The sequence below is a fragment of the uncultured Thomasclavelia sp. genome (assembly GCF_944324745.1).
Lineage (GTDB): Bacteria > Bacillota_I > Bacilli_A > Erysipelotrichales > Coprobacillaceae > Thomasclavelia.
Map to the genome: position 1 here is coordinate 1 of NZ_CALUXO010000074.1, position 57,671 is coordinate 57,671.

Consider the following 57,671-nt stretch of genomic DNA (forward strand, 5'->3'; position numbering starts at 1 on the left):
ATATAAAGATTTCTCATCAAACCATCGCTAACTATGCCCAGGCTGCCAGCCATCTGCTTTTTCCTTGGCTGGATAATTTTAAGCATGATCTTAATGCTTATCATTGTGGCGATGAAACATATGTCAAAGTTCTAGGCAAAAAAGCCTATACCAAACTGCTTTATCGACTAATTTTTAGAGAAGTGTATAGTAACAATTTAATCACATATATTTTCAAACAATAATATAAAAAGCAAGAATTGTAAAATTCTTACTCTTGTAATACTTTTTCAATTTTACAGTTATGCTTTTTTGTTTTCTTATCATAGTTTATTCCAACTAATAATAAATTATTCTTATAGTGTTCCAAAGATTTAGGATATTCTTTTTCTTTGATTTGGTTAATAGCCGTCTTAATATCTTGATTCCATTTTAATTCTACTATCATTGCTGGTCTATCTTTTAATGGAATAAAAGCTATATCTGCAAATCCTTTACCACTTGGCATTTCTCTTATGATCGTATAATAATTTCTTGCGGCTATATGAGCTAGCATTATTGTATAAGCTAAAGCATTTTCATTGTTATAAGTTAAGAGACTTGTATCTAAATGCGCTAGTTCTATATATTTAGCCACAGTATTTTCATCTAAATTCCAAGTTGCTTCAAGTAATTTCTGACTATTAAGTAATGCTACTGTAGTTTCATTCCAATTTGAGTCTTCTATTGAATTGACAAAGGCACTGATTACTTCTTTATTAGGAATATAACAACTATTATTACTTTGATTATAACCTAGATAGCCTAAATGAATAAGCAGTGTTAGAATGTCATCTTTTGACTTGAATGTTGTCATATCGTTTTGAAATTTATTAGTATTTATTGTTATAGATTCACCAGATAACAATTCTATAACTGCTTCCTTCAATCCATCATAATTCATATCAATATATACTCTTAATGCTTCATAAGTTTCAGTAGATGTCCAATAGTTTTCATATTTTCGATCCGTTAAAGCATAAACTACAGACCGATGATTATAAACTGATATTTCTGGTGACATTTGATATCCATCATACCATTCCTTGATTTTATTATAATCCATATTAAATTTCTGACATAAATCTTTTACTTCATCTTCAGTAAATCCCATGAAGTTTTCTAATGGAGTAGGATTTATCATTGAAATTTCTTTAAACATATTTAATGCACTATGAGTACCATATTTTTTTATTGGAAGAATTCCAGTCATATAAGCTAGAGTTGTATACGGTTGATCTTTCAATAAATTTCTTAAAAAATCCAGATAAGCTTTTTGAGAATCAGTATCGCTTTGATATTCCCTAAAAATGCAATCCCACTCATCAATAATGAAGATAAAACTAGTCTGAGTATCATTGTAAATATCCTCAAAAATCTGTACCAAATCATCTTCATCAAAATAATCAATATCAGGATATTCTTTCTTTAACTCTCTAAAAACTAATTTAGTTAGACGATTAAGCATTTTATTTACATCATGAGTTTTACTTAAAAAACCTTGCATATTTATATGGATAACATTATGCTTGTTTAAATGTGTTAAATAATTATCTGTTTTACTAATTTTCAAATTATCAAAAATTTTTCTAGAATCACATCCTTTAGAATAATATGCTACAAGCATATTAGCATCAGTACTTTTTCCAAAACGTCTAGGCCTTGATACACAAATCATATTATTATCTTTATCATATATCCTATTTGTATATTCTATAAGTAAGCTATGATCAACGTATATTTCACTGTTAAATATTCTAGAAAATGGTCTGTTATCTGGATTTAAATAAATCCCCATATATTCACTTCCTTTCTGGCATAGTTATATTTTGACAAAATTTTATAATTTTATTATCAATATCTTAATTAATACACTTTTATAAATAGAATCCATTATACTCCTGAACTAAATAATAAGTTATACAACCAAGTATATTTTACCACAAATTTATAATAATTTAAAAAGCTTGTTTAAATTGTCGGAAAAACATCTTGGTATAATCTTATTTGTAAAGATATACCGAAGGGAGAGAAGAATAAAATGAAATTAAGTTGGAATAAACCTGAGATTATGGTTGAAAGTTTTCAACCTAATGAATATGTAGCGGCATGTTTTAAACTAGCTTGTGGTAGAGGTTCTGATCCATCACTACCATATGGGTATCATTGGGATTCACCAGAAAGAGGAGATGTCAGTCACTCAACAATAGGTACTCCGGATACATGTGGAGATGCAAGTGCAAATAGAGTTATCACTGATGATGGTGGTATTTTCCAAAGCGTCGGCGAATTCAACGGTGAACAAGGATGGTTAAATGGTGGATTAGATTATATACGTCAAATGGATGGAAATAATACCGTTGATCCAGGTGATGTAATTTTTTGGCATACTAATGCATCTGGTCGGGGCGATAAAAGAAAATGGAATCACTGGGGAGTTGTTCAACAAGAGGACCCAAATCATCCAAATCATTCATAAAATAAGTACAATAAATAAAAAGGTTATTACAAATCATAAGAAATGTAATAACTTTTCTTTTGGCTATAATTATAAAATTTATGTTTTCTTATAAATATAATTTATAAAAACTTAAGTTTATGCAATGTGTTTAATACAAATATTTATGATAAAAAATTCACTCATTAAGATGTTATAAAAATACTTTTTTAGTATTTTTATATGAGTGAATTTAAAATCATTTTTACTTAATTAAGAAGCATTTGGGTTAGTTTCATAATTTTCATTGCCAGGAGTCATAACATGATAATCACTATCAGCTCCTAACCTTTCATTCCACCAATATACTGCATATGCTCTATCGTGATTAGGATTAGTACCTCTAGTCACAAATCCATTTTCTTCTGGAGGGTTATCTTGAATTACGCCCTTATGCCATCTATTGCAGCCACTAAAGCCACCCCATCTGTTTGAGTATAATAATCTATCACCGCTATCCCAACGACCATTATCATTTGAATCATCATACAAGTAATAAAAAGTACTATTTCCTTGAGGAGTTGTACATTTTATTTTATAACAAGCTGCAATATATTGATTTGGTTTAAATCCTTCAACCATAACTTGTGGTTCATTCCATTCTAACTTCATTATTCTTCTCTCCCTTCGGTATATCTTTACAAATAAGATTATATCACTCTGATTATTTGTTTGCAAATAAATATTCACATTTTATGCAATAATAATTCTCATTTTATGTATTTGCTAAAAATATGAGTAATATATTTCTCTTTTTTGTAAAAAATATCGTTGATAAAATTATTTTTAGGACATATTTGTTGTAATTTTTTCGGAAATTTACTCTTAATTTATGTTCCAAAAACAACAAAAAAGGAGAAGAAAAATGGCGATTAGAAAGAGAAAAAGTAAGAAAGCAGAATCAGGTTTTACATATCAAGTTTACTTTAATTATGTTGATATTTTTAGTGGTGAACGTAAGAGATTTTCAAAGAGTGGATTCTTTTCATATGATGATGCGATATTGTATGAAAAGAGAAAAAGGATTGAATTAAATGCAGAACAAAATTATATAAAAAAATATAAAGTAACTATTGATCAAGTATTTGATGAATGGCTTGAATTAGAAGCTGTTCATTTTTATCAGGATAATACTATTATTGATTATAGGAGCAGGTATAATAAACATATAAAAAATAGACTTGGAAATATTTTAATAAGTGAAATTAATTATAGATTGTTTCAATCGTATTTTAATGAGAATTCTAATATTGGAATTGCAACTAATTATAAATTAAAAGATATTTTGAATGTAATTATTAATTTTGGAATTAAATGTAATTATGTTGATAATAATCCATTAAAACTAGTTCATATAACTGGAGAATATCGACCTAGAAATAAAAACAATTTAGTTTATAAAGATGAAGATTTTTTTAGAATAATTGAAAAACTAAATGATAATCCTTCTGACATTAGAAATGCATATATAACGGCTTTATTTATTGGCCGTTATACTGGTTTAAGAATTTCTGAAGTTTTTGCATTAGATAAAGATGATTTTGATTTTGACAATCAACTTATTTATATATCTAAAAAAATGATATATGCAAATAAAACCAGAAAAGAACTAATCGTTTCATCACAAATGAAAACTAAGTCATCCAAAGCCATATTACCATTTCATCAAGACTTACAAGAAATAATATCTAAATGGCTTAAAATTCATCCCCACAAACATGTTGTTAGTGACAGTCATGGTAAATATTTAAATCCAAAGCAATTAGAATATACACTATGGAAAATATCTAAAGAATTAGATACTCATTTCCATTTTCATATGTTAAGACATACTCTAGCAACAAGACTTGTAAATAGTGGAGCTGAGCTAAAAGCAACTCAAGAACTTCTTAGACATTCTAATATCACAACTACTATGAATATCTATACTCATGTCAATGAATCTAATAAAATCGAAGCATTATATAAGGCTTTTCCTAAAAAAGATAGCACTAAGTAAGTTTGATATAATCTTATTTGTAGATAGATATACCGAAGGGAGAGAAGAATAAAATGAAATTAGAATGGAATGAACCTAAGATCATAGCTGAAGAATTTAAATCAAATGAATTTGTTGCAGCTTGTGGTGATAGTGGTACTACTTATTTGTTTAATTGCGATGCCGGTGGAGGAACACCTGGTAGTGTATATCAAGAAACAAATGGAAAAGATGGATTACAAACAACTGGCGGAAGGGGTTATAGAGCTGATACAGAACTTACTGCCTGGCCATTTAATTATTACTATGCTTGTGACGAAAAACACACTGCTGAATCAACTGATGATTTTCTTAACGGATATTATTGTCCAAATGGCTATACGAGAAACGCCCAACAAGTTATTATCTGGCGAGGTATTCATGGCGATGATATTCACTGTACAACTAATCTTGATCAGGATTCATGGGAAACAGCAAAATCATAATTTAATACTGGTTGGAGATTATCTCCAACTTTTTTGTTAAATAGGAGTAGTTATGGAAAATGAAATAGAATATAAAGATACTTTAGAAAAATTTTTATTTACAAAAGCTTATAATAAATCACTTCCAATATATGGTGTATTAGAATTAACACCTTTATGTAATATGAATTGTGATATGTGTTATGTTAGATTATCTATAAATGAAATGAATAAAAAAGGTAAACTTCGTTCATTAGTAGAATGGATTTCATTAGCTGATGAAATGAAAAGTAATGGAGTCTTATTTATATTGCTAACTGGTGGTGAACCTTTATTATATCCAGGATTTAAAGAATTATATCTACATTTGATAAAAATTGGAATGATAGTAACCGTTAATACCAATGGTACATTAATTGATGATGAATGGATTCAATTTTTTATTCAACATAGACCTAGACGTATAAACATAACATTATATGGCGATGATGAAAAAACATATGAAGATTTATGTCATTATGGTAAAGGATTTAATAAAGTTATAAATGCTTTAAAAATGCTTAAGAAATATGATATACCAGTAAAGATAAATGGAAGTTTAACAAAAATCAATATGCACTGTGCAGATGGTATTCTAGATATAGGAGAACAATTAGATATACCAGTAAGAATAGATACCTATATGTGTTCAGGTGTTCGTGAAAGAAATAAACCATTTGCTTTTCAAAACAGAATGGACCCTATAACTGCTGCCAGAACTAGAATGAAAGTTTTACATCGAGAAATGGGTGATGAAGTGTTCTTTACTTCATGTAAATATGAGCTGGATAAAATCAATTATACTGATAAAGGTGAAAATCAACCATATAGTATGAAATGTAAGGCCGGAAGATGTTCATTTACAATTAATTGGCAAGGTAAAATGAGGCCCTGTGTAATAATGACAGAGCCAAGTATAGATGTTTTTGAAACTGGTTTTAAAGAGTCATGGAAAATACTTGTTGAAAAAACAAGATCAATTAAAGGTGGCTCAAAATGTAATCAATGTAAACTAAGAAATTATTGCAATACTTGTCCAGCATATGCATTATTAGAAGAAGGAAAATATGATAGTGTACCAAGATATATTTGTGAGTATACTAAAGAATCAATTGAAGTTATGAAAAATGAATTATGTAAAACTAGCAAATAATAAAAAACTATTGTTATGCAGACTCAATTTAAGTCTGAACAATAGTTTTTATCATTATGATCTATTTGGATGACCTGGAGTGGTTTCCGTTACCCGGCCTTGGTGATGCCATGTACGTTTATTCAAAAAAGAACCAGCACTAGTTGTCCAATAAATATAATCACCTACTTCAACTTCACTGATATTACCTTGTCTCTTATAAGTACCATCTGTATAAATCGTACACGCTAATGTTCCAAGACCATCAGTATTGATTTCGGACATTCTTTCAGGTGTACCATCATTATTACTGTCTGTTAGCCATTGATGTCCAATCGTTCCACAATGTTCACTTCGATGATCTTGCGCTGAATTATGAATCGAACTCTCATACTTATTTGCAAGTCCAGTTTCACAAGCAACACCCCAACAAACAGCAACATATTCATTAGGTTCAAATTCTTGAACTTGTATACTAGGATTTTTCCATTCTAACTTCATTATTCTTCTCTCCCTTCGGTATATCTATCTACAAATAAGATTATACCAAGATGTTTTTTCACCTTATGAATTTGGCACTGATAATAAGAATAAATAAATGTAATATTTTTCAATAAAATAGATTTTTTAATAATAATTTTCATTGAATATTAACCCTAACAAATACAAAAAGATTTCAAATTTTTTAGCCATTTGAAATCTTTCGTTTTGTACGATTATTTTCAAGATAAATCATTAAATAACTAACAGAAATTATAAAATCTAATTATATTTTTTAGCCATTTTATATGTATAATAAATATCAAATGGTAAAGATCCTATAAGAATGACCAAAGATAAAATAATACTAATTGATGAATGAACTAATAAGTTTATCATAATCATCAATAAACCAACAATGATAAATGATTTCCCACCAAATTGTTGACTTTTCTTCCATGTTATTTCATTTTTCATACTCCAACTAGTTCTAAGACCAATCATAGAGTTCATTTCTAATTTTGGCATCATAATACCCAGAATTATAATAATCACGCCTAATAATATAAAACTAAGTTGTTGAATATTGATTGGCATAGTAGATAAATTTTCAACTCTATTAAAATCAGCATAGAGAAAATAGAAAAACAAGATATTAAAAAATAATAACAACATTATACCTAAATTAATACCTATTTTCTTATTATTTCCCCTACTTTTTTCTTGCTTAGAAGCATATTTTGTAATCAGAAGCATGATAAAACCAAAAATAACCGTTATTGCCGGAAAGATAAATGTTTCATATTTACTACCCCACCTATCAACTCCACCATCGATTCCATAGTGAGCAGGAATTTGATCAGGTAAAAATGGTAACAAAACTAAAACCATAAATAATGGTAAAAACATTAGAAAGTAAAATAGTTTATTATTATTATTCATACCTTGTTCTCCTTTAAAACTATTATTTGATAAATTTCTTAAAGAAACATTAAAATCAAACAGTATTAAATATCATTTCTTTAAATAAATTATATAATAATTGCATGAAAAATAGAACAGACTTTAAAAGATAGTATATAGTAATTTCAATACTATATATTCACAAAATAAATATGATTATTAATTTAAAATATCAATCATGATATTTTTGTATTGTACTGTTGCAGTATATAATTTTCTATAACTATCTCTTTTGCTAATTAAATGATGTTTATTATACTTTTATAAATTGAAAATCTTTGAAAAACATAATTTATATAAGATTTACTCTATTAAATTAGATATAAACAAAATTACTAATTATGGTATCTACTAAATTTATGAAAAAGCTAAAATTTAGTTTTAATTTACAGTAATGTTTTTATAATTATATAAAGTCGATATTTTAATTATGAAACTATAAAATTACCCATCATCAACTTCAATAACCAACTTTCCAACAAGAGCAGATTTATATATTTACTTACCATATTTTTCACTATCTTGCTTGATATTTCCTTTATATTGTAAAGATTTTTTAGTATATTGCATAATTTCAAATTTATTGCCATCGGGATCATGAATCCACATTTGCCATGTTTCTGATTGGCCTTTATTGGGTTCAACATCAATTTCAACACCAGCTGCAATAAGTTCTTCTCTGGCTTTGTAAATATCATCGACCATTAAAGCAAAATGCGAATATCCTAGTCTTGTATCTGGCTTTTCATGTTCTAACTGTCCATCTGCTTTAGGAAACAATTCCAAATATTGTCCTAGTGCTAATTCAATAAATATATAAGCGATTCCAGTTGGATCAGTTTTAGCCCTAGTTGCCGCCCCACGATTAATTTGATCTTTATAAGCCTCATAACGCATTATTATCTTAGCTTTTAATCCTAATTTATTTTCATAAAAATTCCTCATTTCATTCATCTGATCAGTATAAAATGATAAATGCATCACTTCATTAAATTTCATAACATTCTTCCCTTCTAATCATTGGTAAATATTGATTTAATACTGATATTTAATCTAAATCTCTACCATCACTGGCAATTACTTTTTTATACCAGTAAAATGAATCTTTTTTAATTCTATGAAGATCACCATTACCATTATCATCCATGTCAACATAAATAAATCCATATCTTTTATCCATTTGCCCTGTTGTAAATGATACTAAATCAATTGGGCCCCAAGTAGTATAACCAAAAATATTAACTCCTTCATCTCTGGCTTTCATTAGACTTAGGATATGTTTTCTTAAATAATCAATGCGGTATTCATCATGGATTGAACCATCTTTTTCTATTTTATCAAAGGCTCCAAGACCGTTTTCTACATCAAATATTGGCACTTGATAACGATCGTATATAAAATGTAAAAAATATTCATAACCAATTGGATCAATTTGCCAACCCCAATCTGAAGCTTCAATATATGGATTCTTTAAATCAGTAACTCCACCAGCGCCACCTAAGGATTCACCCTCATTTTCATGAGTAGTAATAACATTGGAGTTATAATAAGAATAAGCTAAAAAATCAGCCTTCCCTGCCTTTAAATCCTTCTTATCTGCTTCTGTAATATCCAACCTTACGTTATATCTATCCCATATTCTTTTTGCATATGAAGGATAATAACCACGAATCATAGTATCTCCACAATAACCAAATTTATCTTGAAATTCCTTGTATGCCATAATTACATCACTTGGATCACATGTATATGGATAAATACAAAATCCTGCAATCATACACCCTACATTCATATTTTCATCTATTTCTTGAGCAATTTGAACTGCTTTAGCTGAAGCAACCATCTGATAGTGTAACTTAGTTAAAGCCTGTTGTTTTCCTCCATCACCTTCAAGAGTTAACAAGATATTAATTTCATTAAAAGTTAACCATTTATTGACTAAATCCTTATATTCTAGAAAACAAGTTTTTGCAAACTCAACAAACTGATCAATCATTTTACGATTAGTCCAGCCACCATAAGTTTCTTCTAAATAAACTGGCTCATCATACTTATATAAAGTAATAACTGGATCCATGCCATACTTACGACATTCTTTAAATATATTACGATAAAATTCAACTCCTTCATGATTGATACCTCCTTCAACACCATAAGGATATATTCTAGCCCATGATATTGTCGTATTAAATGTTGTAAATCCCATTTCAGCCATTAAAGCAATATCTTCTTTATACCAATGGTAAAAATCAGCAGCAATATGATTTGGATATTTAATATCATCAAACAACTTATATTTAGCACCTTTTGGCAACTGATCAAACTGTCGCATTTTACCTCTAGTACCATCAGCATTCAAATAATGTATATAACGACGATCGTTAGTAGATCCTACATCACCAAAATCTACTTGAACCGGGCTTTTACCTCCTTCATCCCCACCACCTTCAATTTGTGCAGCACTTATAGAACCACCCCATAAAAACTTATCTGGATAACTCATTTCTAATTCCTCCTCTTTCATCACTTCTTTTACTTTTTATTTATTGATTAAATAGATAACAACGTTCTCTATTAATTCAATACTTTTTCTTAACACCAATCTATTTCCAATTCTTAATTAAATTATTAAATTTTTATAAGACTCTTTGTTGAATAAGTTATAATTTCTAAAATAAAACTTTGATAATCTAATCTTCTTAATAGTTTACTAACAATGAATATCAATCATTATTTTTAGTCATTTTAGTTATTTCTTTAATATTTCTTATTTTGTATCGTTCTTTTATACATGAGTGAATAGATAACGCTTAAAATATATTGAAAACCTTCTTGTGAATAAAATGTTGCAATTCTATCATATGTATCTTCCTGATGCGGGATAATAATTTTATAATTACAATATCGAATCAATAAACTATCTTTACAACCTGTTATTACAATAAATTTAGTTCTATTTTTAATAATTTCCCTTACACATTCATTGTAATAGTCAGTTCTATCATAAGTTATAAACAAACAGCAATCTTTTTTCCCAGCATTCTTAGCATAAGAAACTTCTTCATCATATTGTGTTGCTAGATGAAAGAACTTAGCAATTTTAGTACATTTATTAATAAAATTAAGAGCTGTAATTTCTGAATCACCACGACCAAAAACAAATACTCTATCACTTTCAACTAATAAATCAGCTATCTCTTCTAATTTTGATATGTCTAATTCACTATTTATTAAATTTATAGTATTCTTATAAACACTTGCTATACTGTTTGCTATTTCTTGACTAGATTCATCATAACTAAACGGTATAAAATAATTTACTTGATTATTTACATATTTGATTGATTCAATCAATCTAGCTAGTTGAATTTTGAAATCTTTATACCCATTAAAACCCAATTTTTTACAAATACGAATTATAGTAGATTTTGATGAGAAAGTGTTTTTTACCAGTTCATTTATTGACATATCAATCACTCGATTAGCATTATCATTGATGTAATGAACTACTGTCAGTTCTAAATCAGTAAACATATCATAATTATGTAACTTTTCAATTAAACTCATTTTGACACCTCACTAATATAAATCATTTAAATATTAAGCAAAACAAATAAATAAGATGATTCAATATCAAAAAACTATTTGTTTCATCAATTCTATAAAATAAAAAAATCTTCTTTTATATTTATTAATTTTAACAAAATATCCAAAAATAACATTATTATTTCATTTATTGATACTTAGGTGTTTTATAACTTCCTTTATTTTTAATAAATTAGCATACTTAGGTCCTAAAACTTTCAAATCAAATTATTATTTATTTAATTATGCTAAGCTAAATATCGAGTTATGTAAGGACTTTTATAAACTACTTTAACTTTTGTCCATACTCCCAAAACATCGGTTTATGAAAGCACATTACTCAAAAAAGATTAAAGAGAGGAAGAGAAATATGGAAAGATTTCAAAGTATTTTACTGAAATTTGGAACCTGGGCAAGTCAAAATAAATACTTGTCTGCGATCAAAGATGGGTTTCAAAACTTTATGCCTTTTATCATTATTGGAGCAGTTGGGATATTATGGTCAAATGTTATCGTTAATGCCGAAACAGGATTAGGAGCAATTTTTAGTCCAATTATGGCCTTAGATTTTTTAAATCCTGCTTTTGATGCTTTAAACTTTGCTACTATTAACTGTATTACATTAGCAATTACTTTTTTAATAGGCGCTGAAATTGCTGAACACAATGGAATTGACAAAATGTTTGGTGCGATTCTAGCAATTGCTTCATTACTTACAATTACACAATCATCTTATGATTTTATTGTCGATGGTAAAGTTATTGAATCTATCACCGGAATTTTTGGTAATTCTATTGGCAGCCAAGGACTATTTACTGGAATTATCATTGCAATTGTTTCTGTTGAATTATTCAGTTTATTCTTTAAAATTGATGCTCTTAAAATTAAATTACCTGATGCAGTTCCTCCTCAAATTGCCCGTTCTTTTGAATATTTAATTCCCGGGTTTATCGTTATGGCAATTATTTCTTTATTAGGACTTACATGTGAACTGTTAACTAGATATTATTTAAATGATTTGATTTTTAATCTAATTCAAACGCCATTATTAAATATTGGTGGATCATTGCCTGGTGTTTTAATTTTTACATTTTTAATTGGGGTATTCTGGTCTGTAGGTTTACATGGTGATAATATGGTAAATGGTGACTTTCTTCCAATTATTACAACTTTAATTGTTCAAAATACTGAAATGGTTGAAAAAGGATTAGAACCTGTAAATATTGTCAATTATTCTTGGTATCGAATTTTCTCTTGTACTGGTGGTACGGGAATGGTTTTAGGATTGGCATTAGCAATTTTTATTGTTGGTAAAAGAGCTGAAAATCGCTCAATTGCATCTATTGGAATTACTGCTAATTTATTTAATATCATGGAAGTTGAAGCTTTTTGATTGCCTATTGTTTTAAATCCTATTCTTATAATTTCATTTATCTTAGCACCTATTGTCTGTGTAATTATTGGTTATATTTTGACTGTTATTGGTTTTTGTCCAATAATGTATTTAAATGTTCCATGGACCATGCCACCTTTCTTATATGGTTTTATTGCCAGTGGTGGCAATATCATGGGTGGTATTTGTCAATTAATCGCTATCGTTGCTGCAACAATTATTTACATTCCTTTTGTAAAAATGTATGAAAAACAACAAGCAATCGAAGATAATAAAAATGCATAAAAATTAAATATTTATTCATACAAGGATTGCATACTTCTAAAGAAATATGCAATTCCTTTTCTTTAAAATATAAACAATCATTATTAAAACACTAACCTTCAATAATAATTTAAATTCATATTTTTTAAACATTAATGTAAATTATAAATCACAACTATTCTTTACATTATATCAGTACTAGGATATAATTTTTTCGTAACTGGTATAATCCCTTAGGTCTTTGATGCTTTTAGCATGTTCCTTTTATTAATTATTTAGACAGTACCAGTTACTTTTTATTGGCATATCTTAAAATAACATATCAAACAAAGAAACGAGCTAGGTAAATAATCACCTAACCCGTTTTTTACATTCATAAAAACTTTAGATAGTTTAACTCTCTAGCATTAATACTATCAATCCATTTTTAACTATTTATATATTAATCGATTCTCTTAGTATATCCCATATATTATTTCTCAACTATCTTAACATTAACATAATAAGATTTTGTAATTTTATCTTTAAAATAACTTAGGAATAAAGATAATAAGTCCGATAACTACCGAAGCAATAGCACTAATAAGTACCGAACCCGCCGCAACATCTTTAGCATATTTAGCAAGTTCATGGTAATCAGGTGAACATAAATCAACAACTGCCTCAATTGCAGTGTTTACTAGTTCTAAAGAAATAACTAAAGCAAATAACAAAATACAAATTAACCATTCTGTTATTGATAAATGAAAAATAAAACCACAAATAATAACTAAAATCATAAATATTATATGTATCTTAATGTTTCTTTCCTTTTTTATACAACTAATAATACCGGAAATGGCATAATTTAGACTTTTGTAAAATGGATCTTTATGCATAATATTAACTCCTCAATATTAAAAATATTTTTAATGATTTCAAAACAAGTATAAGATTAATAATATTATATAATATTGTCTCTTTGCTTTCAATTAACCTTATTAATCATAATTGAGACTACAATTGGGATGCTAATTTAAATTTTTACTACGATTTTAACAGTCATTATATTCAATGACCCTCAACATTTTAAAATAAATTAGTTTGTTATTGGAAATAATAACAATAGAACAAATAATATAATTAATAAGTTAGGAGAAATTAAAAGATGAAAAAAGACAAGAATGCTATTACATTTGCTGTTCTATCAAATGAATGGTTAAATCTAAAAAAACAGTCTGTTAAATATTCTACATTTATCAAATACAAAACAATTATTGAAGTACATCTTCTTAAATTATACAATCAAAAACCACTCGAAAATTGGTCAGAGCATGATTATTATAGATTGTTTGAGCAATATGATAAAAATAAATTAACTTCCAGTACATTACGCACCATTAAGTATGTCTTAAAAGATATCCTGTCTTATGGAGAAGAAATATATGATCTTAAAGCAGTAAAATTAACGCGAATTAAAATAAGTGGAAAGAATAAATCAGTTGAAGTAATAAATGATATACAAAGACGAGACTTAATAATTAACTGTCAAAAAACATATGCTAATATTAATGTTGCTATTTTATTAGGACTACAAGCTGGATTGAGGCTAGGAGAAATTTGTGGTCTAAAATGGAATGATTTAGATTTTGAAACAGATACTATTACTATATCAAGAACCGTTCAGCGCGTTAGAAATACAGTTGACCACCCAAGAACTATATTAATTGAACTTCCACCCAAAACCAATTCTTCAAAAAGAATTGTAATAATGACAGAATCATTATCATGTTATCTAAAATACTATAAAGACTTCTACAATCCAGATTCTGATTTAACATACATTCTTTCAAATAGTTATAAAATACCTGATCCAAGAGTTATACAAAGAAAATTTAAAAAGATATGTCAATTGGAAGATATGGATATTAATTTCCATGTGCTTCGTCATACTTTTGCCACAGTTTGTGTAAAATACAAAATGGATATTAAAGTATTAAGTGAAATGCTAGGACACTCCAATATATCAACAACTTTAAATCTTTATGTGCACCCTACCCTAGATCAAAAAATCGAAGAAATGAAAAAAAATTGATATGTAAAATCGCAGAATTAATTATTCTATGACAATTTTTTGTAAAAATTCTAAAGTATTTTTGATAGTTATTTAGTTATTTTTTGTTTAAAAGTGCTTTAAAAATTATTAATAGTAAAAACATTTTGTAGCTGTTTCATTAATATCGTTATTGATATTTTGAAACAGCTTTTTTAAGCAAAAAAAAGAAAGTACTTCAACTCGAAGTACTTTCCCTAGTCAGTGGATCTTTTGCTAATGTTTAAGGACAATTAAGCATATCTTTTATCAATTTTAATTTATGATCTATAGGTATTAAATTATAGTATATTGTCATAAGTGTTTATTTTTTAGAAATGTTTATTAGTGTTAATTTAGTGTTTTCAATTTAAAACCAATTACATAAATAATAGAAAGACTTTCACTGACACTTTAATTCTACCATATTTAACAACATTGTGAAACAAAAAGAACCAAAAATGACAATAGTTTTGCATATTTGTTTATTTTATTTAATTTCTAAAACAAATTTTCTAATACATCAAAGAATACTAAATCAATATTTCTTAAAAAAAGCAAAAAATGGCTAAGTATAGTCATAGCCATTTTTTCTATTATTTATATCAAATTATTATATTTTTAAATAATTAATTTAAATTCTAAAATAATAATATTAACACATATCAATTAATTATATAGTTCCTTGTAATTATAAAATAACGCTTTATGCTGCCTTATTGACAGTGACATATTTCCAATATGCTCGCTGTTTTCCACGGCAGGCAATTACTGGATAATTTGAGTAACCAAATTCTCGAGCAATTGTTCCTTTAGGAACCTTATTGGCATGTGTTAATTTTCCATTCACTACTGCATATTTCATTTTCAGTTCCTCCTTTATCTACACCTATATTATAGATAAAATAAAGAAAAAGATAAAACACAATAGTGTCTTTTAAAACCTAAAAAACGGTTTTAAAATAAAATTATTTATTTTTTTCAACAAATGACTTCTTTACCCATAAAGAAACAGAGCCACCATCACAGATAAATTTACCATTCCCGTTTTCGTCAATGATGACTTCCTGATTGATATTATTTAAATAATCAACAAAGGTTTCTCCATGATGACATTTACCAATATACATCTCTTTTTCACCACTAGGTCCATCACTCATAATAACTGCCATTGAACTATTGATATGCTCTAAATCGCCTTCATAAGTCCATCCAATAACATTATGATGATCAAAATAATCATGCTCATCCCCATAAAGGCACTCATTTCTAACTTTAAGCATTTTATCAATCGTCACTTTAAAACAATCGACACCATATTCTTCCATTCCATAATAATCACCATAGAAGACACAAGGATATCCTTGATTTTTTAATAAAATCAAAGCATAAGCTAAAGGTTTAAACCAGTTAGCTACCGAACTTTGTAATGCCTGTCCTGGTTGACTATCATGATTATCGACAAACGTCACGGCATATTTAGGAGCTAATTTTACTAAAGTACCTTCAAAGATAGAACCCATATCAAAAGTTCCATTACTATGAGAAATTTGATAAAATTTAAAATGTAATGTTACATCAAATAACGTCATACAATGTTGACTGACATCTAAATAATGCAGTAATTTATTTACATCTCCATGCCAGTATTCTCCCACGGCAAAAAGCTGTTTATTGCTGTAAGTTCTAAGTTCCTGTAACCATTTAGTAAAAAAAGTAAAATCGATATGCTTAACAGCATCTAAGCGAAAGCCATCAACATGGGTAAAATCTAAATACCATTTACCAAAGCGAATTAATTCGTCGACAACAGCTTGATTATCGAAATCGATATCCGCCCCCATTAAATAATCATAATTACCATTTTCATTATCTACTAACTCATCCCAGCTATCACCATTAAATTCATAGATAGCATGGCGCTTACTACGTTCATCATAATCGACCCCATCAAAGCAATCTCGGTTCCAAACAAAAGTTGAATACTTACCATTACGACCACGACAATCAAAACGGGTCCAGACTTCGATTTGTTCTAAATCAGAGACAACTTTATTACGATCATTACTATCGTTTTCCACAGCCATGACTAATTCAGTTCCATCAGCACCCATGCGGTGATTTAAAACCATATCGGCATAAACTTCTAGATGATATTTATGAAGTTCTTCAATTGCCACTAGATATTCATCTTTCGTTCCATATTTAGTTCTAACCGTTCCTTTTTGATCAAATTCACCAAGATCATATAAGTCATAGACACCATAACCAACATCATTGATACCGCCTTGACCTTTAAATGCTGGTGGTAACCAGATTGAACTAAACCCAGCCTGAGCAATATTTTTAGCTTCCTGTTTAACTTTTTTCCAATGATTACCATCATTAGGTAAATACCATTGGAAATATTGAATCATGACACCATTAACCTTATGATTTATTGACATACATTACGTGGTTTCCCTTGTTTAAACATTTCGATATTTAAACAAACCTCTTCAATAACCCGATTCCGTGTTTCAATTGGAGCCCATGCAATATGTGGTGTCATTAATAATTTAGTTGGATCATTGATCGTTAATAAAATATTATCTTTAGTTAGTGGTTCCTGTTCAAAAACATCTAACCCAGCTCCAGCAATCTGATTATTTTTTAAAGCAGCCACTAAAGCCTGTTCATCAACAATCTTGCCACGACCAACATTGATCAAATAGGCATTTCGTTTCATTTTACTAAATGCCTCTTGATTAAATAAACCAGCGGTATTTTCATTTAAAGGAGCATGAATGCTGATAATATCACTTGTTTTTAATAATACATCAAAAGAGACCGGATGATATTCATCTTGAATATTTTTATTGCTGGTAGAATAATATTGAATTTGGCAACCAAAAGCTTTAGCAATTTTAGCAACCTGTTTACCAATTGCCCCTAAACCAACGATCCCCCAGACTTTTCCTTTTAATTCATGAAAAGTATAGCCTAAATGAGTAAACATCGAACTAGAAGAATAGTTACCCGAAGCCACGTATTGATGATAATAATGATTTTTATTATATAAATCTAATAATAAAGCAAATGTATGTTGAGCTACGGCATCTGTCGAATACCCCATAACATTACAAACCGTAATCTTAGCTTCATTACAATACTTTAAATCAATATTATTAAATCCGGTAGCTGTTACACAGATAAGCTTTAAATTAGGCGCCTGTTTTAAAATATCGGCATTTAAAACATGCTTATTAGTGATAACAACAGTGGCATCTTCAATTCTTTCAACAATTTGATCAACTCTTGTCTGTTCATAAATAACTGTGTTCCCATATTGATATAGTTTACTACAATCAATATCACTTCCTAATGTTTCACGGTCTAAAAAAACAATTTTAAAATTGCCACGTAACATCATCATTATTTCATCAGATTCTTTTCCTTGTAACAAACAACCAAGTTTTTTAGCTAATTCATGATAATTCTTTTTTACATAACGACAATTACCAGTCATCATTCCATTTTCAATGTTAAAGTCTAATTCATGGTTTAATAATAATAAAGCTAAATATCGATTAGTTATTTCTTCGGTATTTTTCACCATTTCAATAATAACATTGGCAAAGTTTTCATCCTTTTGATTACAAACAGTAAAACAAGTTTGAATATCATCATTATTAGCTAGTAGTTGTAAAAATAATGAATTAGATAATAATGGTAAAATAAAATTATAAATATTGATGGGAACTGCCCCATAACCAGCAGTAAAATCAAATAATACTTGACATCCCATTTTTTCATCATTAATAATATCAATCAAACTACTTCTCACTCCTAAAACAAATTTATAATAATTCTTTGACGATCTTGTAAAGTAATATCATCATAAATAATAAAACAATATTTAAAACGCTTATAGCGATGATCATATTTTAAAACATTATAACTTAAATATCGGCTTTTAAACTCTTTAGCCCCACTACCACATGAAGATCCAGCCGCGATAACATATAACCCTTCTTGATATGTAAAAAAAGGTAAATGCTTATGACCATGAAGAACATATTGAATATTATGCTTTCTTAGCCATTTAACTAATTCCTGACTATCAACTAAAGCCTTGGTACTATCTAACAATTTCCCAACAAACAGTTTTTCTTGCCAGCGCTGCTTTAAAAATTCATCACGGGTAATTGGAAACAGATGATGATGCAACATCACGATCATTGTATATTTTTGTAGATCTTTAATTTCAGCCAATTCTTCATCGATAGCATCTAATTGTTGCTGCCCTACTTTTCCTCGAGCTAGATTCCCTTCCCTCGTTGAATCAATTTTAATCAGAATTATTTTTTCCTCTTCTAATACTTTAATTTTCTCTCCTAATAAAAAAGCAATAACTTTACTTTTTTGACGTTTAAAAATATTTAATCCATGCACAATAACATCATGATTTCCCAAAATAAAAGAGACATGTGCTTTATACCTAGTTTTCAACATTTTCAAAAAATCATCAACTTCATACATATTCTTTCGATTTGGAGAATTCATCAAATCACCAGTAATTAGAAATTTAAGCTGATAATATGATTTTAAGATGGGAACTGTCTCATCTAAACTCTGCTGTAAAGCTAATCGTCCAATATTTTTCTTTTTACTACCTAAATGCAAATCACTTAATTGAATAAAAAAGCTATCATAAGGACTTAGGTATTTAATTGAAAAAATAGTATCATGTTTTATTTTAAACATTATCTCATCGATATCTTGCAGAGTATGAACAGGTACAAAAACTGACTGATCATTTTTGAAAATCAAAAAACCCGGCCAACGATCTATTTGATATAAAGCATTGATAAAATGTTTATGCGGTCCATAAAATGATAGATCATCTTTTGATAATAATTGATGACAATTAATAACACTGATATTATCACTTTTTAAATCCTCGACTATTTTTGTTGAGGTTAAATAAGCATTGATTGGCTCACTGTAATCAAAACTTGATAAGACAATAATTTGGTATTTTTCCTGCTCCTGTAAAATATAATTCTTTAATTGTTCTAAATCTTCTATTGCAAAACGTTCGTATATTTGTTCCAGAGTCTTAGCTTTAGTTAAATCAATAAATGTATCAAAGGAAATATTATCTAGAGCATTTAAAACAATATTTCGGTCATGAAGCCAGTTACGCAGCTGACATAATCCTTTATACCCATCTAATAAACGGGTAAAATAATTAACACTGGTATCAAAGATTAAGTTTAAATATGCGTTAATTAGATCATATTCATTCACTCTATGTCGCCCTGCTGCTAAAAAAATCCAACAGCATCAAAATTACAGCTGAAAATTTAAGCAGCTTTTCCTTTCTTACAAGATAAATATTATTATTGATATAATCATTAATAAAAATATTCCTTGGCTATATTTTAAAATATTTACGGTAGCTTGGCAATGTTTTTAATCATTTCTAAATAAAAGAAAAGCCTATGAAAAATAGGCTTAACTAGAATTTTAAATTTCTAGGTGTTCTTGGATATGGTTCAACATCACGAATATTTTGCATACCAGTTAAATACATTAAGAAACGATCAAATCCCAGACCAAATCCAGCATGTTTACAACCACCAAAACGACGTAAATCCATGTACCATTGTAATCCTTCTTTGTTCATTCCCTTTTCATCCATAATTCTTTCTAGTACATCATAACGTTCTTCACGTTGTGACCCACCAACTAATTCACCAATTCCTGGTACTAATAAATCACAAGCCGCGACAGTTTTATTATCATCGTTTAAACGCATATAGAAAGCTTTAATTTCTTTAGGATAATCAGTTAAAAATACTGGTCCTTTAACAACTTTTTCACAAATATAACGTTCATGCTCACTGTTTAAATCCATTCCCCATGAAACCTTATTTTTAAACTTAACATCAGCTTTTTTCAAAATTTCAATTGCTTCAGTATAAGTCATTCGTTTAAAATCACTGTTTTTAACTTTAGTGATTCGGTTAATACAATCTTTATCAATCATTGAAGCAAAGAATTCCATTTCAGCTGGAGCATTATCTAATACATAATCAATACAATATTTAACCATATCTTCGATTAAATCCATATTATCTTCCAAATCAGCAAAAGCAATTTCTGGTTCAATCATCCAGAATTCACTGGCATGTCTTGAAGTATTAGAATTTTCAGCTCTAAAAGCTGGTCCAAAAGTATAAACATCACGATAAGCTAAAGCAAAAGCTTCAACATGTAATTGTCCAGTAACAGTTAAGAAAGCTTCTTTTCCAAAAAAGTCTTCTTCGAAGTTAGTATCATCAATAGTTGTTGCTCTAAACATTTCTCCAGCCCCTTCACCATCGTTGCTAGTGATAATAGGAGTATGAACATAGACAAATCCTTGAGATTGGAAAAATTCATGAATTGCCATTGATAAAACACTACGTAATCTAAAAATAGCATAGAAACTATTAGCTCGTGGTCTTAAATGAGGAATTTCCCGCATAAATTCAAATGAATGACGTTTTTTCTGTAATGGATAATCATTATCACAGCTTCCTTCAATTTCAATTTCAGTAGCTTCAACTTCAAATGGTTGTTTTCCTTCAGGTGTTAATTTTAACTTACCAACAACTCTGATTGCACTTCCGGTTGAAATTTTTTCAATTTCTTCATAATTTTCTAATTCTTCTTGCAAATATACAATTTGTAAGTTTTTAAAATAAGTACCATCATTTAAAGCAATAAAACCTAATTTCCCGTTATTGCGATTAGTTCGAACCCAACCCTCAAGTTCAACATACTCATATCCTTCTAGATCCATCATTTGATTGCTCAAAAACATCTCATATAATTCCCTAACGGTAATAAACTCAAACATATTAATCCTCCTAATTTTTACTTTATATTTAAACAGCTTATTGTCGATGTGAATCCATCTTTAAAACTAATTCCTGAATTGCGACAACAACATCAACCTGTTGAACTTCAACTCCAGGTTCAACTGTAAAATGGGTATGTGTAAAATCAACTATTCCCTTGATTCCTAATTTCATCAATCGATCAACAGTAGCCTGCACATTATCAGATATCGCCAAAATAGCAATTTTACAATCCTTAGGAAACGTCTTTTCTAAATCATCAATATTATAGATTTTAACCCCAAAACGTTCCCCTTCTTTATTTTTATCTTGATCATAACCACAGACGATCTTTCCAACTGTATATTGCCACCGATTATATTTCAATATGGCACTACCGAGATTACCAACACCAATAATAATAATTGATTCATCAAGACCTAAGCCTAAGACCTCACTCAATCCATCAATTAAATGCTTAACATCATAACCTTTACCTCGTTGTCCAAAATTATCAGTTTTTGAAAGATAAGTAAAATCGCGACGAATCGTCGTATCTTGAATACCAGTAAGCGTTGATAACTCACTTGATAAACAATTTTCTTTTCCTTCATGTTGCATTTTTCTTAATGCTTTTAAATAGATTGGATAGCGAGACATCGTAGCATTAGAAATTTTTTTATCCATTGTCCATAACCTCACTTACTGATTCTTTTTCCAAATCCAAATTAGGTTTAATTCCCAATGATAAATCACTAAACATCTTTAAATCATACATTTCCTTAGCAGCAAGGGCAATCATCATCGCATTATCAGTACAGCAATTCATTGGTGGTAACAACAAGGCTACATTATCTAATTTAGCCACTGCTTCTTCCATAGCTTGACGTAAACCTTTATTAGCACTGACACCACCGGCCAGCATTACTTGTTTTACGTTATAAGCTTTAGCGGCTTTGATCGTTTTACCAACCAATGAAGCAATAACCACATTTTGAAAAGAGGCCGCTAAATCGTCTTTATTAATCGTTTCATGTCGTAAATTGGCTTTATGATTTAAATTAATGACTGCTGATTTTAAGCCACTAAAACTGAAATTAAAACTATCATCATCCAATGGAACTGGCAATTTGTAAGTTGGTTTACCAGCAGCCGCCATTTTATCAAGTACTGGTCCCCCAGGATATGGTAAATTCAATACTCGGCCAACTTTATCATAAGCCTCACCAACAGCATCATCTAAAGTTTGACCAATTACTTCAAATTCAAATGGAGCTTTTAACAACACCAGCTCGCTATGGCCACCACTAACAACTAAACAAAGACTAGGATATTCCATATCCTGATTATAATTATTAGCATAAATATGTCCGGCAATATGATGAACTCCAATTAATGGTTTATGATAAGCCATCGCTATCGTCTTTGCTGCCTGTAAACCGATATGTAAAGATCCTACCAGTCCCGGACCTTTAGTAACGGCCACAGCATCAATTTGATCAATTGATACATTAGCCTGTTTCAAAGTTTCTTTTAAAACTAATGAGACACATTCAACATGTTTTCTACTAGCAATTTCTGGTACTACGCCACCATATAATGCATGGACATCAATTTGTGAAGCAATTACACTAGATAGAAATTCCCGTTTGTCTTTTAAAATAGCCATGGCCATTTCATCACAGCTAGATTCAATTGCTAAAATTAGTGACATTCTTTCCCCTCCATTTCTTTAATCATTAAATAGGCATCTTCATGATTATCTTGATAATAATCTTTTCTAATTGCCACTGTTTGAAAACCAAACTGCTGATATAACTTAATTGCTTTTTGATTAGATACTCTAACTTCTAAACTAATATTATCATAACCTAAATATTTAGTAATTTCGATACATTTATTCATTAATGCTTTAGCAAAACCACGACCTTGATATTGCTTTTTTACTCCTAAAGTTGTAATTTGGCTTTGATCACCTAAATTCCACATTCCTAAATAACCAGCAATCTGATCATCTTCTTGTAATATCAATATGGTCGAAAAAGCATTTTTTTCAATCTCATAAATAAAATCATCCTTGCTCCAAGGTGAAGTAAATAATTCCTGTTCCAAAGCCACTACTTCATCAATATCTTGTAATTCCATTCGCCGAATTATCATATTTTTTTAGCAGCTACTCCTTTTAAATATTGTGGAACAAGATTATCAACATTACTTTGGTAATCGTAACTCAAACTAGCGTCATAAATATTTTGACATAAATCCACTGGTTTAGATTCATAACCAACTAATTGACTATCACCGACCACTTGATAATCTTCATAGTTTTGCTTAAAACTTGAAAAATCTGCAATATCCAGCAACTGATCTGCAACTACTGGTTTATTTTGATTATATACGCCCACAAACACTTTTTGACTGCGAGCATCAATAACACTAATAGCTTTTTGATTACCCGCATAGCCATGTAATGAGGATACTGCTTTAATTTTAATGTTTGAAATAGCTGCCAAAGTTTTAGCGATAGTTAAAGCTACTCTTTGTCCCGTATAAGAGCCTGGACCAATGGTAATAACCATTTCATCAACATCTAAAATTTCCCAGTGATGTTTATTAAGTAACTCATTTAATCTAAGCAAAGCATCTTCACTTTGCCGACGATTCCCCGCTTCCTGATATTTTTCAAGGGCCACTCCATCCTGGTAAAGTCCGATGACTAAATATGAATTCGATGTATCCATAATTATTGTTTTCATCCTAACGCCTCCAATAACTGTACATATTGCTTATCTTTAGTCGAGAAAATAAATTTACGAGAATTATCATCTATTTTTTCAATAACAACATCTAAACGCTCTTTTGGTAAAATATCTTCAATAAATTCTGGCCATTCAACAACACAAACATCATCACTATCAAAAATCTCTTCAAAACCAAGATCATCATCTTGACCTTCTAAACGATAAGCATCAAAATGCGATAATTGCAAACGACCTTGATATTGCTTTAAAATTGTAAAAGTTGGACTATTAATAACACTTTTTATTTCTAATCCCTGACCAATCCCCTTTGTAAAAGTCGTTTTACCAGTTCCTAAATCACCATTTAAAGTCATTAACATTCCTGGTTGTAATAATTGACCAATTTTTTTTCCTAAAGCTAGTGTTGCCTGGATATTTTCCACAATAATTATTTTCTCCATTATTTTTCTCCTATCCTTGAGTTAAATCTTCATAGACATGATACCAGTGTCTAGTAAAATCATCACTAAATGGTCCTTGTCTTTTCTTTGCTAAATCAATTAATATTTGTAATTGCTTATTTAATATTTTATCTAATTCTTTTGAATAATTCATTGCTTTGGCATGTTGTCGATATTCTTCTTCATCCAAAATCCGATAATTCCCATCGGGAAAAACTTTTAAATCCAAATCATAATCAATGTATTTTAAAGCTTCGCCATCATATAATGTTGGTGAAGCAATATTGCAATAATAATAAACTCCAGTTTTACGAATCATACATATCACATTATACCATTTTTTCTTAGGAAAATAACAGATGGCTGGTTCTCTGGTATGCCACATCCGTCCATCTGCTTCTGTTACTAAAGTACGATTATTAATGGAGATAAAATGATCATCATTTTCATCTAAAATAAACCCTTTAGACCAGCAGCGATGAATCGTTCCATCATGCTTATAACAATGAATTAATACTTTCTTTCCTATCAGAGAATCTGACATCATTTTCTACCTCTCTTTATAACATTACCATTATACACAAATTACCTATATTTTTAAAGTCTAAAGAATAAAAGTAATTTTTTGCTCAAATTAACATTACCTATAAAAGTAATTTCTATCCAATTTATTAGAAATACTGTCTTATTTTTTTACCAAATAAAAAACCTTCTAATAAACAGTACATAATTATTTATACTATCTATTAAAAGGTCATTACATCACTTAATAATATTTTTTCTATCTAAAAAATAATAGCTATTACTATTTAAATTTATATTTTAATAGTATTTTTAAGTCTAGGATATAAGATCATAAATAAAATAAAGCAAACTACCATTGTCGCAATATTGTATGGTAAATTATATCCTAAATTGGCTGGTAATGGTGTTGCAAACGCATACCATCCAGCAATTAGATGACAGATTGTTTTTAAGACCATAACAATAATAATTCCTACCGGCAGTTCTATTTTATTGATCTTAACTAATGGGATCAATCCTACTAACCCAACAATTGCCATTGGTAAAAGATAATCAAAAATAACCGATAAAGCCCCATAAAATGTAGCAAAGCCTAAAACAAAATGCAATCCCACACAAACTAGTGATACGATCAAGCCATAGACTGGTGTCATTAAATAACTGCAAAGCATCAATACTACCAGTGAAAATGCCACATTTCCTCCTTGAGGCATCTGTGGTGTAAATTGAGTTAGATACTCTAAAACAATCTGCAAAGCCGCAAAAATAGCCATATAAGTCATTGTTTTAGTGTTTAAAATAAATTTTTGGTTTTTCATGTTTGTTTCTCCTTTCTAAAAAAAGAGCCAACAAAATTAAAAAAGCTTTTTTGCAAGCGCAAAAAAGCAATAACTTAAAATTTTGCTCTCTCTACGCTGGCATTACCCAGTTCAGATGATAAGGGACAAGGTTTCGACCTTTCTCAGCAAAATGCGCCCCTGGCTCAACCACTATTATAGATGAATAATCTAAAATATCAAGGTCTTTTACCCTTTTGATTGGATTTAACTCTAAAAATATATCAAGATTTTAAAAAATCAGGCTATTGATTGGCATTTACAATTTATTACAATTAAATTATAATAGTAGAGTCATAGTTTTAATAGTTTTGAATTTATACCTTCAATCTTTTGTATATAAGCAAAATAAAGTTACACTTGTAATAGTCTATATAACCTGTCGGTTTGTTTTGGGTTATTTTTAAAATTATTTATATTGTTTTCTTATATTGTTGTTACTAAATATTATTACACTTTTAAAACTATGACACATTATTAGTAAATTAATTAAATAAATTATTCCTAGATTAAAAATAATTAATAAAATCCGATAAACTATCATTTAATCGATATTTTTTTAATATTATTTTTAATTTTTTTATTTTTATAAAGCTAAAGCTCTTGCATTTATCTAGAAATTTGAGAAAATGATGATATAATGACGATATGTAAGGAGGCTCAATAAATGGCAAAAGTTATTTCTGTAAATGCTGGTAGTTCATCTTTAAAATTCCAATTATTTGAAATGGATGATGAATCAGTTATTACATCTGGTGTTATTGAAAGAATCGGTTTAGATGATTCAATATTCACTATCAAATACAATGGAGAAAAAGACGTTACTACAAAACCAATCAAAGATCATAAAGAAGCAGTAAATCTGTTATTAGAAACTTTGGTAAGTAAACAAATTGTTAAAGATTTAAATGAAATTAAAGGAGTTGGACACCGAGTTGTTCAAGGTGGCGCTTATTTTGATCAATCAGTCATTATCGATGATGATGTTGTTGCTAAAATCGATGAATTAAAATCATTAGCTCCTTTGCATAACCCAGCTCACTTAACTGGATATTATGCATTTAAAGAAGCAATTCCTGATGCTGGTGCTGTTGCGGTATTTGATACAGCATTCCATCAAACATTAGAACCAAGATGTTATATTTATCCAATCCCTTATAAATATTACACTGATTATAAAGTTCGTAAATACGGTGCTCATGGTACTAGTCATTATTACGTTTCTCAACGAGCAATTGACTTATTAGGAAATCCAGAACACTCAAAAATTATCGTTGCTCACTTAGGAGCAGGTGGTTCTCTAACCGCTGTAAAAGATGGTAAATCTGTAAATACATCAATGGGATTCACTCCACTTGCAGGTATTATGATGGGAACTCGTAGTGGTGACGTTGATCCTTCTGTTATCGATTATTTAATCGAAGAAGTAGGAATGGATATGAAAGAAGTTATCACTATGTTAAATAAGGAATCAGGATTATTAGGAATTTCTGGGGTTTCTAGTGACTTTAGAGATGTTCAAGAAGCAGCTCAAAATGGACACGAAAGAGCTCAATTAGCGATTGATATTTTCTTCCGTCGTGTTATCGCTTATATTGGACGTTATTATATTGCTTTAGGTGGTTGTGATGCTATCTGCTTTACTGCTGGTATTGGTGAAAACTCATACTATGCAAGAAGCGGAATTTGTGATTTACTTAAAGAAGCTCTTGGAGTTGAACTTGATGAAGAAGCTAATGTAAATGGTAAGGGAGAACGTTTAATTAGTACTCCAAATTCTAAAATTAAAGTATTCGTCATTCCAACTAACGAAGAATTAGTTATTGCCAGAGACACAAAACGTTTATTAAATCTATAAAACTTAGCAGCGGAAAAAATCCGCTGCTTTTATGTATTTTGCTTATTTTAAATATTGATCTTTTTATTTTAATAAATGCTCTTTAACATAATCTGTAATAATTTCATGTTTAGTCAACACATCACAAAATGATTTTCGTAAATCTAATCGCTGCATATCAACACAACGAATTTCACTTAACTGCAGCCGACTTCTAGTTTTCTTTCCAGACATTATAACATCAATATCCAATTCAAATTCTGGATTGGCTTCACTATCTTTAATTGAAGTACAGGGAATTATCAGCATCTTATATCCTAAATCCTTTAAAACATAACACCAATGACCATCCATTAATTCTTTAGGAAAACCACGACCAATATTAAAATAAGCCAATTGATGAACTTGTGGTCGGCTTGATAAATGATAATAAGTATTATCGATATCTCGTCCTCCTTCTTTTACTAAATGACAATAAAAATATTCTAATTGATTGGTCAGATGTTTTAAAGAACAGCTATATTTTTCAACATCATATATTCCGGTCTCTTCTAAGTTTTCCAATGATTTACTTATTTCTATTAAATTCTCTTTTACACTCATATAAATTCCTCCTAATAATTTATATTCCGTAATTATCAAAATCACTTTTAGTTTTTACACTTTTTCCGATTTTATTCGTAAAACTATAATATCCCCAAAAATTTGTGTTTATTTTTAATCAAATAACTATCACACTTTAATCTTAATTTTCATATAATAATTATAGGTTGCTTTTTAGAATTTATTTGTATATAATAGCAACTAAGTTATTACGGAGATTAATTAAAAAATTTAGCGCCAGGACTAATTAATAATTAGTTGACGAGGACTAGACTTATCGAAAGATTCGGCGGATGGTCTAGAGGTATGATACTACCTGAACAATGAACAAAAATAACGAGTGATCGTTAAACAAATTCATTCGGTATCCTCCATAATAACAAATAAAAATTAAATATTTTGGAGGAATTTTTTATGTGTGGAATTACAGCATTCTCAGGTAAAGACGAAGCTTTACCATTTTTACTTCAAGGGCTATCTAAGCTCGAGTACCGTGGTTATGATTCAGCAGGAGTAACACTAGTCGATCAAAATCAGTTGATGACTGTTAAGACTAAAGGAAGGCTGCAAAATCTAATCAACCAACTGGAACTGGAAAATCCAGCTGGTCATGTTGGAATTGGTCATACTCGATGGGCAACTCATGGTATCCCATCTAATCTTAACTCACACCCACATACTAATAACGATAATACTATTTCATTAGTGCATAATGGAATCATCGAAAACTATCGTGAGTTAAAAGAAGAATTACTTGCCAAGGGTTATCATTTCCATAGTGAAACTGATAGTGAAGTTGTGGTTCATTTATTAGATTCTTATTATCAAGGAGACATGCTTGAAGCATTAAAACAAGTTATAAACCGCATTGAAGGAAGTTATGCATTATGCATCGTTTCTACCTTAGAGCCTGACACGATTTATGTTACTAAAAAAGATAGTCCGATCGTTCTAGGAACTAGCAAAGACGCCAGTTTTGCAGCGAGTGATATTCCCGCTTTATTAGACTATACTAAAGATGTATATTTTATTAAAGATTATGAAATTGCTCGATTAAAACCAGGCGAAATTACTTTCTACAATGCTACAGGTAAAGAAATCGAACTAGAAAAAACTCATATCCCATATGATAATGAAGCAGCCCAAAAAGGTGGCTATGATACTTTTATGTTAAAAGAGATTCATGAACAGCCATATGTAATTGGAGAAACATTAAGAGGTCGAGTTGAAAATGAAGATCGCATCGTTTTACCAGAATTAGAAGCAATTAAAGATCGTTTTGCCACTTTCAACAAAGCTTACTTTGTTGCCTGTGGAACTGCCTATCATGCCTGTTTATCAGGGGCTAATATTTTTGAACGTTTAACTGGTATCCCTACTTTTAGCCAGGCCGCTTCAGAATTTAGATATGGTGATCCAATCATCGATGAAAAAACATTATGTATTTTTGTTTCTCAATCAGGAGAAACAGCTGATACTTTAGCTGCTTTGCGTTTAGCTAAAGATAAAGGCTGCACTACAATTGCAGTTGCAAATGTCTTAGGTTCTACCATTTCTCGTGATGCCGAAGCGACAATTTATACTTGTGCTGGTCCTGAAATTGCCGTTGCCAGTACTAAAGCTTATACTACTCAAGTAATTGTCTTATTATTACTAGCTATGTATATTGCGCAAACATTAGGAAAAGAAAATGATGTTTACAAAGACATTATCAAGGGAATTGCTGATTTACCTAAACAGCTAGAAAAGATTTTAGAAGACGAGCCATTATTTGAAAAATATGCCGGTTATCTAAAAGATTTACATGATGCTTATTTCATTGGTCGTAATTTAGATTACGCTTCTGTTTTAGAAGGAGCTTTAAAATTAAAAGAAGTATCTTACATCCATGCTGATGCTTATATTGCCGGTGAATTAAAACATGGACCAATTGCCTTAATTGAAGAAGGCAGTGTAGTCATTGCCGTAGCAACTCAACCTCGAGTAGCTGCTAAAACTATTAGTAACATTCAAGAAACTATTGCCAGAGGTGCTAAAGTTATCTTATTTACTTTAGCTGGTCAGGAAGTTGGAAATGTTGATGAAACTTATTATATGCCCGATGTAAATCCAATTTTACAAGCCGTATTGGTGGCGATTCCATTGCAATTAATTGCTTACTATGCTGCTAAATTAAAAGGATGCGATGTAGATAAACCTCGTAATCTAGCTAAATCAGTAACTGTTGAATAATATTAAATAATTGCAATTATTATTTAATAGCAACTATCAATATTTAAGCAAATAAAAACCGTTAGTTATCAAAATTATCTAACGGTTTTTTTAACTGTATTTAATATTTAAAATAATTTTTGTGGATAAATCCCTTCTTTGATTAATTGTTGAATACTTTTAACAACAGAATCTTTATCTTCTTTATACGTTACCCCAAACCAATTATCATGTGATTGTAAAACCTTAACACTAACCCGATTTTCAGCTAATAAACCACCGATGATCGTTGGCAGTAAATATTCCGTTTTTAAATCATCAGGTGCTAAATCTGCTAGGAATTTTACAAATTCTTCTTCCAAAATTGCAAACATCTCTGGTTGCAACGCCCACATATTCATCGAAACTGGTACTTTTAAATCTAATTCAATTTCCTTATCTTCTCTAGCAACTGCTTTATCGCCAGCTTTTTCAATGTTATGAGTTTCGCGAATATCTTTTAAATAACCACTTTCATCGACCTGACAAATACCACGAGTTACCCCGCCATTTTCACTTAAAGTATTCTCTAAAACAAAACTTACCATCCCTAATGGTAATTTAAAACTTTTTTCTTTTGGCTCAGTTAAAAACTGATAGGCTACCTGATAAGCTTCTTTACCATAATAATCATCAGCATTAATAACCAAAAATGGTTCTTTTACGACATCCTGACAGCATAAAATAGCCTGTCCTGTTCCCCATGGTTTTGTTCTATCTTTGAATATTTCCCGATATTCACTTGGAATCTGATCTAATTCCTGAAATACATATTCAACATCGATTACTTGTTTAATTCTTGATCCAATAACCCGATCAAATTCTTCCTCTAAATCCTTTCTAATCACAAAAACTACTTTGTTGAACCCGGCTTCTTTTGCATCAAATATAGAATAATCCATGATTATTTCTCCATTAGGACCAACAGGTGCTAATTGTTTGATACCGCCGCCAAAACGACTACCAATTCCGGCTGCCATGATAACTAATGTAATATTTTTCATTTTCTTTTCCACCCTTTAAATATTCTCTTAAAAAATATAATAACTTAAAGTTGCTTTAATTGCCAGTATATGACAAAAAAATTTAGCCATAATAATTTTAATTCACTAAAAATTAAGAATACTAATAGTAGTAATTAAGTTGTGATTTTGATAGAATAGTCGCGTGGGAGGTTTGCATGTTTAAAATTATATTATCACGAAAAAATTACAAAATTTGTTTTATAATTTATGTCTTCATCAATACCCTGGCCTTAGGCTATCTAGGAATAGATATTAACCCATTAAGCTATCTCATGTTGATCTGGGGTGGCATTTTAATTAGTTATGATCTAATCACACGACAGATCAACTTTCAAGATATCAATTTTTTATTAATAAGCGTTTATGGGTTGCTATTATTTTTGGCAACTTTATTAAATCCCTATAGCAATCAAAAATCCTTTTTAATTGCCTTGATGCAAATAATTATCTTTTTTCTAATCTATAAAAATAGACAAAATTTTTCTATAAACACATTAAAACAAGAATTAAAGATAATTATTCCTTTGACAACCACATTAACAGCCATTGCCAGCTTGATTTCAATTTTAATGTATATTACTAATTTTTCCAATCAACAAAATGGCTGGCCAATCGGTATGGTAGATGATCGATTATTTGGTGTTTATTTCAATTGTAATCCAGCTGCCTTTTTAGCAACAATAGCAATCATAATGGCAATGATTGCCCTTAAAAATAAGAGTAAGTATTCATCATTTTATCTTAGTAATATTATTATCCAAGTTATCTATATCTTACTAACTAAATGTCGTAGTGCCCTAATTATTATTGCAATTATTTTAGCCGCAATGTGTTATGCCTACTTCATTAAAGAAAAGAATTACTCTCGTCTTGTTCGCTGTAGTATATCAGTTTTAATTTGTTTGGGAATATTTCTAGGAAGTATCTTTACGACTAATACTTTATCAAACTTGTTTAATCAAGATACTAGTGAAAGTCGTTTTCAAATTGATGAAGTGATTAAGTCAGTGGAACTTTTACTTACTGGTAATATTGAACCAAGTTTAAAATTAATTAACCAGGTTTCTAGTGGACGCATTGAATTATTGCACACTTCATATACGGTTTTTAAAACCAGTCCGATTATTGGAGTTGGCGCTAATAATTTTCAAAAAATTGGGATTCAAGAAACTGATGATCAGGTAGTTAAACAAATTCAAGTAGTTCATAGTCATAATGTAATAGTTGAAAGTTTTGTTACTACCGGAATTATTGGTGGTTTGCTTTTCTTTATTTTTATCATTTATTCCCTTAAAGATATCTTAAAATGTCTAAAGCATCATAATTTTAATGTTTATATGATGTCACTACTATTTACATTAATTGTTGCCTCTGAATTTATTGGCAGTTTATTTGATTATGGTGTTTTCTATGTATATTGTCTATCAGCCACTTTAGCATGGATGTTTCTAGGTTATTTACATTATTTAGCCAACCAAAAAGACAAATCTTAACGATTTGTCTTTTTAAAAATTTAACTTTATGATTATTTTCTTAATCCTAAGCTTTCGCATAATGCAGAATATCTTTCGATATCTTTATTTTTTAAGTATTTTAATAAATCTCTTCTACGACCAACTTTTTTCAATAATCCACGATTTGAATGTTTATCTTTTGGATGTTGTTTAAAGTGACCATTTAATTTGTTGATATCAGCTGTTAATACAGCGATTTGTACTTCTGGAGAACCAGTATCTCCTTCTTTACGAGCATATTTTTGCATTACTGCAGTTTTTTCTTCTTTAGTTAACATTAACTTTTCCTCCTAAAATTTTAACTTAGCTAGCTCCAAGGTATACGTCGAAGTCCTCATATATCCTAGGGATAGCCGCATGAATAATTTTATCAAAATAATTGATATTGTCAAGAAAATTTTAAATATGTATAGCAAATTTTAGGTATTTTTATTTATATTTTTTTACGAATACATATGCTTGATTATTTGATAGATCAGCTGCAAATTGATATCCTAGCTCATTAAAGTTTTTAACCTGTTCCAAACAATTAATCTTGTTTTTGATCAGATATCTTGTCATTGCTCCTCGAGCCATCTTAACATATACACCTACTTCTTTTAATTCATTTTGATACCATTGTTTAAAATAACATTTTACATAATTAATATCATCGCTTAAATATTTTTGAATGATTTTACTATATTGCTTTGCCCCCAAATCCAAAATATTATGATCATCCTTGATCAACTCCAGATAAATCCTATTGCCCCATAGTTGATATAAGCTACGATATTTACCATTATTAAAATAATTATTAAGTTCCAAACGGTAAGGGACAACTCCATCTAATGGTTTTAAAACCCCATAAAAACCCGATAAAATTACCAAATGCTCATTTAAAAAATCAAAATCATCAAAATCTAATAAATCAGCTTGTAAATAATCATATTGAATTCCTTGATAAGATAGGATCGCTGGTACAGTATTTCTCGTTAAATCCATCGTCTGATAATTCCAATAAGCTGCTTGGGCAATTGAGTCATTACAGCGAAGCATCTTTTTTATTTGATCTACATTTAATGTTTTTAAATGTTTTAGGATTTCCCTTGTTACATCTAAAAAAACCGGTAAGCTTGCAGGGGTTAAATAACTAATATCATTAGTCATTTTTTTAGCTGGTGTCGTTATTATTTTCATCTTACTTGATCATTGAATAAATAGCCTCAGCAACACCATTATCTTCACAACTGGCAACAACTTGATAAGCTAATTCTTTGATTTTGGGATCAGCATTTTCAGGGGCAAATGAGTATTTAAATTTTTCAAACATACTAATATCATTTAAACCATCACCTAAAACCATTACTTCATCTGCTTCAATTTCCATTTGTTTAACTACCTGTTGTAAAATCAAACCTTTTTGTGCTTTAACATCAGTTACTTCAACATTATCATCGAATGACGATAAATAAGCAATACCATCGATTAAAGCTAATTTTTCCTTTGCCTGTTCAATAATAGCAGTGTTCGTGTTAAAGGCTTCAACTTTAATGATCTCTAAATCAGTTTTTAAAAACTCATCAACATTTTTAATTTCAATCAAATGCATACATGGCATATCCTGCTGATCACCATTTTCATAATCCTCACGTTGACGTTTAAAACGAGTAATACAACGATTGATAAAAGCATCGCGAACGATTTCCGGTTTAGCAGTCGTATAAAAACCTTTAGTAGTAAAAATCATATAATAAGTATTTAAATCATCAAATATTTTTAAAACATCTTTAAACAATTTCTTAGGAAAGTAACAACTAGAAATAATTTTACCACTGGCATCAGCAAACTGCGCCCCATTACCTAAAATACTATCACAATGCAAATCAAAACGATCCAATACACCTTTTAATCCACCATAATCACGACCAGTAGCGATTGTAAAAATAACGCCACGATCTTGAGCATATCTAATTGCTTTTAAATTTTCTTGACTGATTGAAGCATCAGCTAATAATAAAGTTCCGTCCATATCAGAAACAATCATTTTAATCATCTTTGTTCCTCCTGTCTTTTTCTTTATTTTAGCTTATTTTACCGAACTTCCTTTTATTTTTCTTAAATAGTAAAAAGTATTTTAAATATTCTAAAATGCTTTATTTCCACAAAAAATCCAAATAAACCGGATTTTCTTTTTCCCATGACGCTTCATTATGACGTCCGTTTTTAACAACGTTAATATAACAATAGCTATGATTATCGATCAATCGATCATTAAACCATCTAATATTATTTAACATCCAGTTTACTCCTGATTTACCACGCATTTCTCTTGTTCCAAAACTAAAGTAAACTCGAGTATCACTATCAATATTGTTAGAAAGATAATCTTGTTGTAATTGATTCAAACATAAAGATATCGCCGGTGAGATGCAGGCAGCTTTAGAAAAATACTGATTATATTTAATTACGGTATATAAAGCCATCAAACCACCCATAGAACTTCCAGCAATTCCAGTACATTCCCTAAAAGGGATCGTCCGATATTTTTGATCGATCATTGGCTTAAATTCATTAACTACCCAGTCCATCAATTGTTGACCTTGACCATGAATAGGACCAAAGAATCCTTTGGCAACATCATAAGGACAATATTCATTTAAACGCTGGTTTCCTTCATGACTACATTCCATTCCAACAATAATTAACTTCTTATCATATTGATCCATGAAATCTTTTAAACCCCAAGATTTACCATATGTAGCATCACTGTCATAAAATAAATTATGACCATCATACATATACATTACTGGATATCTTTCCTGACTATAATGATAATCATCTGGTAAATAGACATGGATCATCCGCATACAATCAAACGGTGTCATCGCTACTTCAAACTTTTCAACCATTTTCTTCTCCTTTAAAAACCAAATATTTTTTTAGCCTCAGCCATCTTACTAATAATATCAACACCAAAAGGACAATTTTTCATACATTGACCACAGGCAATACAATCACTAGCATGATGTAATAAAGCTTGATAATGTTCTCTTACAGTTTCCGGTACTTCATCATGCGCTTTGCATAAGTCAACAAATTTATTAACTTCAGCAATATTGATTCCTTTTACACAAGGAGCGCAATGGCCACAATATACACAATTACCTTTAAAAGAATGCTTAGGAACATTAGCTAGAACTTCGGCGTAATCTTTTTTAGCATCTGTCGCTGTTTCATATTCTAAACAAGCCTCTAATTCCTCATCATTGTGACAGCCTGCCATTACTGATACAACACCAGGACGAGTTAAACAATAATGCAAGCATTGCAATTCTGTCATTTTTACTTTAAATGGTGATAATTTTTCATCAAGTAAATCACCACCTCCAAATGCTTTCATTACTGTTAAAGCCACATCTTCTTTTTGAGCCAATTCATATAACTCCTGTCGAACTGGATCAATATTGAATAATGGCTGTTCATATTTTTTATCATCCCACAGATCATTAACATTTTCTGATGGTGGTAACATATCGTAACAAGGATTGATTGAAAATAAAATAACATCGATTAATCCCTTTTTAATTGCTTGAATAGCAATCAAAGGATTATGAGTACTTATCCCAATATGCTTGATTTTACCATTTCTTTTTAGGTCAATTGCATATTGAATCACTGGTCCTTCGAATACCTGATCAAAATCATCTTGACTATCAACATAGTGAATCATCCCAATATCAATATAATCAGTGTTTAATCTAGTTAATAAATCTTCAAAACCAGAAATTACCTCATCCATTTTACGAGTTCTTAAATACTGATTATTTTTCCAATAAGTACATAAATGTCCTTCAATAACCCATTTATCACGCTGATTTGCTATTGCTTTCCCAAAATTGCTGCGCATATCAGGATTTGGAGCATAAAAATCAATAAAATTTATTCCATTATCACTAGCTTTAGTGACAAAACTTTTTACTTCTTCAAACGACTTTTTTGCCAACCCCTCACAACCTAAAGCAATTTCACTTACCATGATATCCGTTCTACCCAATTTTTTATATTCCATAAATATCTACCCCGTTTCTTCAAATAAAAAGGGCAATTTTGCCCTAGAACATGGAATGTAGTTTACTTTAAAGTTTCAACTACAACTGTATTATAACGTTTAAAGCTTACTTCAAGTCAAGTAATTGCCATAAAATAAATCACTAGACTGACTTACCAAATCATAATTCAATTTCAAATATTACTAAATTGATCTAATTAAATTAATTTAAAGTATTTTAAAGCTTTAACTACTCCATCATGATCAACAGTATCAGTTACATAATCTGCCACATTTTTAACTTCATTATTACTATTACCCATAGCTACTGCCACATTTACATGTCTTAACATTGGAATATCATTACCGCCATCCCCAAAAGCCATTGTATCTTCTAGATTTAATCCATAATATTCTAAAAACTTATCAATTCCATTTTGCTTGGTACCACCTTTAGGAGAAATATCACAAAATAATGGATGCCATCTAGCTGAAATACAATTAGGCATTTGACTTAATAACTCATGTTCTTCCTGTTCGCTAATAAAACATTGACACTGATAAATTCGCTGATTAACAACATTACTACAGTCTTTAGCTGGTTGATTATCATTATTAGTAATACTATGAATTTCATCAACTCGCCAATCACGAAAATTATAATATTTATCATGTTCTTCAGTAAAGCCACAAGGAATATTATTGCTTGTGACATAGAAAAGTAACGTTTCTAAATCCTCTTTACTTATAACATTTTCATAAATCACCCTATCACCTACATAACAATATTGCCCATTTAAAGTAATATAGCCATCAAAAGAGATATCTTCTAATACCCCTAAGCCATCTTTCCCCCGTCCTGTAGCAACAAAAATCTTAATTCCTTGTTTCTTTAATTGTTTTAATGCCTCAATAGTTGTACTAGGAATCTGGTGTGTTTCAAAACTTACCAATGTTCCATCAATATCAAAAAATATCGCTTTTATCATTTTATTTTTCTCCTATTTTTATTTTCAATAATCTAAATATTTGTTCCACTGTTTCTACCATATTATTCCAGGCATTTTCCTTATTCATAGCTTCTTGCAAAGTAGTTAATTTTCTTACAATTGGAAAATAAGCATCAATTCCTGCTTGATTACAAGCTCGCGCTTCAGGCGTCACACTGCCGGCCAAAGCAATTACTGGTTTACAATATTGCTTAGCTAATTTACTGACTCCAATTGGCGCTTTACCCATTGCTGTTTGATAATCTAAACAACCTTCACCTGTAATTACTAAATTGGCATCTTGTAACTCTGAGGCTAGATCTATAGCTTCTAAAACTAACTTAATACCAGATTCTAGTTTTGCATTAGTAAAAGTTAAAAAGGCAAAGCCCAGACCACCGGCAGCTCCAGTTCCTGGATAATTAGGATCACTATCAGGATATTTATTTTTTACTATCTTAGAAAAATGATCTAGCCAATTATCAAGTTCAACGACCATTTCAAAGTTAGCTCCCTTTTGTGGTCCAAAAATATAACTAGCCCCATTTTTACCACATAGAGGATTAATTACATCACAGGCAATATTAAACTGACATTCTGATAGTCCGGAAATTACATTTTGATCATCAATCTTAACTAAATCTTTTAATCCAATAGCACCTAAAGAAATTGGCTGATTATTATGATCCAATAAATCAAAACCTAAGGCTTGTAACATTCCGATACCACCATCATTAGTCGCACTACCACCAATTCCAATAATAAAATTACGACATCCATTATCAATGGCATCTTTGATCATTTCACCTAAGCCATAGGTAGTGGTATAATAAGGATTTCTTTTTTCTTCGGGTACTAGAGTTATCCCAGCTACACTGGCCATTTCCATAATAGCTAATTGTTTATCTTCGATTATTCCATATTGACTATCGATTTTTTCTTTTAAAGGACCGGTTACCTGGACCTGTTTTAATTTTCCATGCAAACCATTAACTAAAGCAGCAACCGTCCCTTCACCACCATCAGCTAAAGGTTTAACTACTACTTCGATTGTTGGATCAACTAAATGGATGCCCTCTTCGATGGCCTCACCAGCTTCCATTGATGTCAGACTTCCCTTCAACGAATCAATTGCAACTACAACTTTCATTAATTTCACCCCATTATTTATAAAACAAAGAAATCAAGTCGTTATGACCTGATTGATACTAAACTTTTTCTGTCGCCAGGATAACAATTACTGCACCAAAGATTGATAAAATAACCCCAACCAATAATACTTGATTTACACTAATTACATCTAATAAAACACCGCCAATTAAGTTAGCAAAGACACCAGAAACTGTCATCGATGTGGTAACAAATGATTGTCCTTTAGTAATATCTGACTTGTCAACTTTACAATTAACATAATGTACAGAAGCCGGTATAAACAATGCAAATGCTCCCATTTGGAAAATTTGAGCAATATAAATCATAATCATGTCACTGGCAAAATAAGTTATTGCGTGTTTTACTAAAAACATAGCAATTGATATTTTAATCAAAGTGCCACAGTTTACTTTTTTAACTAACTGATTGAAATATGCCATAGTTGGTAATTCCAGCATTGCTGCTAAAAAGACAGCATTTCCCATATCACTACTATTACCACCAACATTAGTAATTATTTGAATAAAGAAATTATTGATGATAGTATGAGCAAAATAAACAAAGACAAATCCAAATAATAATAACAGGAATTTTTTATATTTTTTGGCAAAACCTAATAAACTAGTATTTTCTTCAACCAATGTTTCTTCTGTTTCTTCCTCAACTTTGGCTTCAATTGATTGCGCTCCTTTTGGTAAAACAAAAGTATAAACAACAATAAATAACAAAACATTAAAAATAACATAACATAATGGCAATAAATCTGGATTGAACCATTCAACAACATAACCTAATGCAATTGAAGTTACTGCATAAGCAACTGATCCTAATCCTCTAGCAGCCCCAAAGTTAATATTGATATTATATTTTTCAAAAATGAAAGCTAAAGTATTAACTAAAGGCTGTATCGTTGTTTCCAGTGTAAAAATTGAAACAATTAGAATAAAGATAATAGTTTGATTGGCCGGTAAAATCAACAAAGCAACTGATAAAACAATTGCGATAGCTACAATCGTGGTAATAATTTTACGAATCTCAATATTTTTGTGATTATCAGCAAATGTAGCTAATGCTGGTTGCAAAAATACTGCTAAGATACTACAAAGAGATAAAATAATTCCAATTGTTGAATTAGAAAACCCTTTGTAGAGCAAATAAACTGATGCATATCCCATCATCGCAGCAAAGGCTGCAAAATAAAATACCTGGCTGGCAATGTACTTAATGTTTAAACTTCTTGAACTATTCATAAATCTCTACCTCTTTTTAAACGCTTACATTATCTATACTATATCATAATTGTAACCGACTAGAAAAATTTTTCAAATATAGAAATAAAAATAAAATATTTAATGTAAAAAATTTATCAAATTTAATTATTCTTCATTTTCATTAAATAGTACCACTAGAGTATCACCTTAACATAACTTGAATTGAATTATTTTTATAATCGAATCAGTTGACAAATCACCTGTTTCCAATTATGATTTAATTAAAGTTAGCGTACGCTAACTACATAGGAGGAAAAGACAATGAAACTAGTATTAGTACGTCATGGAGAAAGTGAGTGGAATAAATTAAATCTATTTACAGGCTGGAGCGATGTCGATTTAAGCAAAGATGGCCATGAAGAAGCTAAACAGGCAGGAATCATTTTAAAACAGGAAGGTTATGATTTTGATGTATGTTATACCTCATATTTAAAAAGAGCTATCCATACCTTAGACCATATTTTAACAGAAATGGATCGCTGTTATTTGCCCGTACATAAAAACTGGCTACTAAACGAACGCCATTATGGAGCATTGCAGGGGTTAAATAAATCAGAAACTGCCGAAAAATATGGTGAACGGCAAGTAAAGATCTGGCGCCGTTCTTTTGATGTTTTACCACCAGCTCTAGATGAAAACGACCAGCTTAATCCTAAGAATTTACCAATGTATCAAAATATTGATCCTAGTAGATTACCTAATTGTGAAAGCTTAGAAACTACAATTGACCGCGTAATTCCCTATTTTAATGATGTCATCAAAAAAGATATGGAAGCTAATAAACAAGTATTAATTGTAGCTCATGGTAACTCCCTTCGAGCTTTAGTTAAATATTTTGAACAATTATCTAATGAAGAAATAATTGAAGTTAATATTCCAACGGGAATCCCCTTAGTTTATGAATTTGATAATAATTTTAATCTAATTGATCACTATTATTTAGGTGATGCTGCTATGTTGCAAGCTAAAATGGAAACCGTCGCTAATCAAGGAAAAAAGAAGGGATGATTTATGATTTTAAGTTTATTATTTTTAACTGTTATTATTATCAGTGTTTTGACAATAAAATCAAAATTTAAAAAAATTGTTTATAAACACTGCCATCAAAACTAAAACACCTCTATTATGATATCCCCTTTTAAACATCAGAGTTGCTCTGATGTTTTTATTTCATTGTCTAAATGGCAAGTATATTTTTGTGGCATTTAGGTTAAACTGATTATAGGTGAACTATATGTATTATCAAAATCTTCATGAAATGATCAATGAAAGCATGTCCTCACGTCAATATTTTCTTAATCTGCCAGTTAACACCCAAGTGAAATTACATCAATACAATTCTTGCATCCATACTTTATTTCAGCTGCATTATTTCGTTGAACATATTGATTTGTTATAACAGATAACCAAAACAACTTAAAAATTAAAAGAAGATACAAAACTAGTATCTTCTTTATCTATAGGCAAATATTTAGCTAAACCTAAAAAATATAACTAAAAATTAGTAATCTAAGACATAAATAAACTATAAAACGTTAAGTTAATCTGTACTCAAGCTATTTTCAATCTAATTAATTACCGTGGATTTTTACCAATATAAATTAATTTTACTTTTATTCCAGTATTAATTGAAATCGATGATTTAGCATCTAAGAACAAATTACGATATCCACGACATAATTCATCATTTACATCTAAATATATCTTTTTGCTGACATTATTAGCATAATATTCAAAATAGCCACTTCCAGCAATCACCTGGATATCATACCAGCCACTAGGATAATTGATTTCATCAAAATACATTCCAGCCATTAAAGTCAATTCTTGTTTGGCTTTAACTAAGTCATTAGCAGGTTTTGGTTTTACTTTTTGTAATTCATTCTTTTTCTTTGGTAACGGACCATTTAATAAAGATTCTAACAAATCACCAATCAGATCTTCTTCATCTTCTTCCTCTTCAATTTTATCAATCTGATCATTATGATTAATATTTTTTTCTAATTCATTTAGTTGATGACAATACTCAATAATTCCACGAGCCCAGCCCTCACCTTTGTTTTTACAAACAGCTAATTCGTCATCATCATTAGGGAAAATTCCAATCATATATCTTTTTTCATTATAATGGCGATCACGAATTAATAAATAAACAGCATCTAATTCAATTTTGATATCATTATCATTACCATTTAATAATGACATTAAATATATCATTTCATCCCTTTCTAAATTGATTCCATGACCATAGTTACCACCAGCTTTGATCGTTACTGCATCATATGATTCAACAATACATAATACATCACTAATATCACTATATAAGTAACTATCCTGGTTAATAATGATATTTTTTTGATTATATAATACATTAAATTCTTTATATCCAATTTGACTTAATAAATTATTTACTTTCTCCATCATATAATCACTCCTTTGTTTTATTATACTTAAATTGTAAGTCAATAATGTAAACACAATATTAATTATACTATCATCCAAGTAAAAATTCAGCAAATAATAAATCATGATCGGAAAAAGATGATTTTTTTACTGCCCGATCAATTAACTTAAACTCACTGGAATAATAAATATTATCAGGAGAGCCAAAACTTCCATAAGTCATCAAAGCCTCATCATCATTAACACTTGCCATGATATCAGTTTTCCAGCGTTCATTATATCCATAAAAATAATTAAAATCCCCAGCTAAAATAACTGGACGTTTAAAATCAATATTTTTTTCAATAAAATCTAATTGACTGGCATGATAACTATCATAAGCAACATGAGTATTATAAATATCAATTTCCTGCATACCATATTTAACCGTTGTCTTAGTTAAAACTCGGGGCTCATGAAAAAGACTATTTGGCATTAATTTAGAAGAAACTGCTGTAATAGGATACTTACTTAAAATTCCTATTCCATAATAACCATTTATAATCCACATCGTTGAATAAAAATGATAATATGTATACCCCGCTTTTGCAGCCAACTCACTTACCATATCATAATTTCCAGAACGCCAGGCATTTTGATCAACTTCTTGTAAACAGATAATATCTAAATTTAAGTCTTGAATATCGGTAACAAAATTATCAACCGCCTCATAACTATAATTTAAAGAATGAACATTATAAGTGCCAATTCGAAGATGATTATCGGTGTTTATCGTTTCATTGAAATCATCTATCTTAAAATCATATTCACTGGCATAAACGCTATAATAAAATCTTCCTGCCAAAGATACCGCTATTAAAATAACTACTAACGTAATGGTCATAACCACTTTCATCACCTTTTTCATCAAATCACCTGCCTGCAACTTAACCTAAAGTTAATATTAAGTATAAAACTTAAAGTCTAGTTTAAGTCAAGAAAAAATCCCAGATAATTATTATATCTAGGATTTATTAACATATTTTAAATAATCTTTATCTTTATCCTTTTTTCGAGGAATAAATCTTCTTAAAAATTTAAATGTGTTAGGAAATTTAATTGAAAAGAATCCAAAAACACTAAATACGATTGCCCCAATAAAATTGACAAACAAATCACCAATGGTATCAATCAACCCAATATCAATATAACCAGCTAATTGTTTCCCATTGACAATTACTTCAGTTATATTTTTAAAATCATACCGACCACCACCTAATAATCTGGCATTATTTAATGTTGTGATCAATGTATCTTTTTGAGTATTCATTCCAAAAAGATTATCCATACTAAATTCAAAAAATTCCCAGATAACACCAATTGTCATCGAAAAACAAAAAGCAATTAATGCCACAAAGAATGGTGATAACTCAAATTTTACACGATCACTTTTATTTAAAAGGTCAACTAAAGAAAAACCAATTCCAGCAACGATAAAACCATTAATCGTATGTAGCATAGTATCCCATTGTGGGAAAATTGAATAATAATTATTTACTTCCCCTAAAATTTCAGCTGAGAAAATAAATAAAAGAATAATTATTTCCAAAGTTGATGGCAATTCCACTTTAAAAGTAACTTGGAAAAAACTAGGCACTACTAACAGCAATAATGTCAATAAACAAGTAAATACATTTTCATAATTACCACGCCAAAATTGTAAAATAGCTGTAGCAATAACTAATAATCTTAGTGACATATAAACTATAAAAGATGCCCGGTGTTCATGGGTTTCCATCAACAATGCTTTTGACATTCTTCTTAATTTACTCATCCGTATCCTTCCTTATTTTATATATTTGCTTTTTATTATACCAAATTCAAAATAAATGAAAAGAATATATCTCAAATATTTAGATTTACCATATTTCAATAATTTCCAGTTATCCCAATTTATATAAAACTATATCAAATACTCATAAAAAAGGCAGTAACAACTGCCTAGAAAAATAAATGTTCAATCAATATTTTTGTTCCCATCAAAATTAAAATAATACCACCAGCAAGTTCGGCTTTATTTTTATATTTCTTACCAAAAACATTACCAACTTTTACCCCAATAATACAGATGATAAAAGTAATCACTCCAATTAAAGTAACTGAAGTTAATAAAGAAACTTCAAAAAAAGCAAAAGTAATTCCTACTGCCAAAGCATCGATACTTGTGGCAATCGCCAACATAAATAAATCACCAATTCTTAATTTACTGTCCTCTAATTCATCACTATCATCTTCAAAAGCTTCCTTGATCATACTAGCTCCAATGATACCTAATAAAATAAAAGCAATCCAATGATCAATTGCAGCAATTTTACTGGCAAATGTAGTACCCAAAAGATAACCTAATGCCGGCATCAATGCCTGAAATACCCCGAAAAATCCGGCAATGATAATCGCCTGGCGATAATTCATCTTCCGCATAGCCAAGCCTTTACAAATTGAAACTGCAAAAGCATCCATAGCCAGCCCGACTCCAATTAATGCAATTTCAATTAACGACATAAGCTAACTCCTTTACCAATATTCTTCATTTTTCCACTTTCCTTTCCTTCAAGTTTTTCCCATTGAAAAAGACCCGTATACAACAATATATTGTTATATCCGAGTCTTCTTTTTTACATCCAAAAAACTCAAATAGGGCAATATATTGTTCTATATGAGTCTCGTTATTTAAGACAAGCCAGATTATTTAATAATCAGTATGTTGACTTGACCCACTAAAAAAGTGCCAACTACTCCCTCAAGGGTTATTTTCAACGTACTTTCATTTTACCGAATATTTTTATAGACGTCAAGATATAGATGATTTGACTAATACTAATTTTTTCTGTTTTAGATCATCAAATTTAATATTAACTCTCTTTATTAATAGAGATAATTGCTTTTTTAGCCAGCACACTTTTTAAAATATACCAGATACTATATTTTTTTTGAAAAAACATAATCAATATTGCACTTATCAAAGGCAAAATAGTTAAAAAAACGGCTTTTTCAACCAAAATTCTAGTAAAATATACTCCTAAAAAAGCTCCAATTATAAATGAAACGATGATCAATAAATAATAACTGGTGTTTTTTAATAACTGGTAATCTTTTTTAAATAGTGCCTGAAATAAATATTCAGTTCCACTTCTTAAATTACCAGTGCACATTGTTGATGAAAATGGTCGTCCTAAAACTTTTCTAAAACTTTCGGCCTGCATCACACATAAAAATGATATGAATATATTTGCAATTATATTCGTGATATGATTAATTGGAATAAAGCCGACTATCATTATGATTACTATTTCTAATAAAATGATAATTTGCCGCCAATGAAACCTGGTATTATTTTTATTTCTAATATACATTGCCGCTAAGACTCCCAAAGAAAAAGCAACTATTGGAATGAAATATCTAATTGTCTGGATATAAGCTCCATTTGCAAGTGTCATTCCCAATCTTACGATATTACCAGTTTGAGCATTAGCAAAAACTTTATCTCGACAGCAATATGTATATGCATCTAAAAAACCGCCAACTAACGCTAATAAAATTGCCAATATAAATGACTCCGATTTCTGTTTTTCATCCATAAATATTCTCTCCTATCAAGATTCAATATATAACAGATTCTATTTACTGGCTATTGATTTCCCAATTTAAGAAATTTATGTCTTAAAAACAGCTTATTTAAACTTGATAATTGCATAATTTTTTAAATTATTCATGAATATTAGTATCAATGTATACATTTGTGTATGATGAACAAATCTAGCCCCAGTTATTTATAATTTTTGTCCCTATTATTTTCAAATAAAATTAATATAATAATGATGTACTAAAAATAAAACATTTAATCATAGATACTATCACACAGGAGGAGAGCAAACATGAACTTATCTTATCAATATTATTCTTTATCTAATAATCATGAAAATTGTCCAGCTTGGGTTGAAAGTGAAAGATATTTCAACTGTGAACATTTTTCAAAATTAATTCGTTTCTTTACTAGAAGATTCTAAAAAAAATATCCCCCTATAATAAAACGTACTATTTTGATCTATATCTTATTCAATAATTTGGATCAATTATAGTACGTTTTTTTTACTTTATCAAAAATCTTGTATTATTTCGTTATTTGTTAAATTTATCCTGTTAAAATGTTAAAATTATGTTATAATTTTTTATCATAGTTGACAATTTTTATCAACCTAGTAATATTATGAATAACTAATGATAAGGGTGATTAATATGGATATAAAAATATACGCCGGTACTGTAAACCAGTATTACACTGATGACTGGATCTTAAACGAAGATGATAAAGAATCTTTAAAAATCGTGAAAGTTACTTCAAAGATAGAAAACAACGACAACCACTACATTCAAGAAATGGTCGCTAACTGGGAAAAACAAATATTACAGAGTATTTCTAATATTAAAAACAAGAACTATCCCAGCTGGTCTGAAATTCGCTCTGATTATTTAACAGCTCGTTTTATCCAAGAAGCTTATAGCGCTCTAATAATGTATAGTGCATCATTGATTTATCATTTACCGTTTCCAGAAACCATCAAATCAGATACTAGTTTAGAAAATCATGATTTAGTTCAAATGGCACTTAATGATGAAAAATACAATTGGTCTTTATTTAACGGAACGACTTGCTGGTTACCAATTAATGAACAATTAACCTTTTATGGTCCTAATCCAACTGGTCAAACTATCGTTATCGCCACGACTGGAACTCTGTTAAATGAATTAAAGCATATTAATCATCTAGGATGGAATGGTAATGAAAGATCTATTATCAATTGGTATAAATTTGAAAAAAAACAAGATGAAAAAAGCTGCTTATATAATACAGAATTTTTAGCTAAACAAGCTTTTTCAATTTTATACCAAACTGTCGCATTTGCAAATAAAAACAATGTTCCTATTTTACTGAGTTATTAATCATCATAATTTACATTAAAAGGTATTAATTGATATCAATTAATACCTTTTATTAATGTTATTAATATTTTCTATTATTTTTCAAATTAATAAACAAAATTTTAATATTTTTTTGATATACTTTAATTGGTGGTTATGATGTTAGAATGTTATATAGTATCTGATAAATTTTTCGATTTAAAATCAATCAAAAATCTCTATCAACAATCATTCCCTAAAAATGAACTGAGTCCTTTTAAATTATTATTAAATCCTCAAGTTACAACATATGCATTCTATGATAAATCTGATTTTATTGGATTTATCAGCATCTTAGGTCATTTAGACATTATAAATATTATTTATTTTGCCATAGCCAATAATAAGCGAAGTCAAGGTTATGGTTCCCAAATCTTATCACAATTAAAACTAAAATTCCCAAAACGCAGAATTATTGTTGATATTGAAGCTGAAAACAAGCAAGCTGATAATAATTTACAGCGGCAGCAACGCAAACGATTTTATTTAAAAAATGGTTTCCATATAACTACGATAGCTTATCATTGGCGAGATGAAGATTATATTATTTTAATTGACGGTAATGACATTACTGCCAAAGAATTTGATGATTTTTGGAACTACTTTACCAAAAATTCATCATTACAATTTTAATTTAAAAATATAAATATTTATCAAAAAAGGAGGAGAGATACATTTAATGAATGAAAAATTAAAAGAAAAAATTCAAGAATCTCTAGCTAGTGTGGTCCCAATCACACTGATTGTCTTGTTTTTAAGTGTCACTTTAGTCCCGATGGAGATTGGTACCTTGGCATTGTTCATTACTGGAGCCGTCTTGTTGATTATTGGAATGAGCTTTTTCCAATTTGGTGCTGAAATTGCCATGACACCATTAGGACAAGGAATTGGGCGTCAATTAATGAAAACACATAAAATCATCCTAACGATCATTATCTGTTTTCTAGTAGGAACTATAATCACGATTTCTGAGCCAGATCTACAAGTTCTTGCCGCTCAAGTAGCTTCCATCCCCAATCAAGTAATTATTTGGAGCGTTGCTGTTGGTGTTGGGATTTTTATGATCGTTTCAATTATTAGAATTCTTTTTAAAATTAGCTTACCAAAACTATTAACAGCCTTATATTGTTTACTCTTTCTATTATCCTTTTTCACTCCTAGTGATTTTATAGCTGTAGCTTTTGATTCTGGTGGTGTAACTACAGGACCAATGACAGTACCATTTATAATGGCAATAGGAATTGGTTTTTCAGCAACTCGAAGCGATAAAGATGGAAATAATGACAGTTTCGGTTTAATTGCTTTATGCAGTATCGGACCAATTTTAATGATTCTGTTATTAAGTATTTTCTATAATCCAACGGAAGCTATTTACAGTGCAGTTGAAATAACACCAGTATTAATGAGCCAGGATGTTGCCCGTGAATTTATCATTGCTTTACCACAATATGCTAAAGAAGTAATGATAAGCATGCTACCAGTAATTGGCGTTTTCATCATTTTCCAACTTTTCACTAAAAGATATCACAAAAAACAATTAATGAAAATGATTGTTGGTTTTATCTATACCATTATTGGTTTAATCTTATTTTTAACCGGTGTTAATATTGGTTTTGCTCCAGTAGGAAATCTATTAGGAAGTTATTTGGCAACAACGAATGTTCGTTGGATTTTAATTCCAATTGGAATGATTATTGGTTATTATATTGTTAAAGCGGAACCAGCTGTAAAAGTTTTAAATGATCAAGTAGAAGAAATTACCTGTGGTATCATTTCTCATAAAATGATGAATATGTGTTTATCAATTGGGGTAGCTTTTGCCGTAGGCCTAGCCATGTTTCGAGTATTGACTGGCATTAATATCTATTGGATAATAATTCCTGGATATGCTATTTCATTGATTTTAAGTCATATCGTTCCATCGATTTTTGTCGGAGTTGCTTTTGACTCTGGTGGTGTTGCCAGTGGCCCAATGACTTCAACTTTCTTATTACCATTTGCCATGGGAGTTTGTATTGCAATTGGTGGTAATGTGGTTACTGATGCCTTTGGAGTAGTTGCTTTAGTTGCTTTAACCCCTTTAATTACTATTCAGGCGATGGGACTACTTTATGCAATTAAATCTAAACATGAAACAGAGCCAGCATCTTTGGAAACTATTGATGATGATATTACTGTTGAAGACTGGGAGGAAGAATAATCATGCAACATTGTAATCAAGGTCATATAAAACTAAAAATTGTGCTTCTAATTACTAAAACTGAAGACGAAGAAATAATAAATGATGCGATGCAAGAATTAAAAATACCGATTTTTTTCCATGCCCGCGGACAAGGAACAGCTACTTCTGAAATTCTAGATATTTGTGGTTTATCAGGAACTAATCGTTTAATAACTGCTGTAGTTATTCCAGAAATATTAATTAAAGAAACTATAAGTCATTTAAATAAATTACTAACTATGAATAAAAAAGGCCAGGGAATTGCTATTGTGACTCCAATCAGCGGCATTCAAAATTCTGTCATGGGCATCTATGATAATAATTTAGATAAAGGAGAAAAAATTGAAAAAATGAAAAAGAATTATGCTTATTCAATGATATTAGTTGCTACAAATTATGGTTATAGTGATGACGTTATCGATGCAGCAAGAGCCGTAGGAGCTAAAGGTGGAACTATTATCAAAGGACGTCGCCGTGGTCTTGAAGAAGCATTGCACTTTTTAGGCATCACTTTACAAGAAGAACAAGAATTTACAATGATCATTGTTCCTCGGGAGAAAAAATCAGAAACAATGATGGCAGTAAATCAGGCTTGTGGCTTAAAAACACCAGCTCATGGAATTGTTCTAAGTATACCGATTGAAGAAGCAATGGGAATTGAAGAATAAAAATAATGTTATTTAGAAACTGTAACTAAAGCAGTAATTTTAAAATTACTTAGAGGCGTTACAGTTTCTTTTTAATATACATTAAATTTATTTATTATTTCTAGAAATATACCAGTTATTATTCGAAAGTTCCATAAATGATAAAATTTCATTGAACGAAACAGGATAATAATTATTAGCATCTACCCCGATATCATATCTTCGAATATTTGTAGATTTACATTCTTGATTATAAGTTGTACCCATAGAATGAATATGACCATGAAGATGAATAGACCCTCGATGACTTTTATTCCATTCCAATAAAGGATAATGCATCAATATCACAGGAACTTTATTGATTGACAATTCTAAGTAATCATAAATACCTTCAAAGAGCTCAGGATCATAATGTTTGTCATGATTGCCTTTAATTAAGATTTTCTTACCGTTAAGCTGTTTAATTAAATCATTTGCATAATCTACTGGAATCCGATATGAAAGATCCCCTAAAATATAAACTGTATCATCAGGTTTAACAATAGAATTATAATTAAAAATTAATTTTTTATTCATTTCATCAACATCCAAAAATGGTCGATTTTGCATTTTAATTACCGCCTTATGTCCTAAATGTAAATCACTAGTAAAATAGATCATTTTATCCCTCCTGCTATTATTATTTCATTTATTCATTATATTTTTAAAATCTTGATTACAAGTATTAGTAATTTTTCTTAAGTTACAAAAAATAAAATTTCGATTCAAGTCATCTTTGCCATAAATAAATTAGGCATTAAACCATTTTGGGGATTAATTTAATATAAATTTATCTCTATTAATTTCAAATACCACTTCTAAATATCTTATTTTTTTAGGCCAGACTGTAAAAAATCCTTTGTACCTTTATTCATATTAAAAATTGGTAAGAACTCTACAACTATTTCACCATCTTCTAAATAAACTATTATTTTACTCAAAAAATCATCTTTTTCAAAAATATATTCACTATTTTTATCTAGATATCTATTATACTTTAGCACTACTTCTACAAAAGATAAAAAATTGGTATTTGCAGTGATTACTATATCTGGCATAATATTTAAACTACCTACTTATTGGTATAGGAAATTTATCTATTACAATCTTTTTTATCAATTTGATATTCTAATTAAATATTTTTTGATAAAATCAAAGTTATATAAAAGAATAATAGCAAGTAATCTGGATTTTTCGAGCCATATTCAATAGAGGCTAATAAATTCATCTGTACCGACTTTTTCCTAGAATCTTCTTTTAGATAGAGATCAATCTCCCCCTTTTTAAGTTTTTACAACAAAATGAAATCCATTGGTGATTATTTTCTTTTCCTAAATGTAATTTTTAATAATAACTTGAATCTGTTTATTTACATTCTTTAGATGAATTTTATTTAATAATTTATTTTTATAATAATTATATCATTCAAGATAAAAACAATCTATATTGTGAAAAATTGTAAAAAAACTTTATATTCAATATATTAGTTGCCTGTTTTTATTTTCTTAGATATTTTTATTCAACAATAATTAGATAGTAAATGCACTTTATTTATAAAACTAAAGAACTACGATGTCGTAGTTCTTTAGCTAAACTTATTTTTTAAATCTTCAATCATTTTCTTTTATTAAGCTGGTACATCTTTCTTTCTAAAGATACGAAGAAATGTTCTTTAGGACTTTGATCGAAACAAATTAAATAAAAAGATAGGACTAGTCCACCAATTACAGCTACTAGCATATCTGTTATTGTATCATGGACACCACTGGTCCAATGATTGATAGCATCATAGTTGAAAAAGACCAGTAAGGCATATTCATAAAATTCCCATAATAACGCTACCATCGAATTAACTGCATTTAAAAACAAAATCATCAAACCTTTTCGGTGATTATCTCTTAAATAATATTTATATATGAAATATATCAATTCACAAATGACAACACCACTGGCACAATGGGTAAACTTATCATAATACGGTATTGAATAACCACCTAGACAACTTCCTAATAAACTAGCAAAATAAACAAAAACCAGATTGATGATATGGAATTCTAAAGGAACTTTGATATGTAATATTTTCATAAGTGCCGGTAAAATAAACGGCGTCAAGCAAGCAACAAAAGTCATACCAAAATATTTTCCTTGCCAATTAACAAAAAAAGCATATATCAAAGTTGCAACATAAATTATTAAACAGCTATACCATATAATTTTTATTTTTCTCATAATGACACCTCTTTTTTATTGTATCATTATTTCATGATAATAGTTACTAAAGAAATTATTTTTGCTTAATTTTAAATCAAACAGCTGATTAAAACATTATCATTATAAAATGTGATCTTTTCATAACAGACTATCACATTTTTTTACTTTAAATGTTTTATCATATTATTAGATTTTTAAAAATATTTTTATTATCTAACAATCCTTTCCAAGAAATATCAATTTAAGCTCAACACTCAATAATGTAAGCTTAACTAAAAAAGCTTAAATTTTATTTGATTGACAATAATTTTTTATTCAATTATCATGAAATCGAGGAAGATCTTGCTCAAAAAATGAGGAGGAAAATTTTATGTATCATGGACACTTTAAAGGTACCCATTTTCAATCAGGGTATCTTTATGGAATCAAATTATTGAAAAATAATTTTAAAATCTCAAATCAGCCAACTTTTTCAATCAACCAATCAAAAAAGGAATTTGCACTCAAATGTTTGCCAATTTATCAGCACTTTTATCCGGAAATCATTGAAGAAATCAAAGGACTGGCAAATGGCCAGCAAATAGATTTTGAAGACATACTAACATTTTTATTAAGTATGTATTGTTTTGAATTTGAAAATAAATGTACCTGTATTGCCATTTCTAATCATGATAATATTATTCTTGGTCGTAATAGCGATTTTGTTAGTTCATTAAAAAAACTAACCATGAATTGCATTTATAAACTAGATAATACATATGCATTTACTGGTAATACTACGGCATTTATTCAAATGGAAGATGGTGTTAATGAATATGGTCTAGCTTGTGGTTTAACTTTTATTTATCCAGAAACTATCGCTCCGGGATTAAATGCTGGGATGTTAATACGTTATATTTTAGAAAAATGTCAAACAGTAACCCAAGCGATTAATTTTTTAAAAGAAGTACCCATTGCTTCAAATCAAATAATTACATTAGCCGACAGCAAAGGAAGAATTGTAGTTGTTGAATGTAATTGCCAAAATGTTTTAGTAATTGATTCATCTAATCATTATTTAGTAGCCACTAATCACTTTAATTTACCCAGTATGCAGCTTTATAATAATAACAATATTGATAATTTAGCATCTGATAAACGATATTTAAATGCCAATCAAGCTCTAGCAAATCATCAATTATCAAAAGAACTGATAAAAGATATTCTATCTGGAAAACATGGCTTTATGTGTCAATATAGTCGTAAAAGTGGTGTCGATACTATTTGGTCAGTAATATATGATTTAAAAAATAAACAAATCGAGCGAGTTGAAGGTAATCCGGGACGAAAAAAGTATTTAAATGATAACCGCTTTAAATTTTAAAATTAAATGGTCGCTGACAGATATTTATTGTCAACGACCATTTTATATTATTTTTCTAAATCTAATTTAGCTAACTGATTTGCTAGTCCGATATAAGAAGCTGGTGTCATCGTAACTAAAGTATTACGATCTTGATCAGATAAAATTTCTAAGCTTTCAGCAAATTTAATAATATCTTCCTTAGAAATACTCTTACCACGAGTTAATGCTTTTAAAGTATCATAAGCATCAGGCACTCCATATTTTCTTAGCATTGTTTGAATTGGTTCTGCTAAAACTTCCCATTTCTCATTTAAATCGCTAGCTAGTTTTTCTTTATTAACAACACATTTTGCTAATCCATTCATCGTTTCATTAATTGCCTGTAATGAATAACCAAATGCTAGTCCAAGATTTCTTTGGCTTGATGAATCTGATAAATCACGCTGCATTCTTGATTTTGGTAATTTATTAGAAAGAGCTACACAAATATTATTAGACATATCAATGTTAGCTTCACTATTTTCAAATCTAATTGGATTTACTTTATGTGGCATAGTAGAACTTCCAACTTCACCTTTTACTGGAATTTGTTTAAAGTATTCCATGGAAATATATAACCACATATCAACATCAAAATCCGCTAAAACATTATTAAAATGACGAATTCCATCAAGAATATGACAAGTATAATCATGACTTTCAATTTGAGTTGTCAGTGGATTAAATTCTAATCCTAAATATTCTTCAACAAACTTCTTAGCTAATTCTGGCCAGTTTAAATCTGGAAATGCGGTTAAAATCGCACTGTAATTTCCAGTTGCCCCATTAAATTTAGCTTTAATTTTTACCGCTTCAATATTTTCAATACTTGATAAGAAACGATAAGCATAAACTTTAAACTCTTTACCAATTGTTGTTGGTGTAGCTGGTTGACCATGAGTATGTGCTAGCATGGCATCATCACTATGATCATTAGCCCATTGATCAATAGTTTTAGTTAACTCTTTAGCTTTTGGTAACCAAACATCTTTTAATCCATGTTTTATCATGCAAGCGTATGAAGTATTATTAATATCTTCAGATGTACATCCAATATGGACAAAGCTTTGTAAATAATCAAATCCTAAAGCTTTTACTTGTTCGTCGATAAAATATTCGACAGCTTTAACATCATGACGAGTTGTAGCTTCAATTTCTTTGATTCTAGCAAATGAATCATAGTTGAATTTACTAGCGATATCTGTCAATTTAGTCATATTTTGATGATCGAATTGACTTAAAACACTGCTTTCAACATTTTCTAATAAAAACTTCAACCACTGTATTTCGACAAAAACTCGATACTTTACTAAAGCATATTCTGAAAAATATTCACCTAAAGCATCTTTTACCCCCGAATAACGACCATCTAATGGACAAAGGGTTAAACATTCAAACTCTTGTTTTTCCATTCTATTTTCCACCTCTAAAATAATCTACACCAGCTTCAAACAATTTTTGATCCATTTCACCATAAACATTTTTAAAGCGGTTTTCACCTTGACGTTCACTGTGTCCCATCTTTCCGATAACACGACCATCTAAAGAAATAATACCTTCGATTGCATACATTGAACCATTAGGGTTATATGGTGTTTGCATTGTAACTTTACGATTTGGATCAACATATTGTGAGAATACTTGTCCATTTTCGAACAATTTTTCCATTGTTTCTTTTGGCGCCACAAAACGTCCTTCACCATGACTTACTGGAATTGTATATACTTCATCAACATTAACATATTTTAACCATGGTGATTTAACACTACCAATACGAGTATCCACCATTTGAGAAACGTGACGTCCAATAGTATTAAATGTTAAAGTTGGATCATCTTTAGACATATCTTTGATCTTACCATATGGTAATAATCCTAATTTAACTAAAGCCTGGAATCCATTACAAATACCAATCATCAAACCATCACGATTTTCTAGTAAATCAGTAATTGCTGCTTTCAAACGTGGATTACGTAAAACTGTTGCAATGAATTTACCAGAACCTTCTGGTTCATCCCCAGCTGAAAAACCTCCTGGTAACATAACGATATTAGCTCGTTTAATTGCTGCTTCTAACTCATTAATTGAATCTTCCAGCATTTTTTGTGTCTTATTTCTAATTAACACCATTTCAACTGCGGCACCAGCTTTTTTAAACGCTCTAGCAGAATCATATTCACAGTTAGTTCCAGGGAAAACCGGAATAACTACTAATGGTGTTTCAACAATTACTTTTGGCTGTAAAGTTGATCTAGTTTTACATGCCGCAACTTTTATTTCGCTTGTTGGAGCTTTTTCTCTAGTTGGATATACTTTTTCAAGTGGTGCTTTATTAACAGCATAAGCTTCATCTAATGAAATCACATCACCACCATAAGATAAAGTACCACTGTCGTTAGTAATAGCAACAATACGATACTTATCAAAAACACTTAAATCTTCTTCTGATTTAACCTCGATAATGATATTTCCATAACTGCGAGTAACATAGCTTCCTAAACTGTATTCACCATTAAAGGCAGCACCTATACCATTTCCAAAAGCCATTTTACTTACTGCTTCAATAACACCACCATCTTTAACAGTATAAGCGCTATAAATACGTTTTTGAGACATTAAAGACATGATCGCATCATATTGTTTTTGAAGGTGTTCTAAATCTAAAACTTTAAATTTATCCTTTTTAATCATTACCTCAGCTAAAACATGACCTGGTTCTTTAGCCTCAGGTGTCATAATATCATCAACTTCAGCACTAGTAATTGCAAATGAAACTAGCGT

At 29.6% G+C, this 57,671-nt stretch carries 58 protein-coding genes and 1 riboswitch (1 of these 59 running past the window's edge); of the genes, 18 read left to right on the plus strand and 40 right to left on the minus strand.

The features are described 5' to 3' along the window. A partial coding sequence (locus tag Q0K54_RS09660) for a hypothetical protein (RefSeq protein ID WP_294580649.1) occupies positions 1-224 on the plus strand: 224 nt, incomplete at its 5' end. Positions 225-250: 26 nt separating this feature from the next. Here the strand turns inward: Q0K54_RS09660 and Q0K54_RS09665 are convergent. Next, a complete protein-coding gene (locus tag Q0K54_RS09665) occupies positions 251-1,816 on the minus strand; it encodes an AAA family ATPase (RefSeq protein ID WP_294580652.1) in 1,566 nt (521 codons plus the stop codon). Positions 1,817-2,059: 243 nt separating this feature from the next. Here Q0K54_RS09665 and Q0K54_RS09670 point away from each other — a divergent pair, with 243 nt between their 5' ends. Then, positions 2,060-2,497 (plus strand): hypothetical protein, encoded by a 438-nt coding sequence (locus Q0K54_RS09670; protein WP_294580654.1) that lies wholly within the window; start codon positions 2,060-2,062, stop codon positions 2,495-2,497. Between the two features lie 231 nt (positions 2,498-2,728). Here the strand turns inward: Q0K54_RS09670 and Q0K54_RS09675 are convergent, their stop codons facing one another. Then, complete coding sequence (locus Q0K54_RS09675; protein ID WP_294580656.1) at positions 2,729-3,127, minus strand: hypothetical protein; 399 nt, start codon at positions 3,125-3,127, stop codon at positions 2,729-2,731. A 253-nt stretch (positions 3,128-3,380) separates the two neighbouring features. Here Q0K54_RS09675 and Q0K54_RS09680 point away from each other — a divergent pair, with 253 nt between their 5' ends. The 3 genes from Q0K54_RS09680 to Q0K54_RS09690 are packed head-to-tail and all read left to right on the plus strand — an operon-like array spanning position 3,381 to position 6,149. After that, positions 3,381-4,514 carry a tyrosine-type recombinase/integrase gene (locus Q0K54_RS09680; RefSeq protein ID WP_294580658.1) on the plus strand — a complete coding sequence of 378 codons (1,134 nt, stop codon included), beginning with the start codon at positions 3,381-3,383 and terminating at the stop codon, positions 4,512-4,514. A 53-nt stretch (positions 4,515-4,567) separates the two neighbouring features. Next, positions 4,568-4,978 (plus strand): hypothetical protein, encoded by a 411-nt coding sequence (locus Q0K54_RS09685; protein WP_294580659.1) that lies wholly within the window; start codon positions 4,568-4,570, stop codon positions 4,976-4,978. Between the two features lie 52 nt (positions 4,979-5,030). Beyond that, positions 5,031-6,149 (plus strand): radical SAM protein, encoded by a 1,119-nt coding sequence (locus Q0K54_RS09690; RefSeq protein ID WP_294580660.1) that lies wholly within the window; start codon positions 5,031-5,033, stop codon positions 6,147-6,149. A 54-nt stretch (positions 6,150-6,203) separates the two neighbouring features. On the opposite strand, the gene Q0K54_RS09695 is transcribed toward Q0K54_RS09690, so the two are convergent. The 5 genes from Q0K54_RS09695 to Q0K54_RS09715 form a co-directional block, all read right to left on the minus strand. Then, positions 6,204-6,629 (minus strand): hypothetical protein, encoded by a 426-nt coding sequence (locus Q0K54_RS09695; protein ID WP_294580663.1) that lies wholly within the window; start codon positions 6,627-6,629, stop codon positions 6,204-6,206. A 261-nt stretch (positions 6,630-6,890) separates the two neighbouring features. Further along, a complete protein-coding gene (locus Q0K54_RS09700) occupies positions 6,891-7,550 on the minus strand; it encodes an SdpI family protein (protein WP_294580666.1) in 660 nt (219 codons plus the stop codon). Between the two features lie 519 nt (positions 7,551-8,069). Next, positions 8,070-8,570 carry a VOC family protein gene (locus Q0K54_RS09705; RefSeq protein ID WP_294580668.1) on the minus strand — a complete coding sequence of 167 codons (501 nt, stop codon included), beginning with the start codon at positions 8,568-8,570 and terminating at the stop codon, positions 8,070-8,072. 49 nt (positions 8,571-8,619) lie between these two features. Further along, entirely contained in the window at positions 8,620-10,074 is a 1,455-nt protein-coding gene (locus tag Q0K54_RS09710; RefSeq protein WP_294580671.1) for a family 1 glycosylhydrolase, read from the minus strand. Positions 10,075-10,328: 254 nt separating this feature from the next. Further along, the gene (locus tag Q0K54_RS09715) at positions 10,329-11,138 is read right to left on the minus strand and encodes a MurR/RpiR family transcriptional regulator (protein ID WP_294580673.1); all 810 of its coding nucleotides are present in this window, start codon (positions 11,136-11,138) and stop codon (positions 10,329-10,331) included. A 388-nt stretch (positions 11,139-11,526) separates the two neighbouring features. Here Q0K54_RS09715 and Q0K54_RS09720 point away from each other — a divergent pair, with 388 nt between their 5' ends. Next, a complete protein-coding gene (locus Q0K54_RS09720; protein ID WP_294580676.1) occupies positions 11,527-12,549 on the plus strand; it encodes a PTS transporter subunit EIIC in 1,023 nt (340 codons plus the stop codon). Continuing rightward, on the plus strand, positions 12,550-12,834 hold the full coding sequence (locus Q0K54_RS09725; protein ID WP_294580679.1) for a hypothetical protein: 285 nt from the start codon (positions 12,550-12,552) through the stop codon (positions 12,832-12,834). A gap of 503 nt (positions 12,835-13,337) precedes the next feature. Here Q0K54_RS09725 and Q0K54_RS09730 read toward each other — a convergent pair. Then, the gene (locus Q0K54_RS09730; protein ID WP_294580682.1) at positions 13,338-13,691 is read right to left on the minus strand and encodes a diacylglycerol kinase family protein; all 354 of its coding nucleotides are present in this window, start codon (positions 13,689-13,691) and stop codon (positions 13,338-13,340) included. A gap of 269 nt (positions 13,692-13,960) precedes the next feature. On the opposite strand from Q0K54_RS09730, the gene Q0K54_RS09735 reads away from it, so the two are divergent. Then, positions 13,961-14,887 carry a site-specific integrase gene (locus Q0K54_RS09735; protein WP_294580684.1) on the plus strand — a complete coding sequence of 309 codons (927 nt, stop codon included), beginning with the start codon at positions 13,961-13,963 and terminating at the stop codon, positions 14,885-14,887. A gap of 703 nt (positions 14,888-15,590) precedes the next feature. Here the strand turns inward: Q0K54_RS09735 and Q0K54_RS09740 are convergent. The 12 genes from Q0K54_RS09740 to Q0K54_RS09795 all read right to left on the minus strand — a co-directional run bounded on the left by Q0K54_RS09740 (position 15,591) and on the right by Q0K54_RS09795 (position 26,298). Further along, on the minus strand, positions 15,591-15,749 hold the full coding sequence (locus Q0K54_RS09740) for a hypothetical protein (RefSeq protein WP_294580687.1): 159 nt from the start codon (positions 15,747-15,749) through the stop codon (positions 15,591-15,593). Positions 15,750-15,852: 103 nt separating this feature from the next. Beyond that, the gene (locus Q0K54_RS09745; RefSeq protein ID WP_294580690.1) at positions 15,853-17,331 is read right to left on the minus strand and encodes an alpha-amylase; all 1,479 of its coding nucleotides are present in this window, start codon (positions 17,329-17,331) and stop codon (positions 15,853-15,855) included. Beyond that, entirely contained in the window at positions 17,322-18,698 is a 1,377-nt protein-coding gene (locus Q0K54_RS09750; RefSeq protein ID WP_294580693.1) for a D-2-hydroxyacid dehydrogenase, read from the minus strand. Before Q0K54_RS09750 ends, Q0K54_RS09745 begins: the two co-directional genes overlap by 10 nt. Positions 18,699-18,712: 14 nt before the next feature. Next, a complete protein-coding gene (locus tag Q0K54_RS09755; RefSeq protein WP_294580695.1) occupies positions 18,713-20,176 on the minus strand; it encodes a metallophosphoesterase in 1,464 nt (487 codons plus the stop codon). A gap of 211 nt (positions 20,177-20,387) precedes the next feature. Continuing rightward, the gene (asnS, locus tag Q0K54_RS09760; RefSeq protein ID WP_294580698.1) at positions 20,388-21,773 is read right to left on the minus strand and encodes an asparagine--tRNA ligase; all 1,386 of its coding nucleotides are present in this window, start codon (positions 21,771-21,773) and stop codon (positions 20,388-20,390) included. Between the two features lie 37 nt (positions 21,774-21,810). After that, positions 21,811-22,440, minus strand: coding sequence for a redox-sensing transcriptional repressor Rex (locus Q0K54_RS09765; RefSeq protein WP_294580700.1), 630 nt, complete (start codon positions 22,438-22,440; stop codon positions 21,811-21,813). Beyond that, entirely contained in the window at positions 22,433-23,467 is a 1,035-nt protein-coding gene (gene tsaD / locus Q0K54_RS09770; protein WP_294580703.1) for a tRNA (adenosine(37)-N6)-threonylcarbamoyltransferase complex transferase subunit TsaD, read from the minus strand. The genes Q0K54_RS09765 and tsaD overlap by 8 nt, the downstream gene beginning before the upstream one ends. Next, positions 23,458-23,913: a ribosomal protein S18-alanine N-acetyltransferase gene (gene rimI / locus Q0K54_RS09775; protein ID WP_294580706.1), complete on the minus strand. Its 456-nt coding sequence runs from the start codon at positions 23,911-23,913 to the stop codon at positions 23,458-23,460. Before rimI ends, tsaD begins: the two co-directional genes overlap by 10 nt. Then, positions 23,910-24,509: a tRNA (adenosine(37)-N6)-threonylcarbamoyltransferase complex dimerization subunit type 1 TsaB gene (gene tsaB, locus Q0K54_RS09780; RefSeq protein ID WP_294580707.1), complete on the minus strand. Its 600-nt coding sequence runs from the start codon at positions 24,507-24,509 to the stop codon at positions 23,910-23,912. Before tsaB ends, rimI begins: the two co-directional genes overlap by 4 nt. Continuing rightward, positions 24,506-24,955, minus strand: coding sequence for a tRNA (adenosine(37)-N6)-threonylcarbamoyltransferase complex ATPase subunit type 1 TsaE (tsaE, locus tag Q0K54_RS09785; RefSeq protein ID WP_294580711.1), 450 nt, complete (start codon positions 24,953-24,955; stop codon positions 24,506-24,508). The genes tsaB and tsaE overlap by 4 nt, the downstream gene beginning before the upstream one ends. Before the next feature lie 10 nt (positions 24,956-24,965). Next, positions 24,966-25,499 carry a DUF402 domain-containing protein gene (locus Q0K54_RS09790; RefSeq protein ID WP_294580836.1) on the minus strand — a complete coding sequence of 178 codons (534 nt, stop codon included), beginning with the start codon at positions 25,497-25,499 and terminating at the stop codon, positions 24,966-24,968. 271 nt (positions 25,500-25,770) lie between these two features. Next, the gene (locus Q0K54_RS09795) at positions 25,771-26,298 is read right to left on the minus strand and encodes an energy-coupled thiamine transporter ThiT (protein WP_294580714.1); all 528 of its coding nucleotides are present in this window, start codon (positions 26,296-26,298) and stop codon (positions 25,771-25,773) included. A gap of 70 nt (positions 26,299-26,368) precedes the next feature. Continuing rightward, a riboswitch (TPP riboswitch) is annotated at positions 26,369-26,469 on the minus strand. Positions 26,470-26,983: 514 nt separating this feature from the next. Between Q0K54_RS09795 and Q0K54_RS09800 the strand changes: the two genes are divergently transcribed. Then, on the plus strand, positions 26,984-28,174 hold the full coding sequence (locus Q0K54_RS09800; protein WP_294580717.1) for an acetate/propionate family kinase: 1,191 nt from the start codon (positions 26,984-26,986) through the stop codon (positions 28,172-28,174). Positions 28,175-28,237: 63 nt separating this feature from the next. Here Q0K54_RS09800 and Q0K54_RS09805 read toward each other — a convergent pair whose 3' ends face one another. Then, entirely contained in the window at positions 28,238-28,756 is a 519-nt protein-coding gene (locus tag Q0K54_RS09805) for a hypothetical protein (RefSeq protein WP_294580719.1), read from the minus strand. A 414-nt stretch (positions 28,757-29,170) separates the two neighbouring features. On the opposite strand from Q0K54_RS09805, the gene glmS reads away from it, so the two are divergent. Further along, positions 29,171-30,988, plus strand: a complete 1,818-nt coding sequence (gene glmS, locus Q0K54_RS09810) for a glutamine--fructose-6-phosphate transaminase (isomerizing) (RefSeq protein WP_294580722.1) — start codon at positions 29,171-29,173, stop codon at positions 30,986-30,988. Positions 30,989-31,095: 107 nt separating this feature from the next. Here the strand turns inward: glmS and Q0K54_RS09815 are convergent, their stop codons facing one another. Next, positions 31,096-32,010 carry a sugar phosphate nucleotidyltransferase gene (locus tag Q0K54_RS09815; protein ID WP_294580725.1) on the minus strand — a complete coding sequence of 305 codons (915 nt, stop codon included), beginning with the start codon at positions 32,008-32,010 and terminating at the stop codon, positions 31,096-31,098. A 176-nt stretch (positions 32,011-32,186) separates the two neighbouring features. Between Q0K54_RS09815 and Q0K54_RS09820 the strand changes: the two genes are divergently transcribed. Continuing rightward, positions 32,187-33,524: an O-antigen ligase gene (locus Q0K54_RS09820; protein WP_294580728.1), complete on the plus strand. Its 1,338-nt coding sequence runs from the start codon at positions 32,187-32,189 to the stop codon at positions 33,522-33,524. Positions 33,525-33,556: 32 nt separating this feature from the next. On the opposite strand, the gene rpsO is transcribed toward Q0K54_RS09820, so the two are convergent. From rpsO to Q0K54_RS09860, 8 genes are all read right to left on the minus strand, one after another. Then, on the minus strand, positions 33,557-33,823 hold the full coding sequence (rpsO, locus tag Q0K54_RS09825) for a 30S ribosomal protein S15 (protein ID WP_294580731.1): 267 nt from the start codon (positions 33,821-33,823) through the stop codon (positions 33,557-33,559). Positions 33,824-33,974: 151 nt separating this feature from the next. Next, positions 33,975-34,724, minus strand: a complete 750-nt coding sequence (gene yaaA, locus Q0K54_RS09830) for a peroxide stress protein YaaA (protein ID WP_294580735.1) — start codon at positions 34,722-34,724, stop codon at positions 33,975-33,977. A 1-nt stretch (position 34,725) separates the two neighbouring features. Beyond that, a complete protein-coding gene (locus Q0K54_RS09835; RefSeq protein ID WP_294580737.1) occupies positions 34,726-35,580 on the minus strand; it encodes a Cof-type HAD-IIB family hydrolase in 855 nt (284 codons plus the stop codon). Positions 35,581-35,680: 100 nt separating this feature from the next. Further along, entirely contained in the window at positions 35,681-36,436 is a 756-nt protein-coding gene (locus tag Q0K54_RS09840; RefSeq protein WP_294580739.1) for an alpha/beta hydrolase, read from the minus strand. A gap of 11 nt (positions 36,437-36,447) precedes the next feature. Next, positions 36,448-37,596 (minus strand): aldo/keto reductase, encoded by a 1,149-nt coding sequence (locus Q0K54_RS09845; protein WP_294580742.1) that lies wholly within the window; start codon positions 37,594-37,596, stop codon positions 36,448-36,450. 197 nt (positions 37,597-37,793) lie between these two features. Further along, positions 37,794-38,564: a Cof-type HAD-IIB family hydrolase gene (locus Q0K54_RS09850; RefSeq protein WP_294580745.1), complete on the minus strand. Its 771-nt coding sequence runs from the start codon at positions 38,562-38,564 to the stop codon at positions 37,794-37,796. A gap of 1 nt (position 38,565) precedes the next feature. Then, on the minus strand, positions 38,566-39,714 hold the full coding sequence (locus Q0K54_RS09855) for a glycerate kinase (protein WP_294580748.1): 1,149 nt from the start codon (positions 39,712-39,714) through the stop codon (positions 38,566-38,568). A gap of 58 nt (positions 39,715-39,772) precedes the next feature. Continuing rightward, complete coding sequence (locus Q0K54_RS09860) at positions 39,773-40,966, minus strand: MFS transporter (RefSeq protein WP_294580751.1); 1,194 nt, start codon at positions 40,964-40,966, stop codon at positions 39,773-39,775. A 282-nt stretch (positions 40,967-41,248) separates the two neighbouring features. Here Q0K54_RS09860 and gpmA point away from each other — a divergent pair, with 282 nt between their 5' ends. Further along, positions 41,249-41,995 (plus strand): 2,3-diphosphoglycerate-dependent phosphoglycerate mutase, encoded by a 747-nt coding sequence (gene gpmA / locus Q0K54_RS09865; RefSeq protein WP_294580754.1) that lies wholly within the window; start codon positions 41,249-41,251, stop codon positions 41,993-41,995. A gap of 567 nt (positions 41,996-42,562) precedes the next feature. On the opposite strand, the gene Q0K54_RS09870 is transcribed toward gpmA, so the two are convergent. From Q0K54_RS09870 to Q0K54_RS09890, 5 genes are all read right to left on the minus strand, one after another. Next, positions 42,563-43,411: a hypothetical protein gene (locus tag Q0K54_RS09870; RefSeq protein ID WP_294580756.1), complete on the minus strand. Its 849-nt coding sequence runs from the start codon at positions 43,409-43,411 to the stop codon at positions 42,563-42,565. 70 nt (positions 43,412-43,481) lie between these two features. Further along, complete coding sequence (locus tag Q0K54_RS09875) at positions 43,482-44,297, minus strand: endonuclease/exonuclease/phosphatase family protein (protein WP_294580759.1); 816 nt, start codon at positions 44,295-44,297, stop codon at positions 43,482-43,484. A 96-nt stretch (positions 44,298-44,393) separates the two neighbouring features. Continuing rightward, the gene (locus tag Q0K54_RS09880) at positions 44,394-45,203 is read right to left on the minus strand and encodes a hypothetical protein (protein ID WP_294580760.1); all 810 of its coding nucleotides are present in this window, start codon (positions 45,201-45,203) and stop codon (positions 44,394-44,396) included. A 167-nt stretch (positions 45,204-45,370) separates the two neighbouring features. Then, a complete protein-coding gene (locus Q0K54_RS09885) occupies positions 45,371-45,931 on the minus strand; it encodes a manganese efflux pump MntP family protein (RefSeq protein ID WP_294580763.1) in 561 nt (186 codons plus the stop codon). A 350-nt stretch (positions 45,932-46,281) separates the two neighbouring features. After that, complete coding sequence (locus Q0K54_RS09890; protein ID WP_294580766.1) at positions 46,282-47,007, minus strand: YoaK family protein; 726 nt, start codon at positions 47,005-47,007, stop codon at positions 46,282-46,284. 297 nt (positions 47,008-47,304) lie between these two features. Here Q0K54_RS09890 and Q0K54_RS09895 point away from each other — a divergent pair, with 297 nt between their 5' ends. The 5 genes from Q0K54_RS09895 to Q0K54_RS09915 all read left to right on the plus strand — a co-directional run bounded on the left by Q0K54_RS09895 (position 47,305) and on the right by Q0K54_RS09915 (position 51,277). After that, the gene (locus Q0K54_RS09895) at positions 47,305-47,436 is read left to right on the plus strand and encodes a hypothetical protein (RefSeq protein WP_294580768.1); all 132 of its coding nucleotides are present in this window, start codon (positions 47,305-47,307) and stop codon (positions 47,434-47,436) included. Positions 47,437-47,665: 229 nt separating this feature from the next. Then, complete coding sequence (locus tag Q0K54_RS09900) at positions 47,666-48,370, plus strand: hypothetical protein (protein ID WP_294580771.1); 705 nt, start codon at positions 47,666-47,668, stop codon at positions 48,368-48,370. A gap of 138 nt (positions 48,371-48,508) precedes the next feature. Further along, the gene (locus Q0K54_RS09905; RefSeq protein ID WP_294580774.1) at positions 48,509-49,021 is read left to right on the plus strand and encodes a GNAT family N-acetyltransferase; all 513 of its coding nucleotides are present in this window, start codon (positions 48,509-48,511) and stop codon (positions 49,019-49,021) included. A gap of 46 nt (positions 49,022-49,067) precedes the next feature. Further along, entirely contained in the window at positions 49,068-50,588 is a 1,521-nt protein-coding gene (locus tag Q0K54_RS09910) for a DUF1538 domain-containing protein (RefSeq protein ID WP_294580777.1), read from the plus strand. A gap of 2 nt (positions 50,589-50,590) precedes the next feature. Next, entirely contained in the window at positions 50,591-51,277 is a 687-nt protein-coding gene (locus Q0K54_RS09915; protein WP_294580778.1) for a hypothetical protein, read from the plus strand. Between the two features lie 87 nt (positions 51,278-51,364). On the opposite strand, the gene Q0K54_RS09920 is transcribed toward Q0K54_RS09915, so the two are convergent. From Q0K54_RS09920 to Q0K54_RS09930, 3 genes are all read right to left on the minus strand, one after another. Beyond that, entirely contained in the window at positions 51,365-51,916 is a 552-nt protein-coding gene (locus Q0K54_RS09920) for a metallophosphoesterase (RefSeq protein WP_294580780.1), read from the minus strand. 206 nt (positions 51,917-52,122) lie between these two features. After that, the gene (locus Q0K54_RS09925; protein ID WP_294580783.1) at positions 52,123-52,353 is read right to left on the minus strand and encodes a hypothetical protein; all 231 of its coding nucleotides are present in this window, start codon (positions 52,351-52,353) and stop codon (positions 52,123-52,125) included. A gap of 556 nt (positions 52,354-52,909) precedes the next feature. Next, a complete protein-coding gene (locus tag Q0K54_RS09930; protein WP_294580785.1) occupies positions 52,910-53,524 on the minus strand; it encodes a hypothetical protein in 615 nt (204 codons plus the stop codon). A 352-nt stretch (positions 53,525-53,876) separates the two neighbouring features. Between Q0K54_RS09930 and Q0K54_RS09935 the strand changes: the two genes are divergently transcribed. Further along, positions 53,877-54,869 (plus strand): C45 family autoproteolytic acyltransferase/hydolase, encoded by a 993-nt coding sequence (locus Q0K54_RS09935; RefSeq protein WP_294580788.1) that lies wholly within the window; start codon positions 53,877-53,879, stop codon positions 54,867-54,869. Positions 54,870-54,916: 47 nt separating this feature from the next. On the opposite strand, the gene purB is transcribed toward Q0K54_RS09935, so the two are convergent. Continuing rightward, positions 54,917-56,302: an adenylosuccinate lyase gene (gene purB / locus Q0K54_RS09940; RefSeq protein WP_294580791.1), complete on the minus strand. Its 1,386-nt coding sequence runs from the start codon at positions 56,300-56,302 to the stop codon at positions 54,917-54,919. A gap of 1 nt (position 56,303) precedes the next feature. Beyond that, positions 56,304-57,671 carry the final stretch of a phosphoribosylformylglycinamidine synthase gene (locus Q0K54_RS09945; protein ID WP_294580794.1) on the minus strand. It continues 2,394 nt past the right edge of the window, so only the last 1,368 of its 3,762 coding nucleotides appear in the window; its start codon lies beyond the right edge, outside the window; the stop codon is at positions 56,304-56,306.

Bases quoted from the DNA above. Each gene is read 5' to 3' on its own strand.
- tsaB (WP_294580707.1), bottom strand. From the start codon at position 24,509: ATGAAAACAATAATTATGGATACATCGAATTCATATTTAGTCATCGGA.
- Q0K54_RS09850 (WP_294580745.1), bottom strand. From the start codon at position 38,564: ATGATAAAAGCGATATTTTTTGATATTGATGGAACATTGGTAAGTTTT.
- Q0K54_RS09720 (WP_294580676.1), top strand. From the start codon at position 11,527: ATGGAAAGATTTCAAAGTATTTTACTGAAATTTGGAACCTGGGCAAGT.
- Q0K54_RS09795 (WP_294580714.1), bottom strand. From the start codon at position 26,298: ATGAAAAACCAAAAATTTATTTTAAACACTAAAACAATGACTTATATG.
- Q0K54_RS09915 (WP_294580778.1), top strand. From the start codon at position 50,591: ATGCAACATTGTAATCAAGGTCATATAAAACTAAAAATTGTGCTTCTA.
- Q0K54_RS09835 (WP_294580737.1), bottom strand. From the start codon at position 35,580: ATGATTAAAATGATTGTTTCTGATATGGACGGAACTTTATTATTAGCT.
- yaaA (WP_294580735.1), bottom strand. From the start codon at position 34,724: ATGAAAATAATAACGACACCAGCTAAAAAAATGACTAATGATATTAGT.
- rimI (WP_294580706.1), bottom strand. From the start codon at position 23,913: ATGATAATTCGGCGAATGGAATTACAAGATATTGATGAAGTAGTGGCT.
- rpsO (WP_294580731.1), bottom strand. From the start codon at position 33,823: ATGTTAACTAAAGAAGAAAAAACTGCAGTAATGCAAAAATATGCTCGT.
- Q0K54_RS09765 (WP_294580700.1), bottom strand. From the start codon at position 22,440: ATGGATAAAAAAATTTCTAATGCTACGATGTCTCGCTATCCAATCTAT.
- Q0K54_RS09820 (WP_294580728.1), top strand. From the start codon at position 32,187: ATGTTTAAAATTATATTATCACGAAAAAATTACAAAATTTGTTTTATA.
- Q0K54_RS09715 (WP_294580673.1), bottom strand. From the start codon at position 11,138: ATGAGTTTAATTGAAAAGTTACATAATTATGATATGTTTACTGATTTA.
- Q0K54_RS09705 (WP_294580668.1), bottom strand. From the start codon at position 8,570: ATGAAATTTAATGAAGTGATGCATTTATCATTTTATACTGATCAGATG.
- Q0K54_RS09710 (WP_294580671.1), bottom strand. From the start codon at position 10,074: ATGAGTTATCCAGATAAGTTTTTATGGGGTGGTTCTATAAGTGCTGCA.
- Q0K54_RS09905 (WP_294580774.1), top strand. From the start codon at position 48,509: ATGTTAGAATGTTATATAGTATCTGATAAATTTTTCGATTTAAAATCA.
- Q0K54_RS09685 (WP_294580659.1), top strand. From the start codon at position 4,568: ATGAAATTAGAATGGAATGAACCTAAGATCATAGCTGAAGAATTTAAA.
- asnS (WP_294580698.1), bottom strand. From the start codon at position 21,773: ATGTTTGAGTTTATTACCGTTAGGGAATTATATGAGATGTTTTTGAGC.
- Q0K54_RS09815 (WP_294580725.1), bottom strand. From the start codon at position 32,010: ATGAAAAATATTACATTAGTTATCATGGCAGCCGGAATTGGTAGTCGT.
- Q0K54_RS09790 (WP_294580836.1), bottom strand. From the start codon at position 25,499: ATGTCAGATTCTCTGATAGGAAAGAAAGTATTAATTCATTGTTATAAG.
- Q0K54_RS09890 (WP_294580766.1), bottom strand. From the start codon at position 47,007: ATGGATGAAAAACAGAAATCGGAGTCATTTATATTGGCAATTTTATTA.
- Q0K54_RS09800 (WP_294580717.1), top strand. From the start codon at position 26,984: ATGGCAAAAGTTATTTCTGTAAATGCTGGTAGTTCATCTTTAAAATTC.
- Q0K54_RS09880 (WP_294580760.1), bottom strand. From the start codon at position 45,203: ATGAGTAAATTAAGAAGAATGTCAAAAGCATTGTTGATGGAAACCCAT.
- Q0K54_RS09930 (WP_294580785.1), bottom strand. From the start codon at position 53,524: ATGAGAAAAATAAAAATTATATGGTATAGCTGTTTAATAATTTATGTT.
- Q0K54_RS09910 (WP_294580777.1), top strand. From the start codon at position 49,068: ATGAATGAAAAATTAAAAGAAAAAATTCAAGAATCTCTAGCTAGTGTG.
- Q0K54_RS09885 (WP_294580763.1), bottom strand. From the start codon at position 45,931: ATGTCGTTAATTGAAATTGCATTAATTGGAGTCGGGCTGGCTATGGAT.
- Q0K54_RS09735 (WP_294580684.1), top strand. From the start codon at position 13,961: ATGAAAAAAGACAAGAATGCTATTACATTTGCTGTTCTATCAAATGAA.
- gpmA (WP_294580754.1), top strand. From the start codon at position 41,249: ATGAAACTAGTATTAGTACGTCATGGAGAAAGTGAGTGGAATAAATTA.
- Q0K54_RS09695 (WP_294580663.1), bottom strand. From the start codon at position 6,629: ATGAAGTTAGAATGGAAAAATCCTAGTATACAAGTTCAAGAATTTGAA.
- Q0K54_RS09730 (WP_294580682.1), bottom strand. From the start codon at position 13,691: ATGCATAAAGATCCATTTTACAAAAGTCTAAATTATGCCATTTCCGGT.
- Q0K54_RS09845 (WP_294580742.1), bottom strand. From the start codon at position 37,596: ATGGAATATAAAAAATTGGGTAGAACGGATATCATGGTAAGTGAAATT.
- Q0K54_RS09925 (WP_294580783.1), bottom strand. From the start codon at position 52,353: ATGCCAGATATAGTAATCACTGCAAATACCAATTTTTTATCTTTTGTA.
- Q0K54_RS09805 (WP_294580719.1), bottom strand. From the start codon at position 28,756: ATGAGTGTAAAAGAGAATTTAATAGAAATAAGTAAATCATTGGAAAAC.
- Q0K54_RS09745 (WP_294580690.1), bottom strand. From the start codon at position 17,331: ATGTCAATAAATCATAAGGTTAATGGTGTCATGATTCAATATTTCCAA.
- tsaE (WP_294580711.1), bottom strand. From the start codon at position 24,955: ATGGAGAAAATAATTATTGTGGAAAATATCCAGGCAACACTAGCTTTA.
- Q0K54_RS09740 (WP_294580687.1), bottom strand. From the start codon at position 15,749: ATGAAATATGCAGTAGTGAATGGAAAATTAACACATGCCAATAAGGTT.
- Q0K54_RS09875 (WP_294580759.1), bottom strand. From the start codon at position 44,297: ATGAAAAAGGTGATGAAAGTGGTTATGACCATTACGTTAGTAGTTATT.
- Q0K54_RS09920 (WP_294580780.1), bottom strand. From the start codon at position 51,916: ATGATCTATTTTACTAGTGATTTACATTTAGGACATAAGGCGGTAATT.
- Q0K54_RS09670 (WP_294580654.1), top strand. From the start codon at position 2,060: ATGAAATTAAGTTGGAATAAACCTGAGATTATGGTTGAAAGTTTTCAA.
- Q0K54_RS09675 (WP_294580656.1), bottom strand. From the start codon at position 3,127: ATGAAGTTAGAATGGAATGAACCACAAGTTATGGTTGAAGGATTTAAA.
- Q0K54_RS09680 (WP_294580658.1), top strand. From the start codon at position 3,381: ATGGCGATTAGAAAGAGAAAAAGTAAGAAAGCAGAATCAGGTTTTACA.
- Q0K54_RS09870 (WP_294580756.1), bottom strand. From the start codon at position 43,411: ATGATGGAGAAAGTAAATAATTTATTAAGTCAAATTGGATATAAAGAA.
- Q0K54_RS09840 (WP_294580739.1), bottom strand. From the start codon at position 36,436: ATGGTTGAAAAGTTTGAAGTAGCGATGACACCGTTTGATTGTATGCGG.
- Q0K54_RS09935 (WP_294580788.1), top strand. From the start codon at position 53,877: ATGTATCATGGACACTTTAAAGGTACCCATTTTCAATCAGGGTATCTT.
- Q0K54_RS09855 (WP_294580748.1), bottom strand. From the start codon at position 39,714: ATGAAAGTTGTAGTTGCAATTGATTCGTTGAAGGGAAGTCTGACATCA.
- Q0K54_RS09700 (WP_294580666.1), bottom strand. From the start codon at position 7,550: ATGAATAATAATAATAAACTATTTTACTTTCTAATGTTTTTACCATTA.
- Q0K54_RS09860 (WP_294580751.1), bottom strand. From the start codon at position 40,966: ATGAATAGTTCAAGAAGTTTAAACATTAAGTACATTGCCAGCCAGGTA.
- Q0K54_RS09665 (WP_294580652.1), bottom strand. From the start codon at position 1,816: ATGGGGATTTATTTAAATCCAGATAACAGACCATTTTCTAGAATATTT.
- Q0K54_RS09895 (WP_294580768.1), top strand. From the start codon at position 47,305: ATGAACTTATCTTATCAATATTATTCTTTATCTAATAATCATGAAAAT.
- glmS (WP_294580722.1), top strand. From the start codon at position 29,171: ATGTGTGGAATTACAGCATTCTCAGGTAAAGACGAAGCTTTACCATTT.
- purB (WP_294580791.1), bottom strand. From the start codon at position 56,302: ATGGAAAAACAAGAGTTTGAATGTTTAACCCTTTGTCCATTAGATGGT.
- tsaD (WP_294580703.1), bottom strand. From the start codon at position 23,467: ATGTCACTAATTTTAGCAATTGAATCTAGCTGTGATGAAATGGCCATG.
- Q0K54_RS09690 (WP_294580660.1), top strand. From the start codon at position 5,031: ATGGAAAATGAAATAGAATATAAAGATACTTTAGAAAAATTTTTATTT.
- Q0K54_RS09900 (WP_294580771.1), top strand. From the start codon at position 47,666: ATGGATATAAAAATATACGCCGGTACTGTAAACCAGTATTACACTGAT.